This window comes from Enterobacter cloacae complex sp. IR5450, from assembly GCF_049238665.1.
GTDB lineage: Bacteria > Pseudomonadota > Gammaproteobacteria > Enterobacterales > Enterobacteriaceae > Enterobacter > Enterobacter hormaechei_C.
Map to the genome: position 1 here is coordinate 1 of NZ_JBMKIC010000014.1, position 56289 is coordinate 56289.

General features: G+C 56.1%; 59 protein-coding genes (1 of these 59 only partly in view). 19 read left to right on the plus strand and 40 right to left on the minus strand.

Annotated elements, in window-relative coordinates; translation table 11 throughout:
* The 9 genes from ACOTYB_RS12610 to fkpA all read right to left on the minus strand — a co-directional run.
* Positions 1-278 (minus strand): GTP-binding protein (locus ACOTYB_RS12610; RefSeq protein ID WP_000031680.1); only part of this gene is annotated, 278 nt, incomplete at its 3' end.
* 69 nt (positions 279-347) lie between these two features.
* Positions 348-2462, minus strand: coding sequence for an elongation factor G (fusA, locus tag ACOTYB_RS12615; protein WP_022651946.1), 2115 nt, complete (start codon positions 2460-2462; stop codon positions 348-350).
* A gap of 96 nt (positions 2463-2558) precedes the next feature.
* Positions 2559-3029, minus strand: a complete 471-nt coding sequence (gene rpsG / locus ACOTYB_RS12620; protein ID WP_003861706.1) for a 30S ribosomal protein S7 — start codon at positions 3027-3029, stop codon at positions 2559-2561.
* 96 nt (positions 3030-3125) lie between these two features.
* On the minus strand, positions 3126-3500 hold the full coding sequence (gene rpsL / locus ACOTYB_RS12625; protein WP_000246815.1) for a 30S ribosomal protein S12: 375 nt from the start codon (positions 3498-3500) through the stop codon (positions 3126-3128).
* A gap of 124 nt (positions 3501-3624) precedes the next feature.
* Entirely contained in the window at positions 3625-3912 is a 288-nt protein-coding gene (gene tusB, locus ACOTYB_RS12630; protein WP_047055082.1) for a sulfurtransferase complex subunit TusB, read from the minus strand.
* Between the two features lie 7 nt (positions 3913-3919).
* Complete coding sequence (gene tusC, locus ACOTYB_RS12635; protein ID WP_003861700.1) at positions 3920-4279, minus strand: sulfurtransferase complex subunit TusC; 360 nt, start codon at positions 4277-4279, stop codon at positions 3920-3922.
* Positions 4279-4665, minus strand: coding sequence for a sulfurtransferase complex subunit TusD (tusD, locus tag ACOTYB_RS12640; RefSeq protein ID WP_003861699.1), 387 nt, complete (start codon positions 4663-4665; stop codon positions 4279-4281). Before tusD ends, tusC begins: the two co-directional genes overlap by 1 nt.
* Complete coding sequence (locus tag ACOTYB_RS12645) at positions 4665-5387, minus strand: helix-turn-helix transcriptional regulator (RefSeq protein ID WP_003861697.1); 723 nt, start codon at positions 5385-5387, stop codon at positions 4665-4667. The genes tusD and ACOTYB_RS12645 overlap by 1 nt, the downstream gene beginning before the upstream one ends.
* A 167-nt stretch (positions 5388-5554) precedes the next feature.
* The gene (fkpA, locus tag ACOTYB_RS12650; protein ID WP_003861695.1) at positions 5555-6373 is read right to left on the minus strand and encodes an FKBP-type peptidyl-prolyl cis-trans isomerase; all 819 of its coding nucleotides are present in this window, start codon (positions 6371-6373) and stop codon (positions 5555-5557) included.
* Positions 6374-6611: 238 nt separating this feature from the next.
* Between fkpA and ACOTYB_RS12655 the strand changes: the two genes are divergently transcribed.
* The gene (locus ACOTYB_RS12655; RefSeq protein ID WP_003861693.1) at positions 6612-6830 is read left to right on the plus strand and encodes a protein SlyX; all 219 of its coding nucleotides are present in this window, start codon (positions 6612-6614) and stop codon (positions 6828-6830) included.
* 51 nt (positions 6831-6881) lie between these two features.
* On the opposite strand, the gene slyD is transcribed toward ACOTYB_RS12655, so the two are convergent.
* The 4 genes from slyD to kefG form a co-directional block, all read right to left on the minus strand.
* The gene (slyD, locus tag ACOTYB_RS12660) at positions 6882-7472 is read right to left on the minus strand and encodes a peptidylprolyl isomerase (protein WP_003861691.1); all 591 of its coding nucleotides are present in this window, start codon (positions 7470-7472) and stop codon (positions 6882-6884) included.
* Between the two features lie 94 nt (positions 7473-7566).
* On the minus strand, positions 7567-7767 hold the full coding sequence (locus ACOTYB_RS12665) for a YheV family putative zinc ribbon protein (protein ID WP_003861689.1): 201 nt from the start codon (positions 7765-7767) through the stop codon (positions 7567-7569).
* A 13-nt stretch (positions 7768-7780) separates the two neighbouring features.
* Positions 7781-9586: a glutathione-regulated potassium-efflux system protein KefB gene (kefB, locus tag ACOTYB_RS12670; RefSeq protein WP_003861688.1), complete on the minus strand. Its 1806-nt coding sequence runs from the start codon at positions 9584-9586 to the stop codon at positions 7781-7783.
* The gene (gene kefG / locus ACOTYB_RS12675; protein ID WP_059288194.1) at positions 9586-10140 is read right to left on the minus strand and encodes a glutathione-regulated potassium-efflux system ancillary protein KefG; all 555 of its coding nucleotides are present in this window, start codon (positions 10138-10140) and stop codon (positions 9586-9588) included. The genes kefB and kefG overlap by 1 nt, the downstream gene beginning before the upstream one ends.
* A gap of 129 nt (positions 10141-10269) precedes the next feature.
* On the opposite strand from kefG, the gene ACOTYB_RS12680 reads away from it, so the two are divergent.
* Both ACOTYB_RS12680 and ACOTYB_RS12685 read left to right on the plus strand, forming a co-directional pair.
* Entirely contained in the window at positions 10270-12174 is a 1905-nt protein-coding gene (locus ACOTYB_RS12680) for an ABC transporter ATP-binding protein (RefSeq protein WP_220153390.1), read from the plus strand.
* A 15-nt stretch (positions 12175-12189) separates the two neighbouring features.
* On the plus strand, positions 12190-13122 hold the full coding sequence (locus tag ACOTYB_RS12685) for a LysR substrate-binding domain-containing protein (RefSeq protein ID WP_032608027.1): 933 nt from the start codon (positions 12190-12192) through the stop codon (positions 13120-13122).
* A 39-nt stretch (positions 13123-13161) separates the two neighbouring features.
* Here ACOTYB_RS12685 and mdcH read toward each other — a convergent pair whose 3' ends face one another.
* From mdcH to mdcA, 8 genes are all read right to left on the minus strand, one after another.
* Positions 13162-14058 carry a malonate decarboxylase subunit epsilon gene (gene mdcH / locus ACOTYB_RS12690; protein WP_003861680.1) on the minus strand — a complete coding sequence of 299 codons (897 nt, stop codon included), beginning with the start codon at positions 14056-14058 and terminating at the stop codon, positions 13162-13164.
* A complete protein-coding gene (locus tag ACOTYB_RS12695) occupies positions 14058-14675 on the minus strand; it encodes a malonate decarboxylase holo-ACP synthase (RefSeq protein ID WP_003861679.1) in 618 nt (205 codons plus the stop codon). The genes mdcH and ACOTYB_RS12695 overlap by 1 nt, the downstream gene beginning before the upstream one ends.
* Before the next feature lie 2 nt (positions 14676-14677).
* Positions 14678-15637, minus strand: a complete 960-nt coding sequence (locus ACOTYB_RS12700; RefSeq protein ID WP_032660605.1) for an AEC family transporter — start codon at positions 15635-15637, stop codon at positions 14678-14680.
* Between the two features lie 123 nt (positions 15638-15760).
* Complete coding sequence (mdcE, locus tag ACOTYB_RS12705; RefSeq protein ID WP_003861675.1) at positions 15761-16561, minus strand: biotin-independent malonate decarboxylase subunit gamma; 801 nt, start codon at positions 16559-16561, stop codon at positions 15761-15763.
* Positions 16561-17394 (minus strand): biotin-independent malonate decarboxylase subunit beta, encoded by an 834-nt coding sequence (locus tag ACOTYB_RS12710; protein ID WP_211989621.1) that lies wholly within the window; start codon positions 17392-17394, stop codon positions 16561-16563. The genes mdcE and ACOTYB_RS12710 overlap by 1 nt, the downstream gene beginning before the upstream one ends.
* Positions 17387-17686 (minus strand): malonate decarboxylase acyl carrier protein, encoded by a 300-nt coding sequence (gene mdcC, locus ACOTYB_RS12715; RefSeq protein WP_152044211.1) that lies wholly within the window; start codon positions 17684-17686, stop codon positions 17387-17389. The genes ACOTYB_RS12710 and mdcC overlap by 8 nt, the downstream gene beginning before the upstream one ends.
* Positions 17687-17695: 9 nt before the next feature.
* Positions 17696-18553 carry a triphosphoribosyl-dephospho-CoA synthase gene (locus tag ACOTYB_RS12720; protein ID WP_003861671.1) on the minus strand — a complete coding sequence of 286 codons (858 nt, stop codon included), beginning with the start codon at positions 18551-18553 and terminating at the stop codon, positions 17696-17698.
* Positions 18553-20208 (minus strand): malonate decarboxylase subunit alpha, encoded by a 1656-nt coding sequence (mdcA, locus tag ACOTYB_RS12725; RefSeq protein ID WP_003861669.1) that lies wholly within the window; start codon positions 20206-20208, stop codon positions 18553-18555. The genes ACOTYB_RS12720 and mdcA overlap by 1 nt, the downstream gene beginning before the upstream one ends.
* 228 nt (positions 20209-20436) lie before the next feature.
* Between mdcA and ACOTYB_RS12730 the strand changes: the two genes are divergently transcribed.
* Genes ACOTYB_RS12730 through ACOTYB_RS12740 form a run of 3 tightly spaced genes read left to right on the plus strand, consistent with a single transcriptional unit; the run spans position 20437 to position 22574 of the window.
* Positions 20437-21459 (plus strand): hydrolase, encoded by a 1023-nt coding sequence (locus tag ACOTYB_RS12730; protein WP_023314942.1) that lies wholly within the window; start codon positions 20437-20439, stop codon positions 21457-21459.
* Entirely contained in the window at positions 21456-21674 is a 219-nt protein-coding gene (locus ACOTYB_RS12735; protein WP_003861664.1) for a YheU family protein, read from the plus strand. The genes ACOTYB_RS12730 and ACOTYB_RS12735 overlap by 4 nt, the downstream gene beginning before the upstream one ends.
* A 30-nt stretch (positions 21675-21704) precedes the next feature.
* Positions 21705-22574 carry a phosphoribulokinase gene (locus ACOTYB_RS12740; RefSeq protein ID WP_003861663.1) on the plus strand — a complete coding sequence of 290 codons (870 nt, stop codon included), beginning with the start codon at positions 21705-21707 and terminating at the stop codon, positions 22572-22574.
* Positions 22575-22640: 66 nt separating this feature from the next.
* On the opposite strand, the gene ACOTYB_RS12745 is transcribed toward ACOTYB_RS12740, so the two are convergent.
* Entirely contained in the window at positions 22641-23045 is a 405-nt protein-coding gene (locus ACOTYB_RS12745; RefSeq protein WP_023323819.1) for an OsmC family protein, read from the minus strand.
* Between the two features lie 310 nt (positions 23046-23355).
* Between ACOTYB_RS12745 and crp the strand changes: the two genes are divergently transcribed.
* The gene (gene crp, locus ACOTYB_RS12750; protein ID WP_000242746.1) at positions 23356-23988 is read left to right on the plus strand and encodes a cAMP-activated global transcriptional regulator CRP; all 633 of its coding nucleotides are present in this window, start codon (positions 23356-23358) and stop codon (positions 23986-23988) included.
* A gap of 57 nt (positions 23989-24045) precedes the next feature.
* Positions 24046-26133: a YccS/YhfK family putative transporter gene (locus tag ACOTYB_RS12755; protein ID WP_220153891.1), complete on the plus strand. Its 2088-nt coding sequence runs from the start codon at positions 24046-24048 to the stop codon at positions 26131-26133.
* Here ACOTYB_RS12755 and argD read toward each other — a convergent pair.
* The 4 genes from argD to ppiA all read right to left on the minus strand — a co-directional run bounded on the left by argD (position 26130) and on the right by ppiA (position 29294).
* Positions 26130-27350: a bifunctional acetylornithine/succinyldiaminopimelate transaminase gene (gene argD, locus ACOTYB_RS12760; protein ID WP_003861656.1), complete on the minus strand. Its 1221-nt coding sequence runs from the start codon at positions 27348-27350 to the stop codon at positions 26130-26132. The genes ACOTYB_RS12755 and argD overlap by 4 nt on opposite strands.
* An 87-nt stretch (positions 27351-27437) precedes the next feature.
* On the minus strand, positions 27438-28001 hold the full coding sequence (pabA, locus tag ACOTYB_RS12765) for an aminodeoxychorismate synthase component 2 (RefSeq protein ID WP_003861654.1): 564 nt from the start codon (positions 27999-28001) through the stop codon (positions 27438-27440).
* A gap of 30 nt (positions 28002-28031) precedes the next feature.
* Positions 28032-28616 (minus strand): putative adenosine monophosphate-protein transferase Fic, encoded by a 585-nt coding sequence (locus ACOTYB_RS12770; RefSeq protein WP_047055089.1) that lies wholly within the window; start codon positions 28614-28616, stop codon positions 28032-28034.
* A 105-nt stretch (positions 28617-28721) separates the two neighbouring features.
* Positions 28722-29294: a peptidylprolyl isomerase A gene (gene ppiA, locus ACOTYB_RS12775; RefSeq protein WP_003861649.1), complete on the minus strand. Its 573-nt coding sequence runs from the start codon at positions 29292-29294 to the stop codon at positions 28722-28724.
* A gap of 278 nt (positions 29295-29572) precedes the next feature.
* On the opposite strand from ppiA, the gene tsgA reads away from it, so the two are divergent.
* From tsgA to ACOTYB_RS12800, 5 genes are all read left to right on the plus strand, one after another.
* The gene (tsgA, locus tag ACOTYB_RS12780) at positions 29573-30757 is read left to right on the plus strand and encodes an MFS transporter TsgA (protein ID WP_023314943.1); all 1185 of its coding nucleotides are present in this window, start codon (positions 29573-29575) and stop codon (positions 30755-30757) included.
* A gap of 259 nt (positions 30758-31016) precedes the next feature.
* A complete protein-coding gene (gene nirB / locus ACOTYB_RS12785; protein WP_047055091.1) occupies positions 31017-33560 on the plus strand; it encodes a nitrite reductase large subunit NirB in 2544 nt (847 codons plus the stop codon).
* Positions 33557-33883, plus strand: a complete 327-nt coding sequence (gene nirD / locus ACOTYB_RS12790; RefSeq protein WP_047055093.1) for a nitrite reductase small subunit NirD — start codon at positions 33557-33559, stop codon at positions 33881-33883. The genes nirB and nirD overlap by 4 nt, the downstream gene beginning before the upstream one ends.
* Before the next feature lie 134 nt (positions 33884-34017).
* Positions 34018-35391 carry a siroheme synthase CysG gene (gene cysG, locus ACOTYB_RS12795; RefSeq protein ID WP_040118178.1) on the plus strand — a complete coding sequence of 458 codons (1374 nt, stop codon included), beginning with the start codon at positions 34018-34020 and terminating at the stop codon, positions 35389-35391.
* A 144-nt stretch (positions 35392-35535) separates the two neighbouring features.
* On the plus strand, positions 35536-35706 hold the full coding sequence (locus tag ACOTYB_RS12800; RefSeq protein WP_008503029.1) for a YhfL family protein: 171 nt from the start codon (positions 35536-35538) through the stop codon (positions 35704-35706).
* Between the two features lie 72 nt (positions 35707-35778).
* Here ACOTYB_RS12800 and trpS read toward each other — a convergent pair whose 3' ends face one another.
* The 12 genes from trpS to pilM form a co-directional block, all read right to left on the minus strand.
* Entirely contained in the window at positions 35779-36783 is a 1005-nt protein-coding gene (gene trpS, locus ACOTYB_RS12805) for a tryptophan--tRNA ligase (protein WP_023298773.1), read from the minus strand.
* A complete protein-coding gene (gph, locus tag ACOTYB_RS12810) occupies positions 36776-37537 on the minus strand; it encodes a phosphoglycolate phosphatase (protein WP_048244973.1) in 762 nt (253 codons plus the stop codon). The genes trpS and gph overlap by 8 nt, the downstream gene beginning before the upstream one ends.
* The gene (gene rpe, locus ACOTYB_RS12815; protein WP_003861634.1) at positions 37530-38207 is read right to left on the minus strand and encodes a ribulose-phosphate 3-epimerase; all 678 of its coding nucleotides are present in this window, start codon (positions 38205-38207) and stop codon (positions 37530-37532) included. Before rpe ends, gph begins: the two co-directional genes overlap by 8 nt.
* Positions 38208-38246: 39 nt before the next feature.
* Entirely contained in the window at positions 38247-39059 is an 813-nt protein-coding gene (gene dam / locus ACOTYB_RS12820; RefSeq protein WP_003861633.1) for an adenine-specific DNA-methyltransferase, read from the minus strand.
* 67 nt (positions 39060-39126) lie between these two features.
* Positions 39127-40416 (minus strand): cell division protein DamX, encoded by a 1290-nt coding sequence (gene damX / locus ACOTYB_RS12825; RefSeq protein ID WP_048241726.1) that lies wholly within the window; start codon positions 40414-40416, stop codon positions 39127-39129.
* 92 nt (positions 40417-40508) lie between these two features.
* The gene (gene aroB / locus ACOTYB_RS12830; RefSeq protein ID WP_003861631.1) at positions 40509-41597 is read right to left on the minus strand and encodes a 3-dehydroquinate synthase; all 1089 of its coding nucleotides are present in this window, start codon (positions 41595-41597) and stop codon (positions 40509-40511) included.
* 57 nt (positions 41598-41654) lie between these two features.
* The gene (aroK, locus tag ACOTYB_RS12835) at positions 41655-42176 is read right to left on the minus strand and encodes a shikimate kinase AroK (protein ID WP_003861630.1); all 522 of its coding nucleotides are present in this window, start codon (positions 42174-42176) and stop codon (positions 41655-41657) included.
* A 286-nt stretch (positions 42177-42462) separates the two neighbouring features.
* A complete protein-coding gene (gene hofQ / locus ACOTYB_RS12840; RefSeq protein ID WP_220153392.1) occupies positions 42463-43701 on the minus strand; it encodes a DNA uptake porin HofQ in 1239 nt (412 codons plus the stop codon).
* Positions 43613-44017, minus strand: coding sequence for a HofP DNA utilization family protein (locus ACOTYB_RS12845; RefSeq protein ID WP_003861627.1), 405 nt, complete (start codon positions 44015-44017; stop codon positions 43613-43615). The genes hofQ and ACOTYB_RS12845 overlap by 89 nt, the downstream gene beginning before the upstream one ends.
* Positions 44007-44186: a hypothetical protein gene (locus tag ACOTYB_RS12850; RefSeq protein ID WP_022651950.1), complete on the minus strand. Its 180-nt coding sequence runs from the start codon at positions 44184-44186 to the stop codon at positions 44007-44009. Before ACOTYB_RS12850 ends, ACOTYB_RS12845 begins: the two co-directional genes overlap by 11 nt.
* A gap of 276 nt (positions 44187-44462) precedes the next feature.
* The gene (locus tag ACOTYB_RS12855) at positions 44463-44954 is read right to left on the minus strand and encodes a PilN domain-containing protein (protein WP_196278544.1); all 492 of its coding nucleotides are present in this window, start codon (positions 44952-44954) and stop codon (positions 44463-44465) included.
* Positions 44954-45727, minus strand: coding sequence for a pilus assembly protein PilM (gene pilM / locus ACOTYB_RS12860; protein ID WP_023314952.1), 774 nt, complete (start codon positions 45725-45727; stop codon positions 44954-44956). The genes ACOTYB_RS12855 and pilM overlap by 1 nt, the downstream gene beginning before the upstream one ends.
* A 120-nt stretch (positions 45728-45847) precedes the next feature.
* Here pilM and mrcA point away from each other — a divergent pair, with 120 nt between their 5' ends.
* Positions 45848-48400: a peptidoglycan glycosyltransferase/peptidoglycan DD-transpeptidase MrcA gene (gene mrcA, locus ACOTYB_RS12865; protein ID WP_023314953.1), complete on the plus strand. Its 2553-nt coding sequence runs from the start codon at positions 45848-45850 to the stop codon at positions 48398-48400.
* 94 nt (positions 48401-48494) lie between these two features.
* On the opposite strand, the gene nudE is transcribed toward mrcA, so the two are convergent.
* Positions 48495-49055 carry an ADP compounds hydrolase NudE gene (gene nudE, locus ACOTYB_RS12870; protein WP_003861622.1) on the minus strand — a complete coding sequence of 187 codons (561 nt, stop codon included), beginning with the start codon at positions 49053-49055 and terminating at the stop codon, positions 48495-48497.
* Between the two features lie 327 nt (positions 49056-49382).
* On the opposite strand from nudE, the gene ACOTYB_RS12875 reads away from it, so the two are divergent.
* The 4 genes from ACOTYB_RS12875 to hslO all read left to right on the plus strand — a co-directional run bounded on the left by ACOTYB_RS12875 (position 49383) and on the right by hslO (position 53570).
* On the plus strand, positions 49383-51521 hold the full coding sequence (locus ACOTYB_RS12875; protein WP_220153394.1) for an intracellular growth attenuator family protein: 2139 nt from the start codon (positions 49383-49385) through the stop codon (positions 51519-51521).
* Positions 51522-51585: 64 nt separating this feature from the next.
* Positions 51586-52269 carry a GMP/IMP nucleotidase gene (gene yrfG / locus ACOTYB_RS12880; protein ID WP_059294618.1) on the plus strand — a complete coding sequence of 228 codons (684 nt, stop codon included), beginning with the start codon at positions 51586-51588 and terminating at the stop codon, positions 52267-52269.
* The gene (hslR, locus tag ACOTYB_RS12885) at positions 52266-52667 is read left to right on the plus strand and encodes a ribosome-associated heat shock protein Hsp15 (RefSeq protein ID WP_112017686.1); all 402 of its coding nucleotides are present in this window, start codon (positions 52266-52268) and stop codon (positions 52665-52667) included. Before yrfG ends, hslR begins: the two co-directional genes overlap by 4 nt.
* 18 nt (positions 52668-52685) lie before the next feature.
* On the plus strand, positions 52686-53570 hold the full coding sequence (hslO, locus tag ACOTYB_RS12890) for an Hsp33 family molecular chaperone HslO (protein WP_006812239.1): 885 nt from the start codon (positions 52686-52688) through the stop codon (positions 53568-53570).
* Between the two features lie 122 nt (positions 53571-53692).
* Here hslO and ACOTYB_RS12895 read toward each other — a convergent pair whose 3' ends face one another.
* A complete protein-coding gene (locus ACOTYB_RS12895; protein WP_421765818.1) occupies positions 53693-55450 on the minus strand; it encodes a DUF4153 domain-containing protein in 1758 nt (585 codons plus the stop codon).
* Between the two features lie 376 nt (positions 55451-55826).
* On the opposite strand from ACOTYB_RS12895, the gene pckA reads away from it, so the two are divergent.
* Positions 55827-56289, plus strand: partial view of a phosphoenolpyruvate carboxykinase (ATP) gene (gene pckA, locus ACOTYB_RS12900; RefSeq protein WP_003861616.1) — the 5' portion only. 1157 nt of this gene lie beyond the right edge of the window; only the first 463 of its 1620 coding nucleotides appear in the window; its start codon is at positions 55827-55829; its stop codon lies off the right edge, out of view.

Sequence of the window (56289 nt, forward strand, 5' to 3'; positions counted from 1 at the left end):
ATCATGTTTTTAACATAGTCGGCGTGGCCTGGGCAGTCTACGTGTGCGTAGTGGCGAGTCGGGGTGTCATACTCAACGTGAGAGGTGTTGATGGTGATACCACGAGCTTTTTCTTCTGGTGCGTTATCGATCTGATCGAAAGCACGAGCAGCACCGCCGTAGGTTTTAGCCAGTACGGTAGTGATTGCAGCAGTCAGGGTAGTTTTACCATGGTCAACGTGGCCGATAGTACCAACGTTGACGTGCGGTTTTGTACGTTCAAATTTTTCTTTAGACACGGCTATATTCCTTACTATAGTGCTCTCCCCTTCGGAGAGAGCACGGGACTTAGGTTTTAATCCTGTGGATTACTTACCACGGGCTTCGATAACGGCCTGAGCAACGTTGTTCGGCGCATCATCATACTTCAGGAATTCCATAGTGTATGATGCACGACCTTTGGTCAGAGAACGCAGCTGAGTTGCATATCCGAACATTTCAGACAGCGGAACTTCAGCGTGGATCTTAACGCCAGTTACTTCGGATTCCTGACCACGCAGCATACCGCGACGACGGCTCAAGTCACCGATAACGTCACCGGTGTTCTCTTCAGGAGTTTCTACTTCAACCTTCATGATCGGCTCAAGCAGAACTGGTTTTGCTTTCTTAAAGCCTTCTTTAAAGGCAATAGACGCAGCCAGTTTAAACGCCAGTTCAGAGGAGTCAACGTCGTGGTAAGAACCGAAGTGCAGACGAACACCCATGTCTACAACCGGGTAACCAGCCAGAGGACCAGCTTTCAGCTGCTCCTGGATGCCTTTATCAACGGCAGGGATGTATTCGCCAGGAATTACACCACCTTTGATGTCGTTGATGAACTCGTAACCTTTCGGGTTAGAGCCCGGCTCCAGTGGGTACATGTCGATCACAACGTGACCGTACTGACCGCGACCACCAGACTGCTTAGCGTGTTTACCTTCAACGTCGGTAACTTTCGCGCGAATCGCTTCGCGGTAAGCAACCTGAGGTTTACCCACGTTCGCTTCAACGTTGAATTCACGCTTCATACGGTCAACGATGATGTCCAGGTGCAGTTCACCCATACCAGCGATGATGGTCTGGTTAGATTCTTCATCAGTCCATACACGGAATGATGGGTCTTCTTTCGCCAGACGGCCCAGAGCCAGACCCATTTTTTCCTGGTCAGCTTTGGTTTTTGGTTCAACTGCGATGGAGATTACCGGCTCAGGGAATTCCATACGCTCCAGAATGATCGGGTGATCCGGATCACACAGAGTGTCACCAGTGGTCACGTCTTTCAGACCGATAGCAGCAGCGATGTCGCCCGCACGAACTTCTTTGATCTCTTCACGTTTGTTAGCGTGCATCTGTACGATACGGCCAAAACGTTCACGCGCCGCTTTCACGGAGTTCAGGATGGTGTCACCGGAGTTAACCACACCAGAGTAAACGCGGAAGAAGGTCAGGTTACCCACGAATGGGTCGGTAGCAATTTTGAACGCCAGTGCAGAGAATGGCTCTTCATCACTTGCGTGACGCTCAGCCGGAGTATCTTTACCGTCGTCCAGGATGCCGTTGATCGCAGGAACGTCAATCGGGGATGGCAGGTAGTCAACTACCGCATCCAGCATCGCCTGAACACCTTTGTTCTTGAACGCAGAACCACAGGTTACCAGGATGATTTCGTTATTCAGAACGCGCTGACGCAGAGCAGATTTGATCTCTTGCTCAGACAGTTCTTCACCACCCAGGTATTTTTCCATCAGCTCTTCAGAAGCTTCTGCTGCGGATTCGATCAGGTTCTGGTGCCATTCGTCAGCCAGGTCCTGCATCTCTGCCGGGATATCTTCGTATTCGAAGGTAACGCCCGCATCTGCTTCGTTCCAGTTGATGGCTTTCATTTTCACCAGGTCGATAACGCCGGTGAAACCTTCTTCAGCACCAATTGCCAGCTGAAGCGGAACAGGGTTCGCGCCCAGACGGGTTTTGATCTGGCCAACAACTTTCAGGAAGTTAGCACCCATACGGTCCATTTTGTTAACGAACGCGATGCGTGGAACTTTATATTTGTTTGCCTGACGCCATACGGTTTCAGACTGTGGCTGAACACCACCAACTGCGCAATAAACCATTACCGCGCCGTCAAGAACACGCATGGAACGTTCTACTTCGATGGTGAAGTCAACGTGCCCTGGGGTGTCGATGATGTTTACGCGATGCGGTTCGTACTGCTTAGCCATACCTGACCAGAATGCAGTAGTCGCTGCGGAGGTGATAGTAATACCACGCTCCTGCTCCTGTTCCATCCAGTCCATGGTGGCTGCGCCGTCATGAACTTCACCGATTTTATGGTTTACACCGGTGTAGAACAGAATACGTTCGGTAGTAGTGGTTTTACCGGCGTCGATGTGCGCACTGATACCGATGTTACGGTAGCGTGCGATGGGTGTTGTACGAGCCATTTGATTCCTCGTTTATATCTTTAGGCGTTCAGTTAAGTTACCCAGAGCGGGCGGCTTCTCTGAAGCGCCCGCCTGGTGACTACGACTCCGAAGGGATTACCAACGGTAGTGTGCGAACGCCTTGTTGGCTTCTGCCATACGGTGAACGTCTTCACGTTTCTTAACTGCGGTACCTTTGTTTTCCGCAGCATCAGAAAGTTCGTTCGCCAGACGCAGAGCCATGGATTTATCACCGCGTTTACGAGCAGCTTCAACGATCCAACGCATTGCCAGAGCATTACGACGAACCGGACGAACTTCAACTGGAACCTGATAAGTAGAACCACCAACGCGGCGAGACTTAACTTCTACAGTCGGGCGCACGTTGTCGAGAGCGACTTCGAAGGCTTCCAGTTCATTTTTACCAGAACGCTGAGCCAGGGTCTCCAGCGCGCTGTATACGATTGCTTCTGCGGTAGATTTTTTACCATCTACCATCAGGATATTTACAAATTTTGCCAGCAGTTCTGATCCGAATTTCGGATCTGGAAGAATTTTACGCTGACCAATGACGCGACGACGTGGCATGGGATTACTCCGTTGTTAATTCAGGATTGTCCAAAACTCTACGAGTTTAGTTTGACATTAAGATAAATCAGTTTGGCCTTACTTAACGGAGAACCATTAAGCCTTAGGACGCTTCACGCCGTACTTGGAGCGAGCCTGCTTACGGTCTTTAACACCTGAGCAGTCCAGCGCACCACGAACGGTGTGGTAACGAACACCCGGAAGGTCTTTAACACGACCGCCACGGATCAGGATCACGGAGTGCTCCTGAAGGTTGTGACCTTCACCACCGATGTAGGAAGTCACTTCAAAACCGTTAGTCAAACGCACACGGCATACTTTACGCAGTGCGGAGTTTGGTTTTTTAGGAGTGGTGGTATATACACGAGTACATACGCCACGTTTCTGCGGGCAGGCTTCCAGCGCAGGCACGTTGCTTTTTGCAACTTTGCGTGCACGTGGTTTGCGTACCAGCTGGTTAACTGTTGCCATTAAATAGCTCCTGGTTTTAGCTTTTGCTTCGTAAACACGTAATAAAACGACCTCATACAATATGAGGACGCGAAATTTTAGGGCTACGTCGAAAAGGTGTCAAGAAATATACAGCGATCTCAAATCACCAGTTCATTTGACTGGCGTGCGTCACAGTAAGATTGACGAATTCAGTATAGCCAACCACGTCAATTTTGGCTGAAATTTGACCAGAAAGACCCCGCGCATCCAGATCCTCTTTCAGCGCAGAGACTGTTATGGGGGCATTCGCGAGGATTTCAACAAAACGGCTGCCTTCAAGCGCCGCGAGCACGCCATCCTGAATCAGCAGCAGATCATCACCTTCGCGCAGCATGCTCAGTAACGTGTCGATATCGCATTGCCACGGTGAACGGCTCAGGGTATGGAGCATGGCAGCCTCAGAAAGTCAGAACGGTATCGTAGTGAGAGAGTTGTTCGCGCAGCGCAGCAGATGTCAGGATCGTCACGTCCAGCACGAACGGTGTTTTCTCGTTTAACCCACGCGCGGCCAGCGAGTCGGCGCACACATAGAAGGTTTCAATGTCATAGAGCGGCAGAACTTTAAAGGTCGCAATGTAGTCGCGCGCAAGAATGGCCTGCGGTTGTTGGCCTGCAAGAAGCTGGAATACGCCATCGCCTAAAAAGAAGACGCCGATATCTTCGGTTAATGCCGATGTCGCGAGCAATGCATCCAGCCCTTCCCGGCCTGAAGCGCTGCCATGCGGCGCAGAAGTAAAAACAAACGCTACGCGCTTCATCAAAATTGCACCACTCTGTCGCAGGTCAACGCCGCCTGTGCCAGGGCACCTAGACCACTGAGGGAAAAGCCCGGTTGCAGGTTAGCCCCCGCCAGACCAAGGCGTTCGGCTTCGGTCGCATCCGTCACGCCGCGACGCAGTGCCGCCGCGACGCAGATATGCAGGTCAACGCCCTGCGTTTCGTTTAATTTTTGCCAGGCGCGCACAAGGTCAAACTCATCGCTCGCCGGGGACGTAAACTGGTTCGCGTTATAGACCCCTTCACGATAGAAGAAGACGCTTGCCAGTTCATGACCGGCATCAAGCAGCGCATGGGCAAACTGTAGCGCGCTGCTGGCCTGCTGGGTACCGTACGCCGGGCCCGTCACCATTAACGCAAAACGCATTACTTGTCTTGTCCCAGAAAGTCGCCGCTTTTGAACTGGCGAATATAGAGGTAAACCGTGTGTTTGGAGATATTCAGGCGATCGGCCACCTGGTTGATGGCATCTTTGATATCAAAAATCCCTTTCTCATAGAGGTTCAGGACGATCTGACGATTCTTGGCGTTGTTGGATACGTTGCGATCGGCATTCACCTCTTCAATGGTGAACTCCAGCGTCTGGGTCACGAGATCCTCAACCGAAGAAGCAAAGTTCACCGATGAGCCCACGTCCGGCGTTTCTGGCGGGATGAAGGTGCTCATGATTTGCGAGAATGGCACATCAAGGTTCATGTTGATGCACAGCAAACCGATTACCCGGTGTTCGCGGTTTCTAATCGCGATCGTTTCTGATTTCATCAGCACGCCGCTTTTGGCGCGGGTGAAATAGCATTTTGAGACGCTGCTGTCCGCGCCGGTCATGTCATGCAACATACGCAATGCAAGGTCGGTGATTGGCGAACCAATTTTACGGCCAGTGTGCTCACCATTCGCAATGCGGATAGCGGAACACTTAAGATCTTGCAGGGAATGCAATACGATTTCGCAGTGGGAACCAATGAGCATCGCTAACCCGTCCACTACCGCTTCGTAGGATTTCAGAATATCGAAGTCGGTCTGATCAAATGGACGTTGATCCAGCAAATCAAGTTCACTGGTTTCGTTGGTTAAAAGCGACCTGGACATGAAAAAAACACTCCTTTTCAGGAGCCTGTCGTTAGGTTTTCAGGGCAGGCTCATTATCTACACGGACAACTAAATTAATACAGCGTGTATAACGCTTTCCAGTGTTAATTATATCTGCCCCACAATAAAAAAACCGCCGCCTGTAAAGGCGGCGGTTTTTTTCAGCATTACTTCTTAGCTGCTGCGGCTTTGTCGTCAGCCGGTGCGTCTGTTTTCGCATCCGCTTTCGGCGCCGGTTTGATGTCCAGCAGTTCTACATCAAATACCAGCGTGGAGTTAGCCGGGATACCCGGAACGCCGGTTTTGCCGTAAGCCAGATCCGGTGGGATGACCAGCTTGATTTTACCGCCTTTCTTGATGTTCTTCAGGCCTTCGGTCCAGCCCGGGATCACACCATCCAGACGGAAGGAGAGAGGCTCACCACGGGTATAAGAGTTATCGAACTCTTTACCGTCGATCAGCGTACCTTTGTAGTTCACCACAACGGTGTCGCTGTCTTTAGGCGCGTCGCCAGTACCTTCTTTCTCAACCTTATAGATCAGGCCAGTAGAAGACGTTTTAACGCCTTTCTCTTTAGCGAACTTGTCGCGGTAGGCTTTGCCTTTCGCTTCGTTATCTTTAGCATCTGCTTCCATCTTGGTCTGAGCGGCGCCTTTCACGCGCGCTTCAAACGCTTGCAGAGTCTGCTCGATTTCCTGGTCAGACAGTTTGCTCTTGTCTGCGAACGCATCCTGGACCCCTGCGATCAGCTGGTTTTTGTCCAGTTTGATGCCCAGTTTCTCTTGTTCTTTCAGAGAGTTTTCCATGTAACGACCCAGAGACGCGCCAAGTGCGTAGGCGGATTTCTGGTCGTCATTTTTGAATGCCGCTTTGCTGTCTGTAGTCGCAGCAGGCTTCGCAGCAGTATCAGCAGCGAAAGACAGCGGCGCATTGAGCGCTACAGCCATAGTGGTCGCCAGCAGCGTAACTTTAAACAGTGATTTCATCCATATCTCCAGGACCTGAGGTCTCTCACCCCAGTGTTAAACGTAAATGAGTGACGTACTATAAAACGTTGTGGAAGAAATCTACAGACAGACTCCCCCGAATGTCGCTTCTTTTCAGACTATTTTTGTTTAAATAAGTTTCTTGTCAGGGAGATGGATACTGTACTTAAGGAAAAAGTCAGCTAAACTTCGCCGCCGCTGGTCCATTATGGCGAACGACAGATAAACGAGGTGAATGATGAAGGATACAACGATCGAAGCGAGACTGGCTGAGCTGGAAAGCCGCCTGGCTTTTCAGGACATCACCATCGAAGAACTGAACCAGACCGTGACGGCCCATGAGCTTGAAATGGCAAAACTGCGCGATCACATGCGCCTGCTGACGGAAAAGCTGAAGGCCACGCAGCCGTCAAACATTGCCTCTCAGTCAGAAGAGACGCCACCACCTCATTATTGAGGCGTAAAAAAAGCGGGATTATCCCGCTTTTTTATTTTCCGGAGTACGGAATCAGTGGCAACCGCAGCCGCCGTTACCGCAACCACCTTTACCGTGGCCGTGGTCATGACCATGGTCGTGGCCGTGACCACCGCAGCAGCCGTCATGGCCGTGATCGTGGTCATGGTCGTGACCGTGCGCACCGTGAACGTGGCCATGAGCCAGCTCTTCTTCAGTCGCTTCACGGATCGCAACAACTTCTACGTTGAACTTCAGGTTCTGACCCGCCAGCATGTGGTTGCCGTCAACTACAACGTGGTCGTCTTCAACTTCAGTGATTTCAACCGGAACCGGACCCTGGTCAGTTTCCGCCAGGAAGCGCATGCCAACCTGCAACTCGTCAACGCCCATGAATACGTCTTTAGGAACGCGCTGAACCAGGTTGTCGTCATACTGACCGTAAGCGTCGTTCGCGCCTACAGCAACGTCGAATTTGTCGCCAACTTCATGGCCTTCCAGCGCCGTTTCCAGGCCGGAAATCAGGGAACCGTGACCATGCAGGTAGTCCAGCGGCGCACTCACCGGAGACTCATCAACCAACACACCGTCTTCTGTACGTACCTGATAGGCCAGGCTGACCACCAGGTCTTTTGCTACTTTCATGATATCTCCTGAGCGTGGGAAAATTGCTGGCGCAGATTGTAGCGGAAATCTGCACCCGTGTACCCTTAAGCTTAAAAAAACTCAGAGCATATCGCTAGTCTGGATGAAAAATGCCGATCACTTGCTCTTCTTTGCGAACATGATCGCGGGCTTCTTTGTCGGCCTCACGCATCTGGTGACCGCACTTAACACATTCAACGATATCGATATTATTTTCACGCCACATGGCCAGCGTATCTTGCGCCTGGCAGGATGGGCATTTTGCGCCCGCGATAAAGCGTTTACGTACAGCCATCTTTCGTTACCCTTTATTCAAATTCATCCCAGCCGTCGAGCTGGCGTCGTTCCTGTTGCATCTCACGCTGGAAGATCTCCTCCAGTTCGCGACGCGCTTCCCGCACGCGGGAGATCTGCGCCGTGTCGCTGTGCACGGGCATCAGTTCACGCAGCATTCGCATATCCAGCCTGCGGAAATGCATCTGGGCGCGTTGCGCCTGATGAGGATGCATACCCAGCGAAACCAGCGCCTTGCGTCCCAGCTCCAGCGCGCTGGAGAAGGTTTCGCGGGAGAAGTGTTTCACACCCGCCTGCAAAAGTTCGTGAGCCTCCACACGTCCACGCGCACGCGCCAGAATATGCAGATGCGGGAAATGCTGCTGGCACAGCTCCACCAGCTTCATCGTGTCTTCCGGATCGTTACAGGTGATGACGATGGACTCCGCAGCCTCTGCGCCCGCCGAGCGCAACAGCTCAAGCTGCGTCGCATCGCCGTAGTACACCTTATAACCATATTTGCGCATCAGGTTGACGGCGCTGATATCGCGCTCCAGCACCGTGATGCGCATTTTGTTCGCCATCAACAGGCGACCAATCACCTGTCCGAAGCGACCAAAGCCCACGACGATCACCTGCGGTTTATCATCTTCCACCCACGGCGCTTCGTCTTCATCGTCTGCGGGATTCAGGCGGCGCGACAGCAGTTTGTCCACCAGCTTCATCAGCAGCGGGGTGGTCATCATCGACAGCGTGACCGTCACCAGCAGCAGCGCCATCTGGTCATCTTTGAACAGCTTCTGAGACGACGCCGTGGAAAACAGCACAAACGCAAATTCTCCCCCCTGGCTTAACACGCTGGAAAACTGCATTCTTTCCGAGCTGCGCAGCCCGTAAATCCTCGCGAGGAGATACAGCACCAGCGTTTTGACCGCCACCAGCACGGCGACACTCGCAATAACCCACAGCAGATGGGTATAGAGCACGCCAAGATTAAGCGCCATACCCACCGAGATAAAGAACAGCCCTAGCAGCAGCCCCTTAAACGGATCGATGGCGGTCTCCAGCTCGTGGCGGTACTCGCTTTCCGCAAGCAGCACCCCGGCGATAAACGTCCCAAGCGCCATCGACAACCCCAGCGCATCCATAAACAGCGCTGAGCCAAGCACCAGCAGCAGCGTTGCGGCGGTGAATACCTCGCGCACGCCGGATGCTGCAATAAACCGGAATACCGGACGCAGTAAAAACCGTCCGCCGATCAGCATCCCCGCGAAGGCCAGCACCTTCATGGAGATCTTCATCCAGTCGAAATGATCGTCTCCGGATCCCGCCAGCAGCGGCACCAGCGCCAGCGCCGGGATCACCGCTAAATCCTGGAACAGCAGCACCGAAAAGCCCAGTTGCCCCGCCTCGTTGCGGTTCATCCCTTTGTCGCGCATCAGCTGAAGCGCCATCGCCGTCGACGACATCGCAAGACCGATCCCGCCAATCACCGCGGCCTGCCAGGAAAACTGCGTCAACATCAGCAGTCCCGCGAGAATGGCCGCGCTGAGTAACACCTGCGCCGCCCCGACGCCAAAAATAGATTGCCGCAGCTGCCACAGCTTGGAGGGGTTCAGCTCAAGGCCAATGATGAACATCAGGAAGACCACGCCCAGTTCAGAGAAGTGGAGAATTTCATCCACATCGCTGATAAACCCAAGCCCCCAGGGGCCAATGGCTATCCCAGCCAGCAAATAACCCAGCACCGCGCCAATGCCGAGACGCGCGGCAAGCGGGACCGCGACGACGGCGGCGAACAAAAACAGCACCCCGGCAAGGAGTAAATTCGAACCGTCCATTAGCGTCCTCCCGCCGGAATCGGTGACGCCAGCCATTCGCCATAGGCCCTGGCATGGCTCGCCAGCGCTTTCGGATCCTGCCGCCGTGCCCAGTAGATAATAATCGGGCTCATCCAGTGCATACGGCACATCGCCGCCGTCAGCTCAAACGGCCGCAGAATGTCGCTCATGGGGTAACGGTTCAGCCCGTCGTGACGGTAAGCGCTTTCCGGCTCACCGGTGGTAATGACACTCCGCCAGTACTTTCCCGCCAGCTGGTTGCCCCCCACCCCGCTGGAGAAGCCCCGGCTCAGCACGCGGTCCAGCCACTCTTTCAGCAATGCCGGACAGCTGTATGTATAAAGCGGATGCTGGAACACAATCACGTCGTGCTGACGCAGCAGTTCCTGCTCGTAAGGAATATCGATAAAAAAATCGGGATAGTGCGCGTAGAGATCGTGCACCGTTACGTTACTGAGCTGTGTGGCCGGCTTAAGCAGCACCCGGTTCGCCACCGAGTCCTGTGATTCCGGATGGGCATACAGCAGCAGCACTTTCGCTGTCTGAGACATCATTCCCCTCCCGGTTCTGTTTTTGTGTATTGTTGTCGTTTTGGGCTACCATGGCGGCCCGGTGGGGAAAATGGCCCACACCTTACATTATCATAATGACAAATTAACATAGTCGGAACATACGGCGCTTCTATGATTGTTTTCTCCTCGTTACAAATTCGTCGCGGCGTGCGCGTCCTGCTGGATAACGCGACTGCTACCATCAACCCGGGCCAGAAAGTGGGGCTGGTCGGCAAAAACGGCTGCGGTAAATCCACCCTGCTGGCACTGCTGAAAAACGAGATAAGCGTGGATGGCGGTAACTTTACCTTCCCGGGCAACTGGCAGCTCGCCTGGGTGAACCAGGAGACGCCCGCGTTGAGCGAACCCGCGCTCGACTATGTTATCGACGGCGACCGTGAATACCGCAAGCTCGAAGCAGAGCTCAACGCCGCCAACGAACGCAACGACGGCCACGCCATCGCCACCGTCCACGGCAAGCTGGACGCCATCGATGCCTGGACCATTCGCTCCCGCGCCTCCAGCCTGCTGCACGGCCTGGGTTTCAGCAACGAACAGCTTGAACGCCCGGTGAGCGATTTCTCCGGCGGCTGGCGTATGCGCCTTAACCTGGCGCAGGCGCTGATCTGCCGCTCCGACCTCCTGCTGCTCGATGAACCCACCAACCACCTCGATCTCGATGCGGTTATTTGGCTGGAGAAGTGGCTCAAGAGCTATCAGGGCACTCTGATTCTGATCTCCCACGACCGCGACTTCCTCGATCCGGTGGTGGATAAAATCATTCATATCGAACAGCAAAGCATGTTCGAATACACCGGCAACTACAGCTCTTTCGAGCGCCAGCGCGCGACGCGCCTTGCCCAGCAACAGGCGATGTATGAAAGCCAGCAGCAGCGCGTGGCGCACCTGCAAAGCTTTGTGGATCGCTTCAAGGCCAAGGCGTCAAAAGCCAAGCAGGCGCAGAGCCGCATCAAGATGCTGGAACGCATGGAGATGATCGCTCCCGCGCATGTGGATAACCCATTCCACTTCAGTTTCCGCGAGCCGGAGAGCCTGCCGAACCCGCTGCTGAAAATGGAAAAAGTGAGCGCGGGCTATGGCGATCGCATTATCCTCGACTCTATCAAGCTCAACCTGGTGCCGGGTTCACGCATTGGCCTGCTGGGGCGTAACGGCGCCGGTAAATCGACGCTGATCAAGCTGCTGGCGGGCGAGCTTAACCCGGTCAGCGGCGAAATCGGCCTGGCGAAAGGCATCAAGCTTGGCTACTTCGCCCAGCATCAGCTGGAATTTTTACGCGCGGATGAATCGCCGATCCAGCACCTGGCGCGCCTGGCGCCGCAGGAAATGGAGCAGAAGCTGCGCGACTACCTCGGCGGCTTTGGCTTCCAGGGCGATAAGGTGACTGAAAATACAGCGCGTTTCTCCGGTGGTGAAAAAGCGCGTCTGGTACTGGCGCTGATCGTCTGGCAGCGTCCAAACCTGCTGCTGCTTGATGAACCAACCAACCACCTCGATCTCGACATGCGTCAGGCGCTGACCGAAGCGCTGATTGAGTTCGAAGGGGCGCTGGTTGTCGTGTCGCACGATCGCCACCTGATCCGCTCCACCACCGACGATCTCTATCTGGTACACGGCGGCAAAGTCGAACCGTTTGACGGCGACCTGGAAGACTACCAGCAGTGGCTGACGGACGTGCAGAAGCAGGAAAACCAGCCGGAAGAGTCAGCGAAAGACAACGCCAACAGCGCCCAGGCGCGTAAAGACCAGAAGCGCCGTGAAGCGGAGCTGCGCACCCAGACGCAACCGCTGCGTAAAGAGATTGCCCGCCTCGAAAAAGAGATGGAAAAGCTCAACGCCACGCTTGCTGCCGTCGAAGAGAAGCTGGGCGACAGCGAACTGTACGATCAGAGCCGCAAAGCGGAGCTGACGGACTGTCTGCAAACTCAGGCGAAAACCAAATCCAGCCTCGAAGAGTGCGAAATGGCATGGCTGGACGCGCAGGAACAGCTGGAAGCGATGCTGCAAGCCGACTAACACGCCGGGAGGGTTATGAGCTTCGATACCACGAGCGAGATTACATTCCGTAAGCTCAGCATCTTCATGACGTTCATGGAGAAGGGCAATATCGCACGTACCGCCGAAACGCTCGGCCTGAGCGGTGTCAGCGTGCACCGCGCGCTGCATACCCTGGAAGAGAATGTCCGCTGCCCGCTCTTTACCCACAAAGGGCGTAACCTGATTGCCCTCCCCTCCGCATGGACGCTGCTGGAGTATTGTCAGGAGGTGATGCAGGTGATGGAGCGCGGGCTGGAAGAGTCGCGCAAGATCGCCGGTATCGGCCAGGGACGGTTGCGCGTCGGCACGCTCTACTCGCTGACTCTGGAAACCGTGCCGCGTCTGATAATGGGCATGAAGCTGCGCCGTCCGGATCTGGAGATGGATCTGACGATGGGCTCGAACGAAACCCTGCTCCATATGCTGGATGAGGGATCGCTGGATGCGATTTTAATCTCTATCTCCGAGAGCGATATCGACCGTAACAGCCTCGAAGTGCTTCCTCTGTTCCATGACGATATTTTCCTTGCCGCACCGGCTTCTGCCACGCTGAATACCAGCGGCCCCGCCGATCTGCGTGATTATAAAGATCAGAAGTTTGTCGCCCTCGCGGAAGGGTTCGCCACGTATGCGGGGTTTCAGGAAGCGTTTCATATCGCCGGTTTCGAGCCGGAGATTGTGACGCGCGTGAACGATATCTTCTCGATGCTGAGCCTGGTGCAGGCGGGAGTCGGGTTTACGCTGATGCCGGGCAGGATGAAGAAAGTGTACGAAAATTCGGTGCAGCTACTGAAGCTGGCGCAGCCGTACCAGATGCAGCAGCTGATTGCGATCGTCTTTGCCCGCAACCGCGAGCAGGATCCGAGCCTGCGGGCGCTGGCCGCGGAAGGGCGGATGTATGCCAGAAGTTTGCAGGATAGTGCCTGATGTTATTGCCCGGTGGCGCTACGCTTACCGGGCAAAAAGTCACCGCTGAAGCCGACCCGCCAGATGCACCGCCACATCCACTCCGCTGCGCTCCAGCGAAATGGATTCGCCTTCCCACGCCGCCTGCCGCGTCAGACAGGTCAGAATACCCCCAGGCGGCATCTCAATCGCCAGACGCGCTTCGCGCTCGTTAGCGGAAATCACCGCCTCCTGCCAGCGCACGGTTCGCGCCATATTCATCGCCAGGTCATCGGCAATTTTCTCTGGCTGCCAAAGCACGCGCCCGGTACTGCCGCTCAGGTACGCGCAGCGGGGGCGTGAAAGCGTGACTGATTCAAACGCCGCGGCCAGCTTCTGCGCCGGTTCCGCCAGCAATTCACAGTGCGACGGCACGCTTACCGCCAGCCGTTTGGCCTTGTTCGCGCCCTTCGCCAGCGCGCGTTCGGCTACCTGCGCCATGCCGTCATCGGCTCCGGCAATCACGATCTGCGTTTCGGCGTTCAGGTTAGCGATATAGGTTCCTGTCCCCTGAATCAGGTTTTCCACCTGGGGCAGGGTCAACCCCATTATCGCCGTCAGGCCGTAGCCGTGGGGATACGCCTGCTCCATCAGATCGCCGCGCAGCGCCACCAGCTTCAGCGCGTCCGTAAAGTCCAGCGCACCGGCGATAACCGCCGCAGGATAAGCGCCAATGGACAGCCCGCTGACGATATCCGGCGACACGCCGCGACGCTCCAGCTCGCGCGCCCAAGCCACGCCTGCAATCAACAGCGAAAGCTGAACCGCGCGGGTGTGGGTTAACGAGGATGCGCTGTCCAGGGTATCAACTTCCGCCCCCAGCACAGCACGGGCCTGCTCCAGCTCTGTTCCCGGCAGGTTTTGCAGCATACCTTCATGCTGTGTGCCCTGCCCTGGAAAGGTAAACAGTATTTTCATTACTCCTCCCTGTGCCATGGATCCGCCACCAGGCGCGGCCCATATTGCGTTTTTAACAGCGTTTTGCCGTCGCGTAACCATTCCGCCAGCGCGAATCCGCCCTCGGGCGTATCCACCTGTGTATCCGCCCGGCACAACGCACGACTGAGCTGAGCCTGCCAGTCAGTAAACGCCTCAGGGGAAACGGTACACGGGGCGCGGATCAGCAGATCGAGATCGCTGTCGGCGTGGATCACCGGAATGCCGGTCGCCAGCGCGTAACCCGTACTGCCGGTTATCCCCCACGTCCACGGCCATGACTGCTGCGCAAGCTGAAGCGCCACCTGAACCGGCGGCTGGGTGATAAACGGCGAACGCAGCAGGTCGGCGGCAACGCTCAAATCTTCGGGCGACACCACGCGCAACACGTTCTCAGGCTTCACCCATCCGGCCGCCCGCTGGTCGCGGCGCAATCCCCGCACGCCAACGGGAATACGGCCTTCATTATCAACATCACGCCGCACCACTACCGGCAGCCCGGTATGCCAGGCCGCGTCCACCCAGGATTCAGTAATCCCTTCCAGGGCGTCGCGCGCGGTAAGCCAGATGAGGTCGTGTGGGCGTAATGTTGTGGTCATGATTACATTCCTGAAGTCAGCGAGATAAACAGCGGCAGCGACAGGATACACAGTACGGAGCTTAACAGCAGCACGGCTTCAGCATCCGGCGACTGCACGCCAAAGCGGTTACCGAACACCACGCCAAAGAAGCCCGCGGACAGCGCAATCATCAGGATGGCGGTGATCGCCACGGAGCCGTGCAGACCGAAGATTAAAACGATACCCCAGGCAATCGCTGGCTGGATCAGCAGCTTGGCGATAGTAGAAGTGATCACCATGGTGTTGATCTGAAGCTTACGCGCGGAGAGGATCACGCCGGTCAGGAACAGCGCCGCAGCGGTCGCGGACAGTCCCAGCGGTTTAATCGCCGCCAGCACCAGCTCCGGCATTTTGATGCCGATAGCGGACAGGATCACACCCAGCAGCGGGCCCATCACGATCGGTTTTTTAATGGAGCGCCACATCAGCACCGGCAGCATGGAAAGCGTTGAACCGGAGTTATTGCCTTCGGCGCGGGCTTTCTCACGCTCCAGAATCAGCAGGCAGAACGGGGTCATCAGCACCGAACCACAGGCGATGGAGACCGCCACGGAGAGAGAAGTAGAAGAACTTTCACCCAGCACGCTGCCCAGAATCGGCAGGCCAAGCGCCGCGTAGTTTGGCAGGGCGACGGTCAGCGTCAGCACGGCCGCATCCTGCGGGGATTTTTTAAATACGTTTGTCGCGAGGAAGTAGATGACCGCATAGGTGATCCACATCGCCAGAGTGAGAACCAGGATCAGCGGCGACTGCGCCACGATGCCGGTCCACGGGGTTTGCACGGTGGCGCTGAATAGCGCGGCCGGGAGTGCAAAATCCATCACGAAGATATTCAGCAGGGAAACATTTTTGTTATCGACCATCTTTGCCTTACCGGCCCAGAATCCCAGCAGCATGATGACGAAAATCGGTGCAAGAGCATGAACAATTACGTAAGTCATAAATCACCTGTAGTAAAAAAGTTTAAGCACTGGCGCGATGTTTATTATTTTCAGGATGCAGGTTCCCGCGTGGACGCAACGGGCGCGCCCACGGGGTGATGCATCTGGCAGGTCTCTTTTTACTTACCAGCTGGCTCGCATACGTTCACGTACGAGCGCTGAGCTGCGGCGGTTGTCAGCACCCAGACGGTTTTTCAACGTGGTGTCCTGACGAGCGTCACTGATGGCCTGTTGCAGGGTGGTTTTCACCCGCGTCAGATCGCTTTCGGAAGGGGCATCCGGATTGCTGATATCCAGCAGGTCGGAAAGCAGCCCCAGCGTGGCGTAGTTGCTGATGTCGTACGCCATTGGCGGGATGGTTGCCGCCAGTTTTTCCAGCGCCTCAACGGTACGCAGCGTAATGCGCGCCGCAGACTCTTTGCCCATGGCGTGGATCAGCACGCCTTTATCGTTGAAGGCAATCAGACGGTTAGCCTGGTAGCCGTGCGCCAGAAACGCGCCGGACATGGCCTTACCGACGATAAGACCAATCACCGGATGACCTGCCAGCCGCGCATTAGCGTAGGCGGCAGCGGCGCCGGCCAGCGCCTGGTGAATGCCAAACGCCTCTTCGCGACGGCCATAGGCCTGGCTTGGGACGTCGATTACCGCCACAATCGGGCGCTTCACGGCTTTATCTGCGTCGGCGGCGACGGTTTCGCTGACCACTTTTGCCAGCGTCCATCCTTCCAGCAGGCCGACCTCACCCTGCGCCGCGCGCGGGAAGTGGTTGTTAGCGTCCGGCACCACGGCGACAAAACGCACCGTTTCACCGTTTAGCTCGCCGTCTGCGGCCTGCACGGACGGGCATAACCCCTCCAGACGTTTCGCGTTCGGGGCCAGAGTTTCCAGCCAGAGTTCGCCACGGCTAATTGAGTTAGTCATCATTTCACCTCCCGGGCAAAAAGCGCTTTAATCTGTTCGGCATCGGCCTGTTTGCGGGTGTCGAAATTCGTCAGACGGTTCAGATAATCGTCGTAGTTATCGGTGCGATGTTTCCCCGGTACGCCTTTGGCGATGGCCTCGTTCATCGCGGCTTTCACCGCGTTCACGCCGTCGCCGACGAGCGCGTCCACCAGCCCGCTTTCATAGCGCACTTCGCCGCCGGTCATGCTCCAGATAAACGGACGGTCGCGGGAGTCGTACTCTTCAATGCCCGCTTCCTGCTCAATAACCTGCGGGCCGTTGAGGCCAAGACGCGCTTCGCGGGTCACAATCAGGTAACTGCACAGCGCCGCGGCGATAGACATCCCGCCGAAGCAGCCTACGGTCCCGGCGACAATCCCGACGACCGGGGTATAGCGACGCAGGTCAACGATCGCAGCGTGGATATCGGCAATCGCCGCCAGGCCAAGGTTGGCTTCCTGCAAACGTACGCCGCCGGTTTCGAGGCACAGTACCGCCTGAGTCGGAATGCCGTTGCGGTTATCTTCCGCCGCCAGCTCCAGCGCCGCCGCCATTTTGGCGCCGGACACTTCGCCCATGCTGCCGCCCTGGAAGGTACCTTCAATCGCCACCACCACCGCAGGCTGGCCGTTGATGGTCCCTTTCGCGACCACCATGCCGTCATCGGCCTGAGGAACAATCCCCTGTGGCCCAAGCCATGGAGAAATAATGCCTTCGAACGGATCCAGCAGTTCGCGGTAGCTGCCGTCGTCGAGCAGCGCCTGTGCACGCTGGCGCGCTTTTAGTTCGATAAAGCTGCTGTCATCACGCATGATTCACCCCTTCAAAGACCTGTTCGATACGAATGCGTGCCACGCCCGGCGTCGCGCCGAAGTCGTGGATGGTCAGCTTACCTGCGGGCTGGCTGCTGACGGTTTGCAGGCGGTTGAACAACGCCTCCCAGCGCCCGCGGCTGTTGTCGACGGAGGTGGTGATATCAATGGTTAAGGTCTGGCCCGGTTCGGCGGTGAAAAGCACCTCCATATCCCCGGAACCGACTACCCCTGCCAGCGCCCTGCCGCTTACTTCGCGGCTGGCGGGCACGGTCAATGTGATTTTTTCCATAACATCCTCTTAATGCTTTGAATAGGGCGTTTCGACGCGGTCAAGAAACAGCGTGGCGGCAAGCAGGTCTGCGGCTCCGCCCGGCGAGGCGTTAAGCGCCAGCATCTGACGGTCTAACCGCGCCAGCGCCTGCTGCCCGGCGAGCGTTGCGCATCCTCCGGCGTTCAGCACTGCACGGGCGCCGTTCTGCATGGCGTCCAGCCCCTCCATGCCGGCGCGCGACAGCACGCAGGTGTCGGTGAGCGAGGTCATGATCGCCATCAGCGCGTCGAGTCTGGCCTGCGTTTCGCTGCTGCCGTTGAGACGGCTGAGGCGAAGCTGCGGCAGCGCGCGCTGCATGATGTGCGGAAACGCCTGCTGAGCCTCTTCACGCGCACCCGGTACACGGTAGCGGTGCGTGACGCGTAACCCCTTGCTGAACACTTTCGGCGCCACGTCATCCGGCAGCTTCGCCAGCTGAGCGGCGGTGTTCGCGACGGTTTGCGCCCGGGCATCGCCGCCCAGCATCGCCACCGCGCTCACCAGCAATCCCAGCGCCCAGATCGCGCCACGGTGCGTGTTCACGCCGTCGGTAGCGGCCATCATCTGCCGTTCACCTTCGCGACCCAGGCGGCCAACGGTTTGCCGGAGGGCAATATCCGCCGGACGCTGCCAGCTCTGCTGTGCCAGCGCCTGAAACGTGGGGGTCAGGCTGCGAGCGGAGCGCTCCATCAGCGCAAGCGATAAATCGTGGTGCGCGCCGTTCCCCCGGCTGTCCACCAGACCGGGTTTCGGGCTTAAACGTGCTTCGTCAATCAGACACTGCGTGGCGGTTCGCGCCAGCCATTCGGCACCGCCTTCAACCTGGATCTGGGGCAGAAGTTTCATTACCAGCTCCGGAATTTCGCAGGTGGGTTATACAGACCACCGGACCACTCAACGAGGTCAGCCACGCTGCCCGCAGCCAGCAGAGAGCGAGTAGCATCGGTACGACGAATGCCCATATCTTCCGGATACACAACCTTGCCGCTCTGGCGCAGTTCAGCAACGCGTTTGGCGTCAACGCCCAGACCGATATCGGTGATACCCGCCACGGCGGCGACCATGGCGCGACGTTCTTCCAGATCTTTCGCCCGGTAGAGGTAAGCAATCCCCTCTTCCGTCAGCACGTGGGTGACGTCATCGCCGTAAATCATGACCGGCGCCAGCGGCATACCGGAGGCTTTCGCGACGTCAACAGCGTCGAGTTTTTCCACGAAGGTTGGCTTCACGCCCGCCTGGAAGGTTTCCACCATCTGCACAACCAGCTTTTTACCGCGTTGCATCGGGTCAGGCTCGGTGATCATGTTCAGCCAGGCCGGTGTGGCGTGGCGACGACCGTGCGGATCGTGGCCCATGTTTGGCGCGCCGCCGAAGCCGGAAAGACGGCCACGGGTCACGGTTGAGGAGTTAGCGTAACCATCAACCTGTAGCGTGGAACCGATAAACATATCGACCGCGTACTGACCAGCCAGCTGACAGAAGGCGCGGTTAGAGCGCATGGAGCCGTCAGCACCGGTAAAGAACACGTCCGGACGGGCGCGGATGTACTCTTCCATCCCAAGCTCGCCGCCGAAGCAGTGGACGCTCTCCACCCAGCCGCTTTCGATGGCCGGGATCAGCGTTGGATGCGGGTTCAAAGTCCAGTGTTTACAGATTTTGCCTTTGAGTCCGAGCTGTTCGCCGTAGGTTGGCAGCAGCAGCTCGATCGCTGCGGTGTTAAAGCCAATCCCGTGGTTCAGGGACTGCACCTGGTGTTCGGCGTAGATGCCTTTAATCGCCATCATCGCCATCAGGATGTGTTCCTGTTTGATCAGGCGTGGGTCGCGGGTGAAAAGCGGTTCGATAAAGAACGGCTTATCGGCAACCACCACAAAATCAATCCACGAGCCCGGAATATCCACACGCGGAAGGTCGCACTCGTCATCCACCAGCTCGTTCACCTGCGCGATGACGATGCCGTCGTGGAACGCGGCGGCTTCCACCAGCGCCGGGGTATCTTCGGTACTCGCCCCGGTATAGAGGTTGCCTTTGCGGTCCGCTTTAAAACCGGCAATCAGCGCCACGTTTGGCGAAAGGTCGACGTATAAACGTGAGTAGAGTTCGATGTAGGTGTGAATCGCCCCGATTTCGAGCTGACCATCCTCCAGCAGTTGGGAGATTCGCAGGCTTTGCGTACCGGAGAAGGAGAAGTCCAGCTTGCGGGCGATGCCTTTCTCAAAGATGTCCAGATGTTCGCTGCGGCCCACGCTCGGCATGATCATATGCAGATCGTGCACGATTTGCGGGTTCACTTCCGCCAGTGAACGGGAAAGGAAATCCGCCTGCTTCTGGTTGTTGCCTTCCAGAACGACTTTGTCGCCTGGTGCGATCAGTTTTTCCAGCATGGCGACAAGATCGCCGGTTGGCAGTACCTTGCCCTGCACCGGTACGGACGCCAGACGACGCGCTTTCTCACTGCGTCGGGTGTTCCATTGCCGGGTGGGTGTTTGCCCAGATAACATTATTAACCTCCTGATTCAGCACATCATTCTGATTTGCTTAACGTTGAGTAAAGTGTGCGCTCTGGTGAGAAAGGCATCAATTAAGCGTAGAGGCAAATCATTAGCCTGAGAGTAATAATCAAGGTAAATATTTGTGATCGGGATCAGTTCATGTTTCGGAAAAACGGGCTAAACGGGGTACAATTCGGAAGGTATAGTTAATTTCTGACAAGAATCAGCATCGCCCTTATGACCCAAATCATTCCCTCAGACTTCGACATTGCAGCCGAAGAGAGCGCAGAGTTCGTGCCCATGCGCGGTGTGGCTAACCCTCACCTGCAAACCATGCTGCCGCGCCTGATCCGCCGCAAGGTACAGTTCACCCCGCACTGGCAACGCCTGGATTTGCCGGATGGCGACTTTTTGGATCTCGCCTGGAGCGAAGATCCGGATCGGGCCAGACATAAACCCCGTCTGGTAGTGTTTCACGGTCTGGAAGGCAGCCTGCACAGCCCTTACGCACACGGACTCATTGAGGCGGCGAAAGCCCGCGGCTGGCTTGGGGTGGTGATGCATTTTCGCGGATGCAGCGGCGAGCCTAATCGTCAGAAACGCATTTATCACTCGGGTGAAACCGAGGACGGCACCTGGTTCCTGCGCTGGCTAAGAGACAATTTCGGCGAGGCGCCAACGGCAGCGGTGGGGTATTCGCTGGGCGGCAATATGCTGGCCTGTCTGCTGGCGAAGGAGAGCGACGCCGTACCGCTGGATGCGGCGGTGATTGTCTCTGCGCCGTTTATGCTGGAGCAGTGCAGCTATCATATGGAAAAGGGCTTTTCGCGAGTGTACCAGCGCTACCTGCTCAACCTGCTGAAAGCCAACGCCGCGCGCAAGCTGAAGGCCTATCCGGATACGCTGCCTGTGACGCTGCAACAGCTCAAACGCGTGAAGCGCCTGCGCGAGTTTGATGATTTGATCACCTCGAAAATTCACGGTTTTGCCGATGCGATTGACTATTACCGTCAGTGCAGCGCCATGCCTTTACTGAATCAAATCACGAAACCCACGCTGATTATCCACGCCAAAGACGATCCGTTTATGGATCATCACTCGATCCCCGCCCCTGACTATCTGCCGGATAACGTGGAGTATCAGCTCACCGAGTTCGGCGGGCACGTCGGCTTTGTTGGCGGCACGCTGCGTCGGCCAAAAATGTGGCTTGAGACGCGTATACCCGACTGGTTAACGGCCTATCTGGACGGTAAAAAATGATTATTCCCTGGCAGGATCTCTCTCCCGAAACGCTCGATAATCTGATTGAAAGCTTTGTCTTGCGCGAAGGCACCGATTATGGTGAACATGAACGTTCGCTTGAACAAAAGGTCAACGATGTTAAGCGCCAGCTTAAAAGCGGCGACGTGGTGCTGGTATGGTCCGAACTGCATGAGACGGTCAATATCATGCCCCGCAACGCGTTTCATGGCTGATCTTTACACTTTTCCAGTCAGGGAGTTGCTATGTCTGCCAGACATCCGGTTATTGCCGTTACGGGTTCGAGTGGGGCGGGAACCACTACCACCAGCCTCGCCTTCCGCAAGATCTTCGCCCAGCTTAACTTACGGGCGGCCGAGGTAGAAGGCGACAGCTTTCACCGCTACACGCGCCCGGAGATGGATATGGCCATCCGCAAGGCGCGCGATCTGGGTAAACACATCAGCTACTTCGGCCCGGAGGCCAATGACTTCGGCCTGCTGGAGCAAACCTTCCGTGAATACGGGCAAAGCGGTACCGGGCAGTCCCGCAAGTATCTCCACACCTACGATGAAGCCGTGCCCTGGAACCAGGTCCCCGGCACGTTCACGCCCTGGCAGCCGCTGCCGGAACCGACTGACGTGCTGTTTTACGAAGGATTGCACGGCGGCGTGGTGACGCCTCAGCACGACGTGGCGCGCCACGTGGATTTGCTGGTGGGGGTGGTGCCGATTGTTAACCTTGAGTGGATCCAGAAGCTGACGCGTGACATGAGCGAGCGCGGCCATTCGCGAGAGGCGGTCATGGACTCGGTGGTGCGCTCCATGGAAGATTACATCAACTTCCTGACGCCGCAGTTCTCCCGAACCCACATTAACTTCCAGCGCGTCCCCACCGTGGACACCTCTAACCCGTTCGCTGCAAAAAGCATCCCGTCGCTGGACGAGAGCTTTGTGGTGATCCACTTCCGCAACCTGGAAGGCATTGATTACCCCTGGCTGCTGGCGATGCTACAGGGTTCGTTTATTTCGCACATGAATACGTTAGTGGTGCCCGGGGGAAAAATGGGGCTGGCAATGGAACTTATCATGACACCGCTGGTGCAGCGGCTGATGGAAGGAAAGCAAATCGCGTGAACATGTTCCCTCTTCCCGTGGGAGAGGGTTAGGGTGAGGGCATCAACACGCACGATGCCCCAATAATTAAGCCTCTATCACTTCATACGAATGGGTGATTTTTACCGCTTTCTCCAGCATTAACGCCACAGAGCAGTATTTCTCCGCAGACAGGTCAACCGCACGCGAGACCGCCGCATCCTTCAGTTCTTTGCCAGTGACGATAAAGTGCAGATTAATATGCGTGAACAGGCGTGGCGCCTCTTCGCGACGTTCTGACGTCAGCTTCACTTCACAATCGGTCACGTCATGACGGCCTTTTTGCAGGATCGACACCACGTCGATCGCGCTGCATCCGCCCGCCGCCATCAGCACCATCTCCATCGGGCTTGGCGCTTTATCGCCGGAGTTGCCATCCATCAAAACCTGGTGCCCGGAAGCAGACTCGCCCAGGAACGTTAACCCTTCAACCCATTTCACACGCGCTTGCATATTCACTCACTCCAACGTTGCATTTTTTATGACAGATTACGTGTACGTTACATTTCTCGCAACGGAAGGCGACCTGCGTCATGCTGAAGCGAGACACCAGGAGACACGCGGCGAAAGCTATGCTAAAACACTCTGGATGCTACAGTAATACATTGACGTTACACATGTATGCAGAGGACATCAAACTTTACTGGCTGCGAAACGTTACGACAGCCGACTTCCCAGGTATGGGTAAGAATTCGATTGCAACCCCAGAGTCCGGATGCATCTTATGACTCTGGTGACAGCTTATAACAGAGGATAACAGCGCATGGTGCTTGGCAAACCGCAAACAGACCCGGCTCTCGAATGGTTCTTGTCTCATTGCCACATTCATAAGTACCCATCAAAGAGCACGCTGATTCACCAGGGTGAAAAAGCGGAAACGTTGTATTACATCGTTAAAGGCTCGGTGGCCGTGCTGATCAAAGATGAAGAAGGGAAAGAGATGATCCTTTCTTATCTGAACCAGGGCGATTTTATCGGTGAACTGGGCCTGTTTGAAGAAGGCCAGGAACGTAGCGCCTGGGTTCGTGCAAAAACAGCATGTGAAGTGGCTGAAATTTCTTATAAGAAATTCCGTCAGCTGATTCAGGTCAACCCTGACATCCTGATGCGTCTCTCTTCCCAGATGGCACGCCGTCTGCAAGTGACCTCTGAGAAGGTAGGTAACCTCGCCTTCCTGGACGTAACCGGTCGTATCGCGCAGACGCTGCTGAACCTGGCGAAACAGCCAGACGCCATGACTCACCCTGACGGTATGCAAATTAAAATTACCCGCCAGGAAATCGGTCAGATCGTCGGCTGCTCCCGTGAAACAGTGGGCCGTATCCTGAAGATGCTGGAAGATCAGAACCTGATCTCCGCCCACGGTAAAACCATCGTGGTTTACGGGACCCGTTAATTCCGGTCAAACGGCGTGCCGCCGCAGGGTGGCACGCCGTTTTTGTCTCTACTCCTCATGTGGCGCAGGCTGATCTATCACCCGGAAGTTAACTACGCACTGCGACAAACGCTGGTGTTGTGTCTTCCCGTGGCCGTGGGCCTGATCCTCGGACATCTTCAGCAAGGCCTGCTGTTTTCCCTCGTGCCCGCCTGCTGCAACATTGCCGGTCTGGATACGCCGCATAAACGCTTTTTTAAACGTCTGATTATTGGCGGCTGCCTGTTTGCCGGCTGTAGCCTTGCCGTACAACTCTTACTGGCCCGCGACATTCCTCTGCCGCTGATCCTGACCGTGCTGGCGATGACGCTCGGCGTCACCGCCGAAATCAGCTCGCTGCACGCCCGCCTGCTTCCCGCGTCGCTGATTGCCGCCATCTTCACCTTAAGCCTTGCAGGTAATATGCCGGTGTGGGAGCCATTGCTGATCTACGCCCTCGGCACGCTGTGGTACGGGCTGTTTAACTGGTTCTGGTTCTGGCTGTGGCGGGAACAGCCGCTGCGCGAATCCCTGAGCCTGCTCTACGTGCAGCTTGCTGAATACTGCGAAGCAAAATACACCCTGCTCACTCAACATACCGACCCGGAAAAATCCCTGCCGCCGCTACTGGCGCGCCAGCAAAAAGTGGTGGATCTGATCAGCCAGAGCTATCAGCAGTTGCACATGCTTGCCGCCAACAAAAATCATGAATACAAGCGGCTGCTGCGAATCTTCCAGGTCGGGCTGGATTTGCAGGAGCATATCTCCGTCAGCCTTCATAATCCGGAAGAGGTGCAAAAGCTGGTGGAGCGCAGCCATGCAGAAGCGGTGATCCGCTGGAACGCGCAGACCGTCGCGGCCCGCCTGCGGGTGCTGGCTGACGATATCCTCTATCACCGCTACCCGACGCGCTTTAACATGGACAAACAGCTCGGCGCGCTGGAAAAGATTGCGCGTCAGCACGCGGATAACCCGGTCGGGCAATTTGCTGCCTGGCATTTCAGCCGCATCGCCCGGGTGTTACGCACCCAGCGCCCGCTTTATGCCCGCGACCTGATGGCCGATAAGCAAAAACGGCTGCCGCTGCTGCCCGCGCTCAAAAGCTATCTTTCACTGAAATCTTCTGCCCTGCGCAATGCCGCACGGATCAGTGTGATGCTGAGCATCGCCAGCCTGATGGGAATGGCCCTGCACCTGCCGAAACCCTACTGGATCTTAATGACCGTACTGTTTGTTACCCAGAACGGCTATGGCGCCACGCGGGTCCGTATTCTGCATCGGGCGGGCGGCACGATGGCGGGGCTGATTATCGCGGGCATAACGCTGCACTTCCACGTGCCGGAGGGCTATACCCTGGCCGGTATGCTGGCAATCACGCTGGTGAGCTATCTGATTATCCGCAAAAACTACGGCTGGGCGATGGTGGGCTTTACGGTGACGGCGGTGTATACCCTTCAACTGCTCACGCTTAACGGGGAACAGTTTATTATTGCCCGTCTGGTCGATACGCTGATTGGCTGCCTGATCGCCTTTGGCGGCATGGTCTGGCTGTGGCCGCAGTGGCAGAGCGGGCTGTTGAGGCAGAACGCCCACGACGCGCTGGAAGCTGACCAGCAGGCCATTCGTCTGATCCTGAGCGATGACCCACAGCCCTCTCCGCTGGCCTACGAGCGCATGAAGGTCAACCAGGCGCATAACGCCCTGTTCAACTCCCTTAACCAGGCCATGCAGGAGCCGGGCTTTAACGCGCACTATCTGGCTGACATGAAGCTGTGGGTCACGCACAGCCAGTTTATCGTCGAGCACATCAATGCCATGACGACGCTGGCGCGGGAGCACACGATGCTGACGCCGGATCTGGCGCAGCGCTATTTGCAGTCGTGTGAAATTGCGTTGCAGCGCTGTCAGCAGCGCCTGGAGTATGATGCACCGGGCGAGTCAGGTGATTCGAACATTCTGGAAGCGCCGGAGACGCTGACCCACGGGCCGATGAGCACCCTTGAGCAGCATTTACAGCGCGTTCTCGGCCACCTGAACACCATGCACACCATTTCGTCGGTGGCATGGCGTCAGCGCCCGCATCACGGGATTTGGTTAACGCGCCGGTTAAAACGAACCGCGTATTAGCCGCTGACGATCTTCGCGACCGCCGCGGCAAAACGGGTTAATCCGTCTTCGATGTCTTTGTCTTCCACCACAAGCGATGGCGCAAAGCGCATCACGTCCGGCCCGGCATTGAGCACCATGACGCCTTCGTGCGCGGCGGCGTGCAGGAAATCGCGCGCGCGGCCTTTATACTGAGGCTTCAACTCGGCGCCAATCAGCAGCCCCATTCCGCGGATTTCGCTGAAGACATCAAACTGTTCGTCAATCTGCTGAAGATGTTTCACAAACAGATCGCGTTTCGCATTCACGCCATTCAGGACGTCCGGCGTATTAATGATATCGAACGCCGCACCCGCCACGGCACACGCCAGCGGATTACCGCCGTAGGTGGAGCCGTGTGAGCCCACATGAAATGCGGAAGCGATATCCTGGGTAGTGAGTACCGCACTGACCGGGAAACCGCCGCCGAGCGCTTTCGCGCTGGTCAGAATATCCGGCGTTACGCCGTAGTGCATATAAGCGAACAGATCCCCGGTACGCCCCATCCCACACTGCACTTCATCAAACACCAGCAGCGCCTGGTGCTCGTCACACAGTTCGCGCAGCCCTTGCAGAAATTCCGGGGTGGCCGCCGTGACGCCGCCTTCCCCCTGAATGGGCTCGACCACCACGGCACAGGTGTGATCGTCCATCACCGCTTTAACGGCGTGCAGATCGTTAAACGGCACGTGGATGATATCCGCAGGTTTCGGACCAAAGCCGTCGGAATACTTCGGCTGGCCGCCCACGGAAACGGTAAAGAACGAGCGACCGTGGAAGGCGTTATGGAAGGCGATGATTTTGGTTTTGTACGGACTATGACGCGTGGTTGCGTAGTAGCGCGCCAGCTTAAAGGCAGTTTCGTTGGCTTCGGTGCCGGAGTTCATAAACAGCACGCGTTCGGCGAAGGTGGCATCGATGATCTTACGCCCCAGACGCAGCGCCGGTTCGTTGGTGAACACGTTGCTGGTGTGCCACAGCGTTTCGCCCTGCGTTTTCAGCGCGTCCACCAGCGCAGGATGGCAATGGCCCAGTGCCGTCACCGCAATACCGCCTGCGAAATCAACATACTCGTTGCCCTGCTGATCCCAGACGCGGCTGCCTCTCCCTTTCACCGGGATAAACTCAGCCGGTGCATAAATCGGCAGGATCACTTCATCGAATGTCGCGCGGGTAATTGCTGGTTGTTCAGTTGCCATGTCATGACCATCCATTTTTATGTCACAGTTATTGTGAAAATATAATCACAAAATATGCATAAAAAATCACAGCAAGGCAACCGATATTCAGCGATTAAGGAAATTGGCCAGCAGCGCGTGCCCCTGTTCGCTGAGAATGCTTTCCGGGTGGAACTGCACACCTTCCAGATCGTACTCGCGGTGGCGAATGCCCATGATCTCCTGCGTCTCGCTCCAGGCGGTAACCTCAAAGCAGGCCGGCAGGGTCGGCGGATCAATAATCAGAGAATGGTAGCGCGTCACGGTTAACGGATTGTTTAGCCCCAGGAATGCGCCGGTACCGGTGTGTGTGATCGGTGAGGTTTTGCCATGCATGACTTTCGCGGCACGGACAATGGTGGCGCCAAAGACCTGCGCAATGGCCTGGTGACCCAGGCAGACGCCCAGAATCGGCAGTTTGCCCGCATAGTGTTGGATTACCGCCAGCGAGATGCCGGACTCCGACGGGGTACACGGCCCGGGCGAAATCACGATTTTCTGAGGTGCCAGCGCGTCAATGTCATCCAGCGCGATCTCATCGTTACGGCGGACAACCACCTCTGCCCCCAGCTCGCAAAAATACTGGTAGAGGTTCCAGGTAAAGGAATCATAGTTATCAATCAGCAGAATCATGACGGCTCCTGAAAAAATGGCCGCCCTATTTTACGCAGATTCCCGCGCTTCGCTCACAACTTTGGCGAAGATGACGTTCAGGGCGGTCAAATCCCCCATCGCCCCGCTCTGGTTGGCGGCAGCCCAGTCGTCCGGGTCGATCCCCTGCCAGTTCAGCACGTAGCCCGCATGAATAGCCAGTTGTTCAAAGAAGATCCGCTGGGCCACGCCATTACCGCTCATAAACGGATGTAGCATGTTGATTTCACAGTAGTAATGACTGATTCTGTCTGTAAACTCTTCTTTCTGAAGGCCTGCCAGATATTTATCACTTTCCAGCGAAGCCATCAGCTCATTACCCACTTTCTCGATGTACTCGAAATGGCAAAAAGGAATGTCGCCCTTGGAAATATCGGCGGTGCGCAGCTCGCCCGCGCCTTTCATTTCGTTGCGGAATAAATGGCGGTGAATAAGACACAGATGGGGTAAACCCGGTGCGGAAGGCCCCAGTTCCAGCGTCTCGATATCGGGTTCAGCGGGCCCCTTACCTTTTTCAAGGAGGCAGCTGGCCTGAAAATTGACACTACGTTGTTGCTCCCAGAGACGGGATTTTTGCTTGTCGGTGAGTTTTTTCACTACGCCTCCCTGAATAGTCCGTTTGCCACAAGTATAAGCAGCAAAACGCGCTTTCGCAGGGAGGGCGGAAAGACACGGGCAGGATATGCCCGTGTGGACGAACGATTACGGCAGCACTTTCGCGGAGAGAATGACGACAGGCTTAGTCGGCACATTCTGGTATGGACCGACATCGTGAGTCTGAACCTGAGAGATCTTATCCGCCACGTCCATGCCTTTCACCACTTTGCCAAACACCGCGTAGCCAAAGTCGCGCTGACCGTGGTCCAGGAAGGCGTTATCAGCCACGTTGAGGAAGAACTGGCTGGTGGCGCTGTCTTTGTCCGCCGTACGCGCCATGGAGATGGTGCCGCGCTTGTTCAACAGGCCGTTGTCAGCTTCATTTTTGATGGGCGGGTTGGGCTGTTTCTGCTGCATCTGCTCGTTAAAACCGCCACCCTGAATCATAAAGCCCGGGATCACGCGGTGGAACGTGGTGTTGTTATAAAAACCACTGTTCACGTAGTCGAGGAAGTTTTTCACCGAAACAGGGGCTTTCTGGCTATCCAGCTCCAGCTCAATATTCCCCGCAGAGGTAGTCAGCAGGACGTGAGGGTCTCCTTTGGCTGCCAGCGCAGCAGGGGAAACGGCAGAAAGAGCAAACACAGCTGCAACAGCCGCCAGTGTTGATTTGAGCATGAGAATTCCTTAACAAAGCGCAGTATAAAAAGCGAATGGCTTGATTCTAAAGAGCAGTATGAACCCAGACCAGTCTTTTACCTAATTTTACCAAATTGAAACAATTATTACCGCGCAAACGATTGTTCACCCTGCAACGTAATGTGATCTGCATCACGTTAAAACCTGCAATTGTGCTCAAAATTTTCTGAAAAGATTTAATTAGATCACTTTCGCGACTAAAATCTGCCCGCTCAAACGCAGTCATTGCGTTTTTCTTTACTTTTAACAGGCCAGACATGACTAACAGCAATCGCATCAAGCTCACATGGATTAGCTTCTTCTCTTACGCCCTGACCGGCGCGTTGGTGATCGTCACCGGGATGGTGATGGGAAATATCGCAGACTACTTCCAGCTGCCCGTTTCCAGCATGAGTAACACCTTCACCTTCCTGAACGCGGGGATCCTGATCTCTATTTTCCTTAATGCCTGGCTGATGGAAATCGTACCGCTGAAAACGCAGCTGCGTTTTGGCTTCGTGCTGATGGTTGCCGCCGTGGCGGGCCTGATGTTGAGCCACAGCATCGCCCTCTTCTCTGCCGCCATGTTCGTACTGGGCCTGGTGAGCGGGATCACCATGTCGATCGGTACGTTTCTGATTACGCACATGTATGAAGGCCGCCAGCGCGGCGCGCGTCTGCTGTTCACCGACTCCTTCTTCAGCATGGCCGGGATGATTTTCCCGATGGTCGCCGCGTATCTTCTGGCGCGCAGCATTGAGTGGTACTGGGTATATGCCTGCATTGGTCTGGTCTATGTCGCGATCTTCATTCTCACCTTCGGCTGCGAGTTCCCGGTGCTGGGCAAAAAAGCGCAGACTACATCCGAGCCGGTTGCGAAAGAAAAATGGGGTATCGGCGTACTGTTCCTCTCCATCGCCGCGCTGTGTTACATCCTCGGCCAGCTGGGCTTTATCTCCTGGGTTCCTGAGTATGCGAAAGGTCTGGGCATGAGCCTGAACGACGCGGGTAAACTGGTGAGCGATTTCTGGATGTCTTACATGTTCGGCATGTGGGCGTTTAGCTTTATCCTGCGCTTCTTCGACCTGCAACGGATCCTGACCGTTCTGGCGGGTCTGGCGACCGTGCTGATGTATCTGTTCATCAACGGTTCCCCGGAGCATATGCCGTGGTTCATCCTGACCCTGGGCTTCTTCTCCAGCGCGATTTATACCTCGATCATCACCCTTGGCTCTCTTCAGACCAAAGTGGCCTCGCCAAAGCTGGTGAACTTCGTGCTGACCTGCGGCACCATCGGCACCATGCTGACCTTCGTGGTCACGGGCCCGATTGTTGCGCACAGCGGCCCGCTGGCGGCGCTGCATACCGCTAACGGTCTATACGCCGTGGTGTTTATCATGTGCTTCGTGCTGGGCTTTGTGACCCGTCACCGTCAACACAACCCGTCAACAGCTACCCACTAATCGCCATAACCCCTTTGCGAGCTGCAAAGGGGTTTCCCCCTGCTCACCCGCCCTGCCCGCCGATGGGTAAAAACCCCATTAATTTTGTGCGAAAAACGAACAAGCACAAAAATCAAACAATATCCGTCACTTATAAATATCCTGACAAATCATAGATATACCCCCTAAGGGGTAGGTGAAGGCGTATTTGATTTGCATCAATAAGTGCCCCTGCTGAATCGTTAAGGTAGGCAGTAATAGAAAAGAAATCGAGGCAAAAATGAGCAAAGTCAGACTCGCTATCATCGGTAACGGCATGGTCGGCCACCGCTTTATTGAGGATCTTCTCGATAAAGGCGATGCTGAGCAGTTCGATATTACCGTGTTCTGTGAAGAACCCCGCAAGGCGTACGACCGTGTGCACTTGTCTTCTTACTTCTCTCACCATACCGCCGAAGAGCTCTCTCTGGTGCGTGAAGGGTTCTACGAGAAGCATGGCGTAAAAGTGCTGGTGGGCGAACGCGCTATCACCATCAACCGTCAGGAGAAAGTAATCCACTCCAGCGCCGGACGTACGGTTTTTTACGATAAGCTGATCATGGCGACGGGCTCGTATCCGTGGATCCCGCCTATTAAAGGGTCGGAAACCCAGGATTGCTTCGTTTACCGTACCATTGAAGACCTCAACGCCATTGAATCCTGCGCACGTCGAAGCAAACGCGGCGCGGTTGTCGGCGGTGGTCTGCTGGGTCTGGAAGCGGCAGGCGCGCTGAAAAACCTCGGCGTTGAAACCCACGTTATCGAATTTGCCCCGATGCTGATGGCCGAACAGCTCGACCACATGGGTGGCGATCAGCTGCGCCGTAAAATCGAAAGCATGGGCGTGAAGGTTCACACCAGCAAGAACACCAAAGAGATCGTGCAGGAAGGCACTGAAGCGCGTAAAACCATGCGCTTTGCCGACGGCAGCGAGCTGGAAGTGGATTTCATCGTCTTCTCCACCGGCATTCGCCCGCGCGACAAGCTGGCAACGCAGTGCGGTCTGGCCGTTGCGCAGCGCGGTGGGATCATGATTAACGACACCTGCCAGACCTCCGACCCGGATATTTACGCCATCGGCGAATGCGCCAGCTGGAACAACCGCGTATTCGGCCTGGTCGCGCCTGGGTACAAAATGGCGCAGGTCGCCGTGGATCATATCCTGGGCAGCGAAAACGCCTTCACCGGCGCAGACATGAGCGCCAAGCTGAAGCTGCTGGGCGTGGACGTGGGCGGTATTGGCGATGCGCATGGTCGCACCCCGAACTCCCGCAGCTATGTTTATCTGGACGAAAGCAAAGAAGTCTACAAACGTCTTATCGTCAGCCAGGACAACAAAACCCTGCTCGGGGCGGTGCTGGTGGGCGACACCAGCGACTTCGGCAACCTGCTCCAGCTGGTGCTGAACGCCATTGAGCTGCCGGAAAACCCGGACGCGCTGATCCTCCCGGCGCACGCCTCCAGCGGCAAGCCGTCCATCGGTGTGGATAAACTGCCGGACAGCGCGCAAATCTGTTCCTGCTTCGACGTCACCAAAGGCATGCTGATCTCCGCCATTAACAAAGGCTGCCACACCGTTGCGGCGCTGAAGGCGGAAACCAAAGCCGGGACCGGCTGCGGCGGCTGTATCCCGCTGGTCACCCAGGTGCTGAACGCCGAGCTGGCAAAACAGGGCATTGAAGTGAACAACAACCTGTGCGAGCACTTCGCTTACTCTCGCCAGGAGCTGTACCACCTGATCCGCGTGGAAGGCATTAAGTCCTTTGACGAACTGCTGGAGAAACACGGCCAGGGCTATGGCTGTGAAGTATGTAAGCCTACTGTTGGTTCGCTGCTTGCGTCCTGCTGGAACGAATATGTGCTCAAACCAGAACACACTCCGCTTCAGGACACCAACGATAACTTCCTGGCCAATATTCAGAAAGACGGGACTTACTCGGTGATCCCGCGTTCTGCCGGAGGGGAAATCACCCCGGAAGGGCTGGTCGCCGTGGGTCGTATCGCCCGTGAGTTTAACCTGTACACCAAAATCACCGGTTCCCAGCGTATCGGCCTGTTCGGCGCGCAGAAAGATGACCTGCCGGAAATCTGGCGTCAGCTGATTGAAGCGGGCTTCGAAACCGGCCACGCGTACGCCAAAGCGCTGCGCATGGCGAAAACCTGCGTGGGCAGCACCTGGTGTCGCTACGGCGTCGGCGACAGCGTGGGATTCGGCGTTGAGCTGGAAAACCGCTACAAAGGCATCCGTACCCCGCACAAAATGAAGTTCGGCGTCTCAGGGTGTACCCGTGAATGTGCAGAAGCGCAGGGTAAAGACGTGGGTATTATTGCCACCGAGAAAGGCTGGAACTTGTACGTGTGCGGTAACGGCGGGATGAAACCTCGCCACGCGGATCTGCTGGCCGCCGATCTCGATCGCGATACGCTGATCAAATACCTCGACCGCTTCATGATGTTCTACATTCGTACCGCCGATAAGCTGACCCGTACCGCGTCCTGGCTGGATAATCTCGAAGGCGGCATCGACTACCTGAAATCGGTCATTATCGACGACAAGCTGGGTCTGAATGAACAGCTGGAATCCGAGATGACTCGCCTGCGCGAGGCGGTGATCTGCGAGTGGACCGAAACCGTGAACACGCCAGCGGCGCAGACGCGCTTCAAACACTTTATCAACAGCACCCAGCGCGACCCGAACGTGCAGGTGGTGCCGGAGCGCGAACAGCATCGTCCAGCGACCCCGTATGAACGTATTCCGGTGATGCTGGTGGAGGAAAACGCATGAGCCAGTGGGTTAACATCTGCAATATTAACGACATTCTGCCAGCAACCGGCGTCTGTGCCCTGCTGGGCAACGAGCAGGTGGCGATTTTCCGTCCTCGCCACGATGAACAGGTCTATGCCATCAGCAATATCGACCCGTTCTTCGAGGCCAGCGTGCTCTCCCGCGGTCTGATTGCGGAGCACCAGGGCGAACTGTGGGTTGCCAGCCCGCTGAAAAAGCAGCGTTTCCGCTTAACCGACGGGCGCTGCATGGAAGATGAAAGCTTCTCGGTCAAACACTACGACGTCCGCGTGAAGGACGGCGAGGTGCAGCTGAAAAGGTAACCCCTCGCCTTTTCAATAGGAAAGGCTTATGACCCCTTATGGGTAACGGCAGGAAAAACCGTATGTTCTGTACGATTCCTGCTGTTATCCTGACGTCAATTCTTCCCCCGCCATGAATGCTGTGAGGTAACGTCGTGGATCACCTGCCGATTTTTTGTCAATTACGCAACCGCGACTGCCTGCTCGTGGGTGGCGGCGATGTGGCTGAACGCAAGGCGCGCCTGCTGTTAGAGGCGGGCGCCCGACTGACCGTTAACGCCCTCACCTTCGCCCCACAGTTTGACGTCTGGGCGCAGGAAGGGATGCTCACCCAGGTGCAGGGCGAATTTGATGAATCCCTGCTGGATACCTGCTGGCTGACCATCGCCGCAACGGATAACGATGACGTTAACCAGCGCGTCAGCGACGCCTGCGAAGCGCGCCGCATCTTCTGTAACGTTGTGGATGCGCCGAAAGAGGCGAGCTTTATCATGCCGTCGATTATTGACCGTTCACCGCTGATGATTGCGGTGTCGTCCGGCGGGCGCTCGCCCGTTCTTGCCCGTCTGCTACGGGAAAAACTGGAAGCCGTGCTGCCGCAGCATCTTGGTCAGATTGCCCAATACGCCGGAGAGCTGCGCTCCCGCGTGAAGCAAACCTTCGCAACCGTGGGCGAACGCCGTCGCTTCTGGGAGAAGTTCTTTGTCAACGACAGGCTGGCGCAGTCCCTTGCCAATCAGGACACCAAAGCCGTTGAAGAGACGACCGAACAGCTCCTGAGCGAGCCGCTGGACCATCGCGGTGAAGTGGTACTGGTGGGCGCAGGTCCCGGCGATGCGGGCCTGCTGACGCTGAAGGGTCTCCAGCAGATCCAGCAGGCGGACATCGTGGTGTATGACCGTCTGGTCTCTGATGACATCATGAATCTGGTGCGCCGCGATGCTGACCGCGTGTTCGTCGGCAAACGGGCAGGTTATCACTGCGTACCGCAGGAGGAGATCAACCAGATCCTGCTGCGGGAAGCGCAGAAAGGTAAGCGTGTGGTGCGTCTGAAAGGGGGCGATCCCTTTATCTTTGGTCGCGGCGGCGAGGAGCTGGAAACTCTCTGCAACGCGGGCATTCCATTCTCCGTGGTGCCGGGTATTACGGCGGCATCCGGCTGTTCTGCCTATTCCGGCATTCCGTTAACCCATCGCGACTATGCCCAGAGCGTGCGCCTGGTGACGGGCCACCTGAAAACCGGCAGCGAGCTGGACTGGCATAATCTGGCCGCTGAAAAGCAGACGCTGGTCTTCTACATGGGGCTAAATCAGGCAGCCACGATTCAGGCGAAACTGCTGGAGCACGGCATGGAAGCAGATATGCCGGTCGCACTGGTGGAAAACGGCACCGCCATTACGCAGCGCGTGGTCGATGGCGTGCTGACGCAGCTGGGTGAGCTGGCGCAGCAGGTTGAAAGCCCGGCGCTGATCGTGGTGGGCCGCGTGGTAGCACTGCGTGAAAAACTGAACTGGTTCTCCAGCCACTAACGCACAATCTCTCTCCCGGGAGTAGTCTTGAAGCGGACTACTCCCTTCTTACCTCAGTCGATAACATACCGCCCGCATAATGGAACTTTTCCATTTATTCCCTCGTGTTACATCCAATTTTAGATTTTTAGACAAGGAATGCGTATGTTCAAACTGGCTAAAGCTGCCGTTCTGGTCGGCCTGTTATCAACTCTGACGGCCTGCACCGGTCACGTTCAAAATACTAAAAATAATTGCAGCTATGATTACCTGCTGCATCCGGCGATCTCCATTTCGAAGATCATTGGCGGTTGCGGCCCGGCGGCACAGCAGTAAGCGTTTTTCAGGCGTAAAAAAACCGGGAATTTCCCGGTTTTTTTATTGAGTCCGTATTTGTCGGGTGGCGGCTTAAGGTTTCGCCACAAACCCAATCGCCTCGTACACCGCTTTCAGGGTTTCCGACGCGCGCGCGCTGGCTTTTTCTGCGCCCTCTTTCATCACTTTTTGCAGGAAAGCTTCGTCGTTACGGTAACGGTGATAGCGCTCCTGCAACTCGGTCAGCATGCCGGAAACGGCGTCTGCCACTTCGCCTTTCAGGTGGCCGTACATCTTGCCTTCAAAGTGTTTTTCCAGCTCAGGGATGCTCTGTCCGGTCACACCGGAGAGAATGTCCAGCAGGTTGGATACGCCTGCTTTGTTCTGCACGTCGTAGCGCACCACTGGCGGCTCATCGGAGTCGGTCACCGCACGCTTGAGCTTTTTCACCACCGATTTCGGATCTTCCAGCAGGCCGATAACGTTGTTGCGGTTATCGTCAGACTTGGACATCTTTTTGGTCGGCTCCAGCAGGGACATCACGCGCGCGCCGGATTTCGGAATAAACGGCTCAGGCACTTTGAACACGTCGCCGTAAAGCGCATTGAAGCGCTGGGCAATATCGCGGCTCAGCTCCAGGTGCTGCTTCTGGTCTTCACCCACCGGCACCTGGTTGGTCTGGTACAGCAGAATGTCGGCCGCCATCAGCACCGGATAGTCAAACAGACCGGCGTTGATGTTCTCAGAGTAGCGCGCAGACTTATCCTTGAACTGGGTCATGCGGCTCAGCTCGCCGAAATAGGTGTAGCAGTTCAGCGCCCAGCCCAGCTGCGCGTGCTCTGGTACGTGAGACTGAACGAAAATGGTGCTCTTCTCTGGATCGATACCGCACGCCAGGTACAGCGCCAGCGTATCGAGCGTCGCCTTGCGCAGCTTCTCGGGATCCTGACGCGCGGTGATAGCATGCAAATCCACGATGCAGTAAATGCAGTGGTAGTCATCCTGCATGCTCACCCACTGACGTAACGCACCCATGTAGTTACCAATGGTCAGTTCACCTGAAGGCTGTGCGCCACTAAAAACGATGGGCTTAGTCATTATTCAATTCCTGATGTTCACTGTGCGAGAGCCCGAGTGCGGGCAACAAATCTTTGAAGTGGTCGAACACAACGTCCGGCTCACTCAGCGTAATGGCTTCACCGTAGTTGTAGCCGTAGGTCAACCCAACCGACGGGCAACCTGCCGCTCTGGCAGCCAGAATATCATTGCGGGAATCCCCGACAAAGAGCAGCTCCGCAGGTGCTAAGGATAATTTTCCTGCCACCAGCAATAGCGGTTCCGGATGCGGCTTTTTATTCTGTACGTCATCGCCGCCCACAATTACGGAGAAGTATTTCGCGATATCCAGCGCTTCCAGCAGAGGCGCAACGAACGGTGTCGGCTTGTTAGTCACCAGCCCCAGCGGGATGCCTTTAGCATGTAGCGCGCTCAGCGTTTCAGCGACATCCGGGAACAGGAAGCTGCCCTCTTCGACGGTCTCTTCGTAGAAACGGTCGAACAGTTTGCGCAGAATACGCTGCTGCTCATCCTCGGGAATATCCGCGTGGTCAACACTCGGTTTACCTTGCGCGGAACGCTGAGAGGCACGCTCCTGACGAGCCCAGGTCAGCGCGCGCTCCATCAGCACGTCTGCACCGTTACCAATCCACGTCACGACGCGCTCTTCGCCTGCAACGGGGAGTTCAAGGGCATACAGCGCCTGATCGACGGCGCTGGTTAATCCTGGCGCGCTGTCGACCAGCGTGCCGTCGAGGTCAAATGCTACACCCCGAATAGCCTGCAATTTATCCATGACTTACCTTCGCCAGTTCACGGCGCATTTCATCAATGACTTTTTTGTAATCCGGTTGATCGAAGATGGCGGAGCCTGCGACGAACATATCCGCCCCTGCCGCCGCAATCTCACCGATGTTATTGACCTTCACGCCGCCGTCCACTTCCAGACGAATATCATAGCCAGACTCATCGATACGGCGGCGCACTTCACGCAGTTTGTCGAGGGTCTGAGGGATAAATGACTGACCACCAAAGCCCGGGTTGACGGACATCAGCAGGATCACGTCCAGCTTGTCCATCACGTAGTCGAGATAGCTCAGCGGGGTCGCCGGGTTAAAGACCAGCCCCGCCTTACAGCCGTTCTCTTTGATCAGCTGTAGCGTGCGGTCAACGTGTTCGGAGGCTTCCGGGTGGAAAGTGATGATGCTGGCACCCGCCGCGGCGAAATCGGGTACGATGCGGTCAACCGGTTTCACCATCAGATGCACGTCAATGGGCGCGGTGATCCCGTAGTTACGCAGTGCTTTAAGCACCATCGGACCGATGGTCAGGTTGGGAACGTAGTGGTTATCCATAACGTCGAAATGGACGACATCCGCGCCAGCCGCGAGAGCTTTGGCAGTGTCTTCACCCAGGCGGGCAAAATCGGCCGACAGAATTGAGGGGGCAATCAAAAACTGTTTCATCCGCATCTCCTTGAAATGTGTTTACCGGCGGGCAAAGGCTCAGGGTCGATAAAGCGCCAGAAGTTCGTCCACCTTTTTACGTGTGCCGCCGTTGCTGCTAATGCTACGCCGCACTTTTACCTGAAAATGCTTCGCGGCTTTGTACCATTCGCGCGTATCAGGCGTGTCGTGATTCGAAATTAACACCGGAATTCTTTTGCTGACCAGCTTTTCCGCCATCTCAGCCAGACGAGCCTGCTCGGCCGGGCTGAAGCTATTGGTGTGGTAGGCGGTGAAATTTGCCGTGGCAGACAGCGGCGCGTAAGGCGGGTCGCAGTAGACCACCGAGTTTACGCCCGCCAGCTCCATGCACTCTTCATATGAGAGACAGTAGAACTCGGCATTCTGCGCTTTTTCAGCAAAGTGATACAGCTCGTCCTGCGGGAAATAAGGACGCTTATAGCGGCCAAACGGCACGTTAAACTCGCCACGCAGATTATACCGGCACAGACCGTTGTAGCCATGGCGGTTGAGATAAAGAAACAACAGCGCGCGACGGAACGGATCCTGGCTTTGATTAAACTCAGCGCGGAACTGATAGTAGACGTCCGGGTTGTTGTTCTCTGGCGTAAACAGCTTCCGTGCCTCTTCTACATACTCATCGGTACGCAGTTTGACGATGTTATAGAGGCTAATAAGGTCGCTGTTGATATCCGCCAGGATATAACGAGAAAAATCGGTATTCAGGAACACCGATCCAGCACCCACGAAGGGCTCGATAAGACACTCGCCTTTCGGCAGGTGCTTTTTAATATCGTCGAGCAGGGGGTATTTCCCCCCTGCCCATTTCAGAAAAGCGCGATTTTTTTTCATGCTGACTAACTGATTACACCTTCTCCGGCTGTGGAGAAAGCTCCGACAGCATCCTGCGCTTTAAACATTACTTCAGATCGGCCTGCACCTGATGAATCGGCTTCGCCCACGGGTTTTTCGCCTGCACGTCGGCTGGCAGCGTGGAAACGGCACGTTTTGCTTCATCTTTGGAAGCATAAATACCACTCACCAGCACATACCACGGTTGACCGTTACGGGTCGTCTGATAAACCACGTAGTTTTTCAGATTCGATTTCTTCGCCCAGGCGTTGAGGTTGTCATAGTTAGACGAACTGCTCAGCTGAAGGGTGTAGTTGCTGGAAGAGGCCGACTGCAAAGAACCCACGTTGCCCGTCGTTTTACCTGGCGAAGCGCCCGTTTTGGCTGCGGGAGCCGCAGGTGTTGTTGCAGCAGGCGCCGCTGTGGTCGCCGTGGCTTTCGGAGCAGCGGTTGCTGCTGGCGTTGGCGCTTTAACCGGCTGGCTCACCGCAGGTTTTGTCTGCGCTGGCGCTTTCGTTTCTGGCGCTTTTGCCACGGCCTGTGGTTTCGTCTCACGCTTCGGCTCAATCACAGCCTGCTTACGCTCCTGGCGTGGTGCAGTCTGCGTCTGGCGCGGTTTGGTTTCCGTTGCCGCCGTCTGCTGCTGGGCATTGCTGCCATGAACTGGCGCAACGGTGGCTGGTTCAGTTGGCAGCGTGGAGTTCACCACGGCAGCGTTAACCTGTTCCTGATTCTGCGGCTGCATCAGCGCGTTGTTCAGATCGCCCTGAACCTCAACACGCTGCTGGCCTTCAGGCGTAGCTGGCGCCTGGCCCTGAGTCGGGGTAGAAGAGACAGGCGGCAGAGAGATATCCTGACCGGCGCTGGTGTTGCCTGCGGTCTGCTCTGCGGAAGTGGTGCCCGGCGCAGGCTGAGCGCCATTCGCCTGGTTGCTCGCATCGTTACCAGACAGGTCGATGCTCTTCTCGGCAGACGCGGTCTGCTCGGTAGAATGGGTAGAAGGGGCTTTTAGCGCGGAACCAATGCCGACAATCAGCAATACCAGCACCAGAACGCCAAGGCCCATCATGATGTACTGGCGGGAGGCCGGTTTTGCCGCTACCGCTTTTTTACGCTTGCGCGGTCGACGTTCAACAGGCTGTTCATCCATTAACTCTTCTTCGGATTCAAACTCCTCGTCTTCACGCTCATTGCGCGCGTTGCGGCTACGCGAAGGGCGACGATCGTCTGCATCCAGATCGACATCGTCAAAGTTGATCTGCGGCTCGTTATCACGTTCTGAAGATTGACGAGAACGACCAGTACGACGATCGCTGGGATCGGGTTTCAGCTCGTCTTCTGGTTTGAATTCATCCATTTAACACCCCACTCAAAGGCTTCTGCCAACGACTCTGCATTAACCTGAAGCTAAAACGACCACCTGTTACAGCGGTCTGACCTTTCTAGTTGTTACGCTTGCTGACAATCAGCAATAGCGCCAAGTACGACTTCGTGCGGCACTCCGCCGCGCACTTCACTTTTCCCTATTGCAAGCGGGAGTACCAGACGCATCTCACCTGCTAATACTTTTTTATCGCGCATCATGTGGGGAAGGTACGCCTGCGCAGACATTTCCTGCGGACCACTTACCGGCAAGCCAGCACGTTTAAGCAACGCGATTATACGTGCTGTCTCTTCCGGCCTGAACTGCCCCAGACGTTCAGAGGCACGCGCCGCCATAACCATTCCGGCAGCGACAGCTTCACCGTGAAGCCAGTTACCGTAGCCCATTTCGGCTTCGATCGCATGACCAAACGTATGCCCCAGATTCAGTAAAGCACGTAAGCCGGTTTCACGCTCATCTGCGGCAACGACTTCTGCTTTCAGCTCACAACAACGGCGAATACAGTAGGCCATTGCCTGCCCGTCGAGGCGCAGCAGCGCATCCATATTCTCTTCCAGCCAGGTGAAGAACTCCCCGTCAAGAATAATGCCGTATTTGATCACTTCTGCAAGGCCGGACGCCAGTTCGCGCGCTGGCAAGGTTTTCAGACAGTCGAGATCCACCACCACCGAGGCAGGCTGGTAGAACGCGCCAATCATATTTTTGCCGAGCGGATGGTTAACCGCCGTTTTACCGCCCACAGAAGAATCGACCTGTGAGAGCAACGTGGTTGGAATTTGAATAAAGCGCACGCCGCGCTGGTAGCTGGCGGCTGCAAAACCGGTCAGATCGCCCACAACGCCGCCGCCCAGGGCAAGCAGTGTTGTATCACGACCGTGCGGTTTTTGCAGAAGTGCGGTAAAGACGGTATCCAGTACCGTCAGGCTTTTGTACTGCTCGCCATCGGGCAGAATCACACTGTCGACCTTCACGCCCGCCTGCTCAAGCAGGTGACGTACACGGTCGAGATAAAGCGGAGCCAGCGTCTCGTTGGTGACCAGCATCGCCTGATCACCCGCTTTCAGTGGTAAGAAGGAAGCTGGGTCGTTAAACAAACCAGCCGCGATGGTGATAGGGTAACTACGTTCCCCGAGAGTAACTGTAATCCTCTCCATGACGCGACATCCACCTTAAATGCTTTTACCCGCAGGCGAGTGTATATAAAGCCAGAATCAGTTGCTTTCCAGCATATGAATAATCTGGTTTGCAACCACTTTAGCGCTTTGATCGTCAGTACGAATGGTCACATCAGCAATCTCTTCGTACAGAGGATTGCGTTCATCGGCCAAAGCTTCCAGAACTTCACGTGGCGGTGTTTCAACCTGCAACAACGGGCGCTTTTTATCACGCTGCGTGCGTGCCAGCTGTTTTTCGATGGTCGTCTCAAGATAGACCACTACGCCACGGGCGGAGAGACGGTTGCGGGTTTCGCGAGATTTTACAGAGCCGCCGCCAGTTGCCAGCACAATGCCCTGTTTTTCCGTGAGTTCGTTGATCACTTTTTCTTCTCGGTCACGGAAACCTTCTTCGCCTTCTACGTCGAAGACCCAGCCCACATCCGCTCCGGTTCGTTTCTCAATCTCTTGATCAGAATCGTAAAATTCCATATTGAGTTGTTGAGCTAACTGACGCCCAATAGTGCTTTTGCCGGCACCCATAGGCCCAACCAGAAAGATATTGCGTTTCTCTGCCATTTTTTCGGTACTACTAAGACTATTCGTTAATGGTAATCCCCGCTGCGCAGACACCCGGCGTAGCAGGACATGAACTGAAACCTCATTTGCAATAGAGCGAGAGTCAGACGAAAAATTATCTCAATACTCCGGCTTGTTTGGCAACTGATTAAATCACCGTTCCCGGCGCATAAGGAAATAAGACGTAAGTCCAACTCAAATCGGTACTCCTTGTATGCTAATTCATGCCCCACGTCAAACATCTGCAACAAACTGAATGCAAAATCATTGCGGGGATCGTTACCCATTACTGAATACTGACCAGACGTGGCGTGATAAACACCACTAACTCGCGCCGTTCGTTATCTTTTCCGTCATGGCGGAACAGCTGACCCAGCCACGGAATGTTGCCCAGCACGGGCACGCTGTCGCGTCCGGTTTTATTCTTTTGCGAAAAGATCCCGCCCAGCGCGAGCGTTTCCCCACTTTTTACCTCTACCTGCGTTTCGATCTCCTGCTTATCGATCGCCAGCGTTTCGCCGTCTGCCTGTTGTAGCACCTGGCCAGGCATATTTTCACTGATATGCAATTTCAGGCGCACGCGACCGCCCGGCAGAACCACCGGCGTGACCTCCATGCCTAATACCGCCTCTTTAAATTCAACGGATGTCGCCCCGCTCTCGCCGCTGGAAACCTGATACGGAATTTCGCTGCCCTGCTTGATGCTGGCCGGCTGCATGTGCGATGCCAGCAGCCGCGGGCTGGCGATGATATCCACCTGCTGCTTTTGCTCAAGCGCCGACAACTCAAGATCCAGCATCCTGCCGTTGATGCGCCCGATGTTAAACCCTGCGTGGGTGGTCGCACTGGCCACCGACAGGTCCGCACCCAGCGTCGTGACCTGACCCACTTTACTGGCCTCCGTTGCGTCAGCGAGGTTCCATATCACCCCCAGTTCACGCAGGCTTTTTTCACTGATGGTCACAATCTGCGCCGCCAGTTCCACCTGCTCGACGGGCAGATCCATCTGCACAGCCCAGCGCTGGAGCATATCCACCACCGTCTGGTTATCCCTGACCAGGAAACGGTTGGTGCGCTTGTCGACGGAGAGACTGCCTTTCGGGCTTAAGAGCTTTTCCGCCGCTTTTTGCAATTCGGCCGCATCCGCATAAGCAAACGGAATGCTGTGAGAGTGCAGCGGGGCGTCGAGCAGACGCTGGGCCCGCTCCTGCTCTTTACGCGTCTGTTGCTCCCGTTGCCAGGCCGCCGTATGCACATAAAAAATGCCGCCCTCTTCCCGCAATACCAGCCCGGCGCTGTTCACTACCGTCTGAAGCGCCTGCCTCCAGGGCACCCGCGTTAAATTCAGCGAAAGCGAACCGCTGACATCCGGCGACACCACCAGATTGCGATCCTCCTGCGCTACCAGCGCCTGTAATATTTGCACCACCGGGACATCATCCACCAGCAGGGTGACCGGTTTTGGCGTCGCGGCCCACAGGGGCTGGCTGAGTACCGCCAGTAACAGCCCTATCCTTATCTTCACTTTTTTTCGTTCCTTCTCGTTGCCATGTCCATCGCTTCGGCTCGCACATATCGCCGACATCAACGGTCAGTTGTTGTCTATCTATCGCGCTCACCCGCCAGCCTGTCGGTAACCGCATCTGCGTTTTTACCCGGTGCCAGCGTTTCTGCCCGTCCTGCATAAGGCCGATATCCCTGCTGCCGCTGACTATCCCCTGATACCGCCACTGGCTGAGCTGCCCGGCTGCGCAACGCTCTTCCGGCACAGAGAAGGGATCCCGCATCCCGGTCAGGAAAAGCGGAGAAAGCAGGATGACTAAACGGGCTTTACTGCGCATGACCGATCTCCAGTTGCAGGCTGAGGCGTAACTGTTTGCCCTGTGGGATGATGGAAAACGCACTCACCCGCACGTTCTCAAGCGCCAGCCGGGAAAAGAGCGCCGGAACCGCGCCCCATGAGGCATCCAGCGCCAGCTCTCCCCCACTCTGCTGCGGCTTCCAGTACACCAGCCTTGCGTCCTCACGCTGAAATGCCAGGGGACAAAAGGGCCGCGAGGGCGTCACTTGCGTAAACACTGCTTGCCGTCCGGCCTCTGGCCACAGCGAGGCGTTGATTCGCTTCGCACTGATGGCCTGCGCCTGAACATCGGCGTAACGCAGAGCAGCGGGCCTGAGCAGCAGTCCCCAAATTGCCCACGCAACAAGCCCCGACGCGATCAACCAGCAAAGGACGCGCCGGGAAGGACGTGCATCAGCCCAGCGTTGATACCAGATACCCACCGGCTACCTCCGGCTATGCAGTTTAAAAGAGAACATCCATCGCCCCAGGCTATCCTGTTGCAGTTCGCCTGCCGGTCCGGGGTTAAATCCCGTCACCCTTTTCAGCGCATCGGTCATGGCTGCGAGCGCTGGCAGTGAAGTGGTATAGCCGGTCAGGGTCAGCGAGGGTGGCTGATAACGCAGCGCCGTCAGCCACGCCTGCCGGGGCATTGCGCTGGCAAGCGATTCCAGCGCGGGTTGCCAGGCCGGATCAGACGGCGGCGAAGAGGTTTTCAGCCCCGCTGACTGCGGCTGACGGGCTCTCAATACTTTCTGCACCGCCCGAGTCCCCGCCAGTTCGCTCTGCAACGCCTGTAACGCGAGAGACTGCGTCGCCCGCAGACTGAAACCACCCGCCAGCATCACCAGCAATGAGGCGGCAAACAGCAGCCCCCAGAAACGCAGGCGCTGATTACGTTGCTGCCGACGCCAGGGTAAAAGATTGGGCATGCTCATTACGGCGCCTCGCTCATGGCCAGCGCCAGGGCGACGGTGTAATCAGCACCGCATTCCGGCAGCGGCGGCTGGCACAGCGTCACCGCTTCCCAGGGATCGCGGGCAGCATCAAACACGGCGATATCAGAAGAAGAAAGCGCAAGCAGCGCCGCCAGTTCATTCACCGTCGCCGCTTCTGTGGTGTAGCGCCGCCCCCACTGGTGACGCATCGCCCATAGCCACTGGTGTTGATCTCTCCAGGCGACGCACCGGGCGGGGGCAACAGCAGAGAGAAGATTAGCCAGCGCGCCGGCATCCGGGGCGATTGCTGCCAGACGCAAACGCAGCGCGTTCGCCAGCGTCAACAGGGTATCAACCTCTCTGTTTTGCGCTGCGGTAACCTGAAAAGTGTTGCTGAACGTATCCTGCGCGTAGTCAAAGCAGAGCGTATCGGCGGGCATCTCCAGCTCACGCGCTAATGCGGCGCCTACCCAGGTGAGCTGTTCGCTGTCACGCAAGGTAACGGATGGACGGGGCAACGCGCGTTGCAGAACGCGCGTTGCCGGAAATGAGAGGAATACCCGATGCGAGTGCGGCAATGTTTTCCGCCAGCCACGTAATGCGTTAACCAGCTCTTCTGGCTTAAGTATTTTGCCTTCCCCGATAACGCCGTCCGACAGCGGCACCGCCCACCAGCGCCGTAAACGCCATCCGGCCCGCTCTCTGGTCAGCGCTACCGCAACCACCTTATCCTGTTGAATATGAACACCTGTTTGCCACGTTTTAAAAGCCATGCTTCACGATCTCCTTATCGCCCGTCGGAGTGACGGCTATATCAATGAATCAGGCTTGCCTTTATACTACCGCGCGATTGTTTAGAAACTGCCCAGGCTAAACCAAATGGGAAATCTCCGGTGAAGTTCGTAAAGTATTTATTGATCCTTGCAGTCTGTTGCATTCTGCTGGGAGCAGGCTCGATTATTGGTTTGTACAAATATGTCGAGCCGCAACTCCCTGATGTCGCCACGCTTCGTGATGTGCGGCTTCAGATCCCTATGCAGGTCTATAGCGCCGATGGTGAACTGATGGCGCAATACGGCGAGAAACGTCGTATCCCACTGACCTTAAATCAAATTCCACCCGTGATGGTGAAGGCTTTTATCGCCACCGAGGACAGCCGTTTTTACGAGCACCACGGTGTCGATCCGGTCGGTATTTTCCGTGCGGCAAGCGTGGCGCTGTTCTCCGGTCATGCCTCTCAGGGGGCAAGTACTATTACTCAGCAGCTGGCGCGTAACTTCTTCCTCAGCCCGGAAAAGACGCTGATGCGTAAGATCAAAGAGGTGTTCCTCGCGATCCGCATTGAGCAACTGCTGAGCAAAGACGAGATCCTTGAGCTTTACCTCAACAAGATCTATCTGGGCTACCGCGCCTATGGCGTAGGGGCTGCGGCTCAGGTCTATTTTGGTAAGCCGATCGATCAGCTCACGCTGAGCGAAATGGCGACCATTGCCGGCCTGCCAAAAGCGCCATCCACGTTTAACCCGCTCTACTCGCAGGACCGCGCCACCGCGCGCCGTAACGTGGTGCTGTCGCGTATGTTGAGCGAAGGCTATATCAGTCAGTCTGAGTACGATAAGGCGCGCAGCGACGTTATTGACGCCAATTACCATGCGCCGGAAATCGCCTTCTCTGCACCGTATCTCACTGAAATGGTTCGCCAGGAGATGGTGAGTCGCTACGGTGATAAAGCGTATGAAGATGGTTATCGCGTCTATACCACCGTGACCCGCAAAGTGCAGCAGGCTGCCCAGCAGGCGGTGCGTAATAACGTGATGGATTACGATATGCGTCACGGCTATCGCGGCCCGTCCAACGTGCTGTGGAAAGTGGGGGAAGGCGCATGGGACAGTAAAAAAATCACTGATTCCCTGAAAGCGCTGCCGACCTATGGCCCGCTGCGTCCGGCTGTCGTCACCCAGGCCGATCCACAGGAAGCGGTGGCGATGATGGCCGATGGCACATCCGTTTCGCTGCGCATGGAGGGTGTCCGCTGGGCGCGTCCATACCGTTCTGACACCCTTCAGGGGCCAACGCCACGTAAAGTGACCGATGTCGTACAAACCGGACAACAAATCTGGGTCCGTCAGGTCGGTGATGCCTGGTGGCTGGCGCAGGTGCCGGACGTCAACTCTGCGCTGGTCTCCATCAATCCGCAGAACGGTGCCGTGATGGCGCTGGTTGGCGGGTTCGATTTCAACCAGAGCAAATTTAACCGCGCGACCCAGGCACTGCGTCAGGTTGGTTCGAACATCAAACCGTTCCTGTATACCGCGGCGATGGATAAGGGGCTGACGCTCGCCAGCATTCTCAACGACGTGCCAATTTCCCGCTGGGATGCCGGTGCGGGCTCTGACTGGCAGCCGAAGAACTCTCCGGCGCAATACGCTGGCCCTATCCGTCTGCGTCAGGGCCTTGGCCAGTCGAAGAACGTGGTCATGGTTCGCGCGATGCGTGCGATGGGCGTTGATTATGCGGCAGAGTATCTGCAACGCTTCGGCTTCCCGGCGCAAAACATTGTTCATACCGAATCTCTGGCGCTCGGCTCCGCGTCCTTTACGCCGCTCCAGGTCGCTCGTGGCTACTCGGTGATGGCGAACGGGGGATTCCTGGTCGATCCGTATTTCATCAGCAAAATCGAGAACGATCAGGGCGGCGTACTGTTTGAAGCGAAACCGAAAATTGCCTGCCCTGAATGCGATATTCCGGTGATTTACGGCGACACGCCAAAATCCAATGTCCTGGAAAACAAGGATATGGAAGATGTGGCGATCTCTCAGGAACGTCAGAATCTGGCGGTGCCGCAGCCTCAGCTGGAACAGGCCAATCAGGCGCTGGTCGCCCAGAGTGGCGCGCAGGAGTACGCCCCGCACGTGATCAGCACGCCGCTGTCGTTCCTGATTAAGAGCGCACTGAACACCAACATCTTTGGCGAACCGGGCTGGCAAGGCACCGGCTGGCGAGCGGGCCGCGATTTGCAGCGCCACGACATCGGCGGCAAAACCGGGACAACCAACAGTTCAAAAGATGCCTGGTTCTCAGGTTATGGCCCGGGCGTTGTCACCTCGGTCTGGATTGGTTTTGACGATCACCGCCGCACTCTGGGGCGCACAACCGCTTCTGGCGCGATTAAAGATCAGATTTCCGGTTATGAGGGTGGGGCTAAGAGTGCGCAACCGGCGTGGGATGCTTACATGAAGGCCGCTCTCGAGGGCGTGCCGGAGCAGCCGCTAACGCCTCCGCCGGGCATTGTCACGATCAATATTGACCGCAGCACTGGACAGCTCGCGAATGGCGGCAACAGCCGTGCCGAGTATTTCATCGAGGGTACGCAGCCAACCACGCAGGCAGTGCATGAGGTGGGTACAGAGATCATTGATAACGGCGAGACGCACGAGCTGTTCTGACGCCGACAAAAAAGCCGGGTGGCGACTACGCCTGACCCGGCCTACAACGTCAATGCAAAACGGCAACCTTCGGTTGCCGTTTTTAATGGTGGCGCTACAAACGCCCCTGCCCCTTCAGCCACTCTCGTACCAGGAACAGTGCGCTCACGTTGCGTGCCTCGTTAAAGTCAGGATCTTCCAGCAAATCCATCAGATGAGCCAGCGGCCAGCGAACCTGCGGCAGCGGTTCCGGCTCGTCTCCTTCCAGCGATTCAGGATAGAGATCTTCCGCGACAACGATGTTCATTTTGCTGGAGAAATAGGACGGCGCCATGCTCAGCTTTTTAAGGAACGTCAGCTCTTTCGCGCCAAAGCCGACCTCTTCTTTCAGCTCCCGGTTTGCCGCTTCAAACACCGTTTCGCCCGGATCGATCAGTCCTTTGGAGAAGCCCAGCTCGTAGGATTCAGTGCCCACGGCGTATTCACGAATGAGGATCAGGTGCTCGTCGACGATAGGCACTATCATCACCGCTTCGCGCGAGGAGGGGCGCATACGCTCATAAACACGACGCACACCGTTGCTGAACTCCAGATCCACGCTTTCGACATTAAACAGACGCGATTTCGCGACGGTTTCAACATTCAGAATGGTGGGCTTTTGTAAGGGTTTGGTCATCTTGACGGGTCTTTGCTGGGTGAACTGGCTTTATTGTGCGATACGCCGCACGGTTTCGGCAATGTCAATTGCTCTTTATTTACATTTATGCAACGTAATTGAATGCGATTCTCATTTCAAAACAAATGTCAAGAGGTTGAAATGTTTCCAGGAATTTGCTGATATCGCGCCGGAACAGGCTTTGTTATCATTACCGGTCACTGGGATGCGCGTCAACATGCTCAAGTTAGACTCCATACTTGCCGATAGCCGACCACAGAATCTCATTCATTGTACAAAAGGTGCGACTGACAACACCTGTAAGAAGATAAGTAAGATGGGGAAAGCATGAGCACCATTTTGATTTTTCTCGCTGCTGTGCTGGCCTGCGCGTCGATTGCGGTGTGGGTATTCAGGCGCCGCGTACATCGCCGTTATCGGCTGCCCTTTTTAAACGCGTTCGCCGGAGCAAACACGCGCAAGCTTTCGCCAGAGGAACGCAGCACCGTTGAGCAGTATCTCGACACGCTGAACCGATCCCGGCTTTCGCCTGGCCCTACCGGCGCCAGCGCCGCCCCCGTATCGCTCAACCTGAACGCCCAAAGCGACACCGTTCTGTGCGTGACGCGCTCCATTACCCGCTATGGCATCACAACCGACGATCCCAACAAATGGCGTTACTATCTCGACTCTGTTGAAGTACACCTGCCTCCCTTCTGGGAACAGTATATTAACGACGAAAACAGCGTCGAGCTCATCCATACCGATACGCTGCCGCTGGTTATCTCCCTCAATGGTCATACTCTGAGCGAATATGTTCAGGAAGCGCCACGCTTTGCGCTGGAACGCGCGAGCGGAACGCAGGCCTCTATTCGTGGTGAAGAGACAGAGCAGATTGAACTGCTCAACATCCGCCAGGAAACGCATGAAGAGTACGTCCTGAGCCGCCCGGATGGCATTCGCGAAGCGGTGCTGATTGTCGTCTCGTTCCTGCTCTTTTTCATCTGCCTGCTGACGCCGGACGTGTTTGTTCCGTGGCTCGCGGGTGGCGCAGTACTGCTTCTGGCCGCCGGGCTGTGGGGCATATTTGCCCCGCCGGCAAAAACGTCATTACGCGAAATTCACTGCCTGCGCGGAACCCCAAAACGCTGGGGACTGTTCGGTGAGAACGATCAGGAACATATCAACAATATCTCGCTCGGGATCATCGATCTTATCTATCCACGCCACTGGCAGCCGTGGATTGCGCAGGACCTGGGCCACAAAACGGATATTGATATCTATCTCGACCGCCACGTTGTACGCCAGGGGCGCTACTTATCCCTGCACGACGAAGTGAAAAACTTCCCGCTTCAGCACTGGCTTCGCAGCGCGGTGATTGCCGGTGGCGCCGCGTTAATCTTCCTCATGCTGCTGCTTTTCGTGCCGCTGGATATGCCAATTAAATTTACCCTGTCATGGATTAAAGGGGCGCAAACCGTGGAAGCCACCAGCGTACAGCAGCTCGAAGAAGCGGGTGTACGCGTGGGGGATACGTTGCGCCTCAAAGGCACCGGGATGTGTAATATCCACTCACCGGGTGCCTGGAACACGCGCCAGAACTCGCCGTTCGCGCCGTTCGACTGCTCTCAGATCATCTGGAATGACGCCTCTCCGCTGCCGCTGCCGGAATCGGATGTGGTCAATAAGGCCACTGCGCTCACCCAGACGATTAATCGCCAGCTCCATCCAAAACCGGATGATGATTCACGCGTCAGCCCTGCCCTGCGTTCGGCTATTCAGAAGTCGGGCATGGTGCTGCTGGATGACTTTGGCGAAATCGTCCTGAAAACCGAGGATCTCTGTTCCGCCCAGGATGACTGTATCCGGCTGAAGAACGCGCTCGTCAACCTCGGCAACAGCAAAGACTGGGACGCGCTGGTGAAACGCGCCGAAGCGGGACGCCTGGACGGTGTGAACGTGCTTCTGCGTCCGGTCAGCGCCGAGTCGCTGGATAATCTGGTGGCGACCTCTACCGCCCCCTTCGTGATGCGTGAAACCACCCGTGCCGCCCAGGCGCTTAACAGCCCGGCGCCGGGCGGTTTTGTGATTGCCAGCGATGAAGGCAGCGACCTGGTGGATCAACCTTATCCGCAGGTTTCGCTGTATAACTATCCTGCTCAGGAGCAGTGGAGCGAATTCCAGCGTCTGGCGCAGATGCTGATGCAGACACCATTCAGCGCGGAAGGGATCGTCACCACCCTCTTCACCGACGCCAACGGTACGCGTCATATTGGCCTGCACCGTATGCCGGATAGCGCTGGCCTGTGGCGCTATATAGGGACATCCCTGCTGCTGATTGCGATGCTGGCGTGCATCGTCTGGAACGGTTATCAGGCCGTACGCCGCTATCAGCGTTCCCGCACGCGGCTGGCAGAAATCCAGGCCTACTACGAAAATTGCCTTAACCCGAAACTGATCTCCTCTTCTGAGAGCCTGATCGGATAACGTCCCTGCGCGACAAGTTGTGCTACCCTGTCGCGCACGTTTCTTCTGGCTGGAGTTCCCCCTTATGCATCTTGATATCGACTGGCAGGCGGTCGATACCGTCCTGCTTGATATGGACGGCACGCTGCTTGATCTCGCCTTTGATAACTATTTCTGGCAAAAGCTGGTCCCGGAAACTTACGGTGAACAGCAGGGGATCTCCCCGGCAGAAGCGCAGGAATTCATTCGTTCGCAATATAGCGCGGTGCAGCATACGCTAAACTGGTACTGTCTTGACTACTGGAGCGAGCGACTCGGTTTGGATATTTGTGCCATGACCACCGCCCAGGGCGCACGCGCCGTACTGCGCGAAGATACGGTCCCGTTCCTGGACGCGCTGAAAGCCTGCGGTAAGCGCCGTATTTTGCTGACAAATGCGCATCCCCATAACCTGGCCGTGAAGCTGGAACATACCGGTCTTGCTTCGCACCTTGATTTATTGCTTTCCACCCACACATTTGGTTATCCGAAAGAGGATCAGCGGTTGTGGCATGCCGTGGTAGAAGAAACCGGTTTACAGCCGGAACGCACGCTGTTCATTGACGACAGCGAGCCGATTCTGGATTCTGCGGCCGCTTTTGGCATTCGCTATTGTCTGGGCGTGACCAATCCGGATTCCGGCCTGGCTGAAAAAATCTATCTGCGACATCCGGGGCTGAACGACTATCGCCGGATGATCCCCTCACTCACCGTGAAGGAGACGCCATGAAAGAAAAACCCTCTGATGGGGTAAGACTGGATAAATGGCTGTGGGCCGCCCGTTTTTACAAAACGCGCGCCCTTGCCCGTGAAATGGTTGACGGCGGAAAGGTGCATTACAACGGTCAGCGCAGCAAACCGAGCAAGCTGGTTGAACTGAATGCCACGTTAACGCTTCGCCAGGGCAACGATGAGAAAACGGTGGTGGTGAAAGCCATTACCGAACAACGGCGGCCCGCAACCGAAGCCGTTTTGCTGTATGAAGAGACGGCCGAAAGCCTAGAGAAGCGCGAGAAAACCGCGCTGGCGCGCAAAATGAACGCGCTAACTATGCCTCACCCGGACCGGCGACCGGATAAAAAAGAGCGCCGCGATCTGATGAAATTTAAACACGGTGAGAGCGAGTAACCCTCACCTGCACGAGAGATGAAAATGGCCCAACACGACCAATTACACCGCTATCTGTTTGAACAATTCGCCGTGCGCGGCGAGCTGGTCACCGTATCCGAAACCTGGAAACAGATTCTGGAAAACCACAACTACCCGCTGCCGGTGAAAACCCTGTTGGGCGAACTGCTGGTTGCCACCAGCCTGCTGACCGCCACGCTGAAGTTCGCTGGCGATATTACCGTTCAGTTGCAGGGTGATGGCCCGATGTCGCTGGCGGTGATCAACGGTAATAACCAGCAGCAAATGCGCGGCGTGGCGCGCGTTCAGGGCGATATCCCTGAAAATGCGGATCTGAAAACGCTGGTCGGGAATGGCTACCTGGTTATCACGATTTCGCCTGAAGAGGGTGAGCGCTATCAGGGCGTTGTCGGTCTGGAAGGCGATACGCTTGCCGCCTGCCTGGAAGATTACTTCATGCGTTCCGAACAGCTGCCAACCCGCCTGTTCATCCGCACCGGTGAAGTAGATGGTCAGCCTGCTGCCGGTGGTATGCTGCTTCAGGTTCTGCCTGCGCAGGATGCACAGACCAATGATTTCGAGCATCTGGCAACGCTGACGGAAACCATCAAAGCGGAAGAGCTGTTCACCCTGTCGGCGACCGACGTGCTGTGGCGTCTCTACCACGAAGAAGAAGTGACGGTTTACGATCCGCAGGCGGTGGAATTTAAGTGCACCTGCTCCCGCGAGCGTTGTGCTGGTGCCCTGAAAACGCTGCCGGATGAAGAGATCGACAGCATCATGGCGGAAGACGGTGAAATCGATATGCACTGTGACTACTGCGGTACGCACTACGTGTTCAATTCGATGGATATCGCGGAGATCCGCAATAACGCCTCTCCGGCGGATCCGCAGGTTCACTAAGCTCTGAGCCTGATGCCCGGCGGCGCTATGCTCGCACGGGCCTACAATGAATTGTGCAATTTTTTGATATGATTGCTAATTGTAGGCCGGGTAAGCGTAGCGCCACCCGGCAAGAAAAAGCACTAACGCCACTGCGCATTATTGTAACTGTCGTAGCTCATATCGACACGCTCCCCAAAAATCTCAATATCCGCCCAGGGCTTCACGACAGATTTCACTTTCCTCTGCCTTAATGCGCGGTCAAGTTCTCCTCTGGTCAATGCCTCCGGCATTTTCCACGCGTCCCCGGCGATCCTCCAGCCCGTGTTAGTTTGTGTGTAAGCCACGATCGTGCGATCGGTAAATTGAAATAGCACGGCTTCCGGCTTGCCGTCGCTGTTAAGATCCAGCGGCATAAGTAAACAGTTACTCTGGGCGCTATCGCAGCTCTCGAAGCGATACTGATTGCTGAGCATGGCTTGCCACAATGTCTTATCAGGATGAGCCATTCCCGGTGCGAGCTGGACCTGTTTTTCCAGCATCGCGGCGGTCATCTTACCTGCTCCGCCAGCATTCCTGGAGAGAAGACCATTTATTTCACGCTGGCGTTTTGGGTTAGAGATAAACTGCGGATCGTTTTGCAGCGTGAGCATCGCCTCCCGCCCCTTTCGTCCAGCGTTACTGAGCATATACAGGCTGACTTGATCCGCAGTTATTCTGCCGTTCTGATAGCGGGCCATATGGCTTGCAACACTTATTCGCCACGGATCCAGCACGGGGGTATGGACCAACGCCAGGAAAATGAGGGAAAGCAGCCCGGTCGCCGGGATGACGTACGCATGGATCTTCTGCGGTTCACGGCGCTGAATCAGAGCGCTGGCGCAAAAACCGATCGCCCAGACCAGCGCCACGATGGTTATCAATACCCCGTACAGACGCTCGGGTGACCAGCCGTATTGCGAAATGCGTAGCCACAGCGCCCACCCCGCCAGAACCGGATACGCGGGTACGATAGCCACAGCGAGGCGAATCATCCCTCGCAGCGGGGCATAGTAAGGCAGTGTTTGACGCTGTGGATGCCACACTATCGTCACCAGGAATAACAGCAGCAGCGCTAAGGTGGTCAGCAAGCCCGCGGCGGATATTCTGGCTGAAATGGATTCAAAGCCGACAAAAGGCAACGCGCCAATAAAGAGCAGCGCCAGCGCCGCCATTAGGGGAAGCAGACCGGTGGCGATGAGGGTCAGCAGATTTTGCAAGGCATGGATTAACCTTACCTGCATACGCGTGAGCACGGCCGCACTGGCTGAAACCACGCCAATCGCCACTGAAATAAACCCGTCAGAATGAAAGAAAAGACGATCAAAAAAGCCGATGCCGATAAGTTCGAAAAGCTCGGCCCAGAGGAAAAGCACCAGCCAGAAGAGACCATTCGAAACAAAAATAATGAGCAGTGTCAGCGCGTTATGCCAGTTTCGTTGATAAAAGTCGCTGTAGAACGAGGTAGTCGGGACGGGATCCAGACGCCGCTGAAGCCATGGCAACACGAACAGCGTCATCAGCAGCAGATGAAAGCCGAAAACGAGCATCTCATCTCTGAGATTCCAGCTTTCGAGTCCTGCAACGCTCCACTTAAGCCAGCCGCCCATACCCGCGACTGCCGCGCCGATCATCCCGAGTGACAGCCACAAAAATGGCTTTCTGAATGACGTCATGGCAAGAGACAACGTGGTTGTCATTACCACGGTGGCAGGTACTACACACATCAGCCACAGCGTATCCGATGGCAATTTTGCGTACTCGATATACCACATGATTACATAGCAAATTACGCCCTGTAGAGCCCCCGCCAGCACGACGGCTACGCGCGTTAAAGCGGATAACGTCTCACGGTTTTCCATTTCTCATCCCTTGTTCATGAAAAATCTATTGTCTCATCAAAGCAAAACTCTGGCCCCCACCTCAAACTCTGAAAATAGCTGACCCAAGAGACCTGAATCGTTTTCCCAGTGTAACCCTTACGTAATTTTCTTACATGTATGCGATTACATTCACATTCTTCTGGATAAATTCACCAGAGATTAACCTTTTAAGAACATTTTCCCCATCCAAAAAGCGATTCCTGCGATAATCTGCCCGCCCTGTGACTGGAGTCGCAGCGTTTTCCGTTAGTAAGGGTTTTGACCAGATACGTAAATCTATGAGCCCCGTCGCGGTTAACATCCCCAGAAAAACCCTACAATTTCAGGCAGTACATATTGGCTAAGGAGCAGTGATATGCGTGTTAATGGTTTAACCCCGCAAGATCTCAAGGCTTATGGTATTCACGACGTCCAGGAAGTGGTCTACAACCCCGATTACGATACGCTGTATCAGGAAGAGCTCAATCCGGCACTGGAAGGATACGAGCGTGGTGTGTTGACGAACCTGGGTGCTATCGCCGTCGATACGGGTATTTTTACCGGTCGTTCGCCGAAAGATAAGTATATCGTCCGAGATGACACCACCCGCGATACGCTGTGGTGGGCTGATAAGGGCAAAGGTAAGAACGATAACAAACCGCTCTCCCCGGAAACCTGGCAGCATCTGAAAGGACTTGTCACCCATCAGCTTTCCGGCAAGCGTCTGTTTATTATTGATGCGTTCTGCGGCGCTAACGCCGACACCCGTCTCTCCGTACGATTTATCACCGAAGTGGCCTGGCAGGCGCATTTTGTGAAGAACATGTTCATTCGTCCAA

Coding starts and splice junctions, on each gene's coding strand:
- fusA (WP_022651946.1), bottom strand. CDS start 2,462: ATGGCTCGTACAACACCCATCGCACGCTACCGTAACATCGGTATCAGT.
- rpsG (WP_003861706.1), bottom strand. CDS start 3,029: ATGCCACGTCGTCGCGTCATTGGTCAGCGTAAAATTCTTCCAGATCCG.
- rpsL (WP_000246815.1), bottom strand. CDS start 3,500: ATGGCAACAGTTAACCAGCTGGTACGCAAACCACGTGCACGCAAAGTT.
- tusB (WP_047055082.1), bottom strand. CDS start 3,912: ATGCTCCATACCCTGAGCCGTTCACCGTGGCAATGCGATATCGACACG.
- tusC (WP_003861700.1), bottom strand. CDS start 4,279: ATGAAGCGCGTAGCGTTTGTTTTTACTTCTGCGCCGCATGGCAGCGCT.
- tusD (WP_003861699.1), bottom strand. CDS start 4,665: ATGCGTTTTGCGTTAATGGTGACGGGCCCGGCGTACGGTACCCAGCAG.
- ACOTYB_RS12645 (WP_003861697.1), bottom strand. CDS start 5,387: ATGTCCAGGTCGCTTTTAACCAACGAAACCAGTGAACTTGATTTGCTG.
- fkpA (WP_003861695.1), bottom strand. CDS start 6,373: ATGAAATCACTGTTTAAAGTTACGCTGCTGGCGACCACTATGGCTGTA.
- ACOTYB_RS12655 (WP_003861693.1), top strand. CDS start 6,612: ATGAAGGATACAACGATCGAAGCGAGACTGGCTGAGCTGGAAAGCCGC.
- slyD (WP_003861691.1), bottom strand. CDS start 7,472: ATGAAAGTAGCAAAAGACCTGGTGGTCAGCCTGGCCTATCAGGTACGT.
- ACOTYB_RS12665 (WP_003861689.1), bottom strand. CDS start 7,767: ATGGCTGTACGTAAACGCTTTATCGCGGGCGCAAAATGCCCATCCTGC.
- kefB (WP_003861688.1), bottom strand. CDS start 9,586: ATGGACGGTTCGAATTTACTCCTTGCCGGGGTGCTGTTTTTGTTCGCC.
- kefG (WP_059288194.1), bottom strand. CDS start 10,140: ATGATGTCTCAGACAGCGAAAGTGCTGCTGCTGTATGCCCATCCGGAA.
- ACOTYB_RS12680 (WP_220153390.1), top strand. CDS start 10,270: ATGATTGTTTTCTCCTCGTTACAAATTCGTCGCGGCGTGCGCGTCCTG.
- ACOTYB_RS12685 (WP_032608027.1), top strand. CDS start 12,190: ATGAGCTTCGATACCACGAGCGAGATTACATTCCGTAAGCTCAGCATC.
- mdcH (WP_003861680.1), bottom strand. CDS start 14,058: ATGAAAATACTGTTTACCTTTCCAGGGCAGGGCACACAGCATGAAGGT.
- ACOTYB_RS12695 (WP_003861679.1), bottom strand. CDS start 14,675: ATGACCACAACATTACGCCCACACGACCTCATCTGGCTTACCGCGCGC.
- ACOTYB_RS12700 (WP_032660605.1), bottom strand. CDS start 15,637: ATGACTTACGTAATTGTTCATGCTCTTGCACCGATTTTCGTCATCATG.
- mdcE (WP_003861675.1), bottom strand. CDS start 16,561: ATGACTAACTCAATTAGCCGTGGCGAACTCTGGCTGGAAACTCTGGCC.
- ACOTYB_RS12710 (WP_211989621.1), bottom strand. CDS start 17,394: ATGCGTGATGACAGCAGCTTTATCGAACTAAAAGCGCGCCAGCGTGCA.
- mdcC (WP_152044211.1), bottom strand. CDS start 17,686: ATGGAAAAAATCACATTGACCGTGCCCGCCAGCCGCGAAGTAAGCGGC.
- ACOTYB_RS12720 (WP_003861671.1), bottom strand. CDS start 18,553: ATGAAACTTCTGCCCCAGATCCAGGTTGAAGGCGGTGCCGAATGGCTG.
- mdcA (WP_003861669.1), bottom strand. CDS start 20,208: ATGTTATCTGGGCAAACACCCACCCGGCAATGGAACACCCGACGCAGT.
- ACOTYB_RS12730 (WP_023314942.1), top strand. CDS start 20,437: ATGACCCAAATCATTCCCTCAGACTTCGACATTGCAGCCGAAGAGAGC.
- ACOTYB_RS12735 (WP_003861664.1), top strand. CDS start 21,456: ATGATTATTCCCTGGCAGGATCTCTCTCCCGAAACGCTCGATAATCTG.
- ACOTYB_RS12740 (WP_003861663.1), top strand. CDS start 21,705: ATGTCTGCCAGACATCCGGTTATTGCCGTTACGGGTTCGAGTGGGGCG.
- ACOTYB_RS12745 (WP_023323819.1), bottom strand. CDS start 23,045: ATGCAAGCGCGTGTGAAATGGGTTGAAGGGTTAACGTTCCTGGGCGAG.
- crp (WP_000242746.1), top strand. CDS start 23,356: ATGGTGCTTGGCAAACCGCAAACAGACCCGGCTCTCGAATGGTTCTTG.
- ACOTYB_RS12755 (WP_220153891.1), top strand. CDS start 24,046: ATGTGGCGCAGGCTGATCTATCACCCGGAAGTTAACTACGCACTGCGA.
- argD (WP_003861656.1), bottom strand. CDS start 27,350: ATGGCAACTGAACAACCAGCAATTACCCGCGCGACATTCGATGAAGTG.
- pabA (WP_003861654.1), bottom strand. CDS start 28,001: ATGATTCTGCTGATTGATAACTATGATTCCTTTACCTGGAACCTCTAC.
- ppiA (WP_003861649.1), bottom strand. CDS start 29,294: ATGCTCAAATCAACACTGGCGGCTGTTGCAGCTGTGTTTGCTCTTTCT.
- tsgA (WP_023314943.1), top strand. CDS start 29,573: ATGACTAACAGCAATCGCATCAAGCTCACATGGATTAGCTTCTTCTCT.
- nirB (WP_047055091.1), top strand. CDS start 31,017: ATGAGCAAAGTCAGACTCGCTATCATCGGTAACGGCATGGTCGGCCAC.
- nirD (WP_047055093.1), top strand. CDS start 33,557: ATGAGCCAGTGGGTTAACATCTGCAATATTAACGACATTCTGCCAGCA.
- ACOTYB_RS12800 (WP_008503029.1), top strand. CDS start 35,536: ATGTTCAAACTGGCTAAAGCTGCCGTTCTGGTCGGCCTGTTATCAACT.
- trpS (WP_023298773.1), bottom strand. CDS start 36,783: ATGACTAAGCCCATCGTTTTTAGTGGCGCACAGCCTTCAGGTGAACTG.
- gph (WP_048244973.1), bottom strand. CDS start 37,537: ATGGATAAATTGCAGGCTATTCGGGGTGTAGCATTTGACCTCGACGGC.
- rpe (WP_003861634.1), bottom strand. CDS start 38,207: ATGAAACAGTTTTTGATTGCCCCCTCAATTCTGTCGGCCGATTTTGCC.
- dam (WP_003861633.1), bottom strand. CDS start 39,059: ATGAAAAAAAATCGCGCTTTTCTGAAATGGGCAGGGGGGAAATACCCC.
- damX (WP_048241726.1), bottom strand. CDS start 40,416: ATGGATGAATTCAAACCAGAAGACGAGCTGAAACCCGATCCCAGCGAT.
- aroB (WP_003861631.1), bottom strand. CDS start 41,597: ATGGAGAGGATTACAGTTACTCTCGGGGAACGTAGTTACCCTATCACC.
- aroK (WP_003861630.1), bottom strand. CDS start 42,176: ATGGCAGAGAAACGCAATATCTTTCTGGTTGGGCCTATGGGTGCCGGC.
- ACOTYB_RS12845 (WP_003861627.1), bottom strand. CDS start 44,017: ATGCGCAGTAAAGCCCGTTTAGTCATCCTGCTTTCTCCGCTTTTCCTG.
- ACOTYB_RS12855 (WP_196278544.1), bottom strand. CDS start 44,954: ATGAGCATGCCCAATCTTTTACCCTGGCGTCGGCAGCAACGTAATCAG.
- pilM (WP_023314952.1), bottom strand. CDS start 45,727: ATGGCTTTTAAAACGTGGCAAACAGGTGTTCATATTCAACAGGATAAG.
- nudE (WP_003861622.1), bottom strand. CDS start 49,055: ATGACCAAACCCTTACAAAAGCCCACCATTCTGAATGTTGAAACCGTC.
- ACOTYB_RS12875 (WP_220153394.1), top strand. CDS start 49,383: ATGAGCACCATTTTGATTTTTCTCGCTGCTGTGCTGGCCTGCGCGTCG.
- yrfG (WP_059294618.1), top strand. CDS start 51,586: ATGCATCTTGATATCGACTGGCAGGCGGTCGATACCGTCCTGCTTGAT.
- hslR (WP_112017686.1), top strand. CDS start 52,266: ATGAAAGAAAAACCCTCTGATGGGGTAAGACTGGATAAATGGCTGTGG.
- hslO (WP_006812239.1), top strand. CDS start 52,686: ATGAAAATGGCCCAACACGACCAATTACACCGCTATCTGTTTGAACAA.
- ACOTYB_RS12895 (WP_421765818.1), bottom strand. CDS start 55,450: ATGGAAAACCGTGAGACGTTATCCGCTTTAACGCGCGTAGCCGTCGTG.